The sequence below is a fragment of the Thiopseudomonas acetoxidans genome (genome assembly GCF_030362935.1).
Classification (GTDB): domain Bacteria; phylum Pseudomonadota; class Gammaproteobacteria; order Pseudomonadales; family Pseudomonadaceae; genus Thiopseudomonas; species Thiopseudomonas acetoxidans.
In genome coordinates this window covers 115,102-171,696 of sequence record NZ_JAUCDY010000002.1, presented here as the reverse complement: position 1 = coordinate 171,696, position 56,595 = coordinate 115,102, and the positions used below count along the sequence as shown (strand labels likewise).

Annotated in this window: 54 protein-coding genes and 1 pseudogene (2 of these 55 cut by a window edge); 30 read left to right on the top strand and 25 right to left on the bottom strand. The window is 48.6% G+C overall.

Going from position 1 to position 56,595, the window contains the following annotated elements; genetic code table 11:
• From QEZ41_RS02845 to QEZ41_RS02825, 5 genes are all read left to right on the top strand, one after another.
• On the top strand, positions 1-3,399 hold the 3' portion of the coding sequence (locus tag QEZ41_RS02845) for a YhdP family protein (protein WP_289409872.1). It extends 417 nt beyond the left edge of the window; only the last 3,399 of its 3,816 coding nucleotides appear in the window; its start codon lies beyond the left edge, outside the window; the stop codon is at positions 3,397-3,399.
• On the top strand, positions 3,399-3,914 hold the full coding sequence (gene tadA, locus QEZ41_RS02840; protein ID WP_289409871.1) for a tRNA adenosine(34) deaminase TadA: 516 nt from the start codon (positions 3,399-3,401) through the stop codon (positions 3,912-3,914). Before QEZ41_RS02845 ends, tadA begins: the two co-directional genes overlap by 1 nt.
• Positions 3,915-4,007: 93 nt before the next feature.
• Positions 4,008-5,702, top strand: coding sequence for a type IV-A pilus assembly ATPase PilB (pilB, locus tag QEZ41_RS02835; RefSeq protein ID WP_289409870.1), 1,695 nt, complete (start codon positions 4,008-4,010; stop codon positions 5,700-5,702).
• Positions 5,703-6,920: a type II secretion system F family protein gene (locus QEZ41_RS02830; protein ID WP_289409946.1), complete on the top strand. Its 1,218-nt coding sequence runs from the start codon at positions 5,703-5,705 to the stop codon at positions 6,918-6,920.
• Positions 6,920-7,792, top strand: coding sequence for a prepilin peptidase (locus QEZ41_RS02825; protein WP_289409869.1), 873 nt, complete (start codon positions 6,920-6,922; stop codon positions 7,790-7,792). The genes QEZ41_RS02830 and QEZ41_RS02825 overlap by 1 nt, the downstream gene beginning before the upstream one ends.
• Before the next feature lie 26 nt (positions 7,793-7,818).
• Here the strand turns inward: QEZ41_RS02825 and mnmC are convergent, their stop codons facing one another.
• From mnmC to smpB, 5 genes are all read right to left on the bottom strand, one after another.
• A complete protein-coding gene (gene mnmC, locus QEZ41_RS02820) occupies positions 7,819-9,822 on the bottom strand; it encodes a bifunctional tRNA (5-methylaminomethyl-2-thiouridine)(34)-methyltransferase MnmC2/FAD-dependent 5-carboxymethylaminomethyl-2-thiouridine(34) oxidoreductase MnmC1 (protein ID WP_289409868.1) in 2,004 nt (667 codons plus the stop codon).
• Between the two features lie 28 nt (positions 9,823-9,850).
• A complete protein-coding gene (locus tag QEZ41_RS02815) occupies positions 9,851-10,456 on the bottom strand; it encodes a class I SAM-dependent methyltransferase (protein ID WP_289409867.1) in 606 nt (201 codons plus the stop codon).
• Positions 10,457-10,468: 12 nt separating this feature from the next.
• Positions 10,469-13,027 (bottom strand): DNA mismatch repair protein MutS, encoded by a 2,559-nt coding sequence (mutS, locus tag QEZ41_RS02810; RefSeq protein WP_289409866.1) that lies wholly within the window; start codon positions 13,025-13,027, stop codon positions 10,469-10,471.
• Positions 13,028-13,145: 118 nt separating this feature from the next.
• Positions 13,146-13,361, bottom strand: a complete 216-nt coding sequence (locus QEZ41_RS02805; RefSeq protein WP_289409865.1) for a hypothetical protein — start codon at positions 13,359-13,361, stop codon at positions 13,146-13,148.
• A gap of 23 nt (positions 13,362-13,384) precedes the next feature.
• Positions 13,385-13,864 carry an SsrA-binding protein SmpB gene (smpB, locus tag QEZ41_RS02800; RefSeq protein WP_289409864.1) on the bottom strand — a complete coding sequence of 160 codons (480 nt, stop codon included), beginning with the start codon at positions 13,862-13,864 and terminating at the stop codon, positions 13,385-13,387.
• 138 nt (positions 13,865-14,002) lie between these two features.
• Here smpB and QEZ41_RS02795 point away from each other — a divergent pair, with 138 nt between their 5' ends.
• On the top strand, positions 14,003-14,437 hold the full coding sequence (locus tag QEZ41_RS02795; RefSeq protein ID WP_289409863.1) for a type II toxin-antitoxin system RatA family toxin: 435 nt from the start codon (positions 14,003-14,005) through the stop codon (positions 14,435-14,437).
• Complete coding sequence (locus tag QEZ41_RS02790) at positions 14,430-14,738, top strand: RnfH family protein (protein ID WP_289409862.1); 309 nt, start codon at positions 14,430-14,432, stop codon at positions 14,736-14,738. Before QEZ41_RS02795 ends, QEZ41_RS02790 begins: the two co-directional genes overlap by 8 nt.
• Before the next feature lie 20 nt (positions 14,739-14,758).
• On the opposite strand, the pseudogene QEZ41_RS02785 reads toward QEZ41_RS02790, so the two are convergent.
• Positions 14,759-15,109 (bottom strand): annotated as a pseudogene (locus QEZ41_RS02785) (outer membrane protein assembly factor BamE); the annotation flags it as partial.
• 188 nt (positions 15,110-15,297) lie between these two features.
• Between QEZ41_RS02785 and fur the strand changes: the two are divergent.
• Complete coding sequence (gene fur, locus QEZ41_RS02780) at positions 15,298-15,699, top strand: ferric iron uptake transcriptional regulator (protein WP_289409861.1); 402 nt, start codon at positions 15,298-15,300, stop codon at positions 15,697-15,699.
• Between the two features lie 238 nt (positions 15,700-15,937).
• Here fur and aceK read toward each other — a convergent pair whose 3' ends face one another.
• Positions 15,938-17,677, bottom strand: a complete 1,740-nt coding sequence (aceK, locus tag QEZ41_RS02775; protein WP_289409860.1) for a bifunctional isocitrate dehydrogenase kinase/phosphatase — start codon at positions 17,675-17,677, stop codon at positions 15,938-15,940.
• Positions 17,678-17,802: 125 nt separating this feature from the next.
• Positions 17,803-18,777, bottom strand: a complete 975-nt coding sequence (cysK, locus tag QEZ41_RS02770; protein WP_289409859.1) for a cysteine synthase A — start codon at positions 18,775-18,777, stop codon at positions 17,803-17,805.
• 197 nt (positions 18,778-18,974) lie between these two features.
• Here cysK and QEZ41_RS02765 point away from each other — a divergent pair, with 197 nt between their 5' ends.
• From QEZ41_RS02765 to QEZ41_RS02735, 7 genes are all read left to right on the top strand, one after another.
• Complete coding sequence (locus tag QEZ41_RS02765) at positions 18,975-19,820, top strand: AAA family ATPase (RefSeq protein ID WP_289409858.1); 846 nt, start codon at positions 18,975-18,977, stop codon at positions 19,818-19,820.
• Positions 19,821-19,830: 10 nt separating this feature from the next.
• The gene (locus QEZ41_RS02760; protein WP_289409857.1) at positions 19,831-21,009 is read left to right on the top strand and encodes a vWA domain-containing protein; all 1,179 of its coding nucleotides are present in this window, start codon (positions 19,831-19,833) and stop codon (positions 21,007-21,009) included.
• Positions 21,010-21,198: 189 nt separating this feature from the next.
• Positions 21,199-22,191 carry a sulfate ABC transporter substrate-binding protein gene (locus QEZ41_RS02755; RefSeq protein ID WP_289409856.1) on the top strand — a complete coding sequence of 331 codons (993 nt, stop codon included), beginning with the start codon at positions 21,199-21,201 and terminating at the stop codon, positions 22,189-22,191.
• Positions 22,192-22,507: 316 nt separating this feature from the next.
• Entirely contained in the window at positions 22,508-23,662 is a 1,155-nt protein-coding gene (locus tag QEZ41_RS02750) for a GGDEF domain-containing protein (RefSeq protein ID WP_289409855.1), read from the top strand.
• Between the two features lie 4 nt (positions 23,663-23,666).
• Entirely contained in the window at positions 23,667-24,005 is a 339-nt protein-coding gene (locus QEZ41_RS02745) for a 3-phosphoglycerate kinase (RefSeq protein ID WP_289409854.1), read from the top strand.
• Complete coding sequence (locus QEZ41_RS02740; RefSeq protein ID WP_289409853.1) at positions 24,006-24,452, top strand: YcgN family cysteine cluster protein; 447 nt, start codon at positions 24,006-24,008, stop codon at positions 24,450-24,452.
• A 169-nt stretch (positions 24,453-24,621) separates the two neighbouring features.
• Positions 24,622-26,244, top strand: coding sequence for a response regulator (locus QEZ41_RS02735; RefSeq protein WP_289409852.1), 1,623 nt, complete (start codon positions 24,622-24,624; stop codon positions 26,242-26,244).
• Positions 26,245-26,273: 29 nt separating this feature from the next.
• Here the strand turns inward: QEZ41_RS02735 and QEZ41_RS02730 are convergent, their stop codons facing one another.
• Genes QEZ41_RS02730 through QEZ41_RS02715 form a run of 4 tightly spaced genes read right to left on the bottom strand, consistent with a single transcriptional unit; the run spans position 26,274 to position 29,953 of the window.
• Positions 26,274-26,993 carry an ABC transporter ATP-binding protein gene (locus QEZ41_RS02730; RefSeq protein ID WP_289409851.1) on the bottom strand — a complete coding sequence of 240 codons (720 nt, stop codon included), beginning with the start codon at positions 26,991-26,993 and terminating at the stop codon, positions 26,274-26,276.
• 4 nt (positions 26,994-26,997) lie between these two features.
• Entirely contained in the window at positions 26,998-28,200 is a 1,203-nt protein-coding gene (locus QEZ41_RS02725) for an ABC transporter permease (protein WP_289409850.1), read from the bottom strand.
• Positions 28,197-29,345 carry an efflux RND transporter periplasmic adaptor subunit gene (locus QEZ41_RS02720; protein ID WP_289409849.1) on the bottom strand — a complete coding sequence of 383 codons (1,149 nt, stop codon included), beginning with the start codon at positions 29,343-29,345 and terminating at the stop codon, positions 28,197-28,199. Before QEZ41_RS02720 ends, QEZ41_RS02725 begins: the two co-directional genes overlap by 4 nt.
• A 2-nt stretch (positions 29,346-29,347) precedes the next feature.
• Positions 29,348-29,953, bottom strand: coding sequence for a TetR/AcrR family transcriptional regulator (locus QEZ41_RS02715; RefSeq protein ID WP_289409848.1), 606 nt, complete (start codon positions 29,951-29,953; stop codon positions 29,348-29,350).
• A gap of 165 nt (positions 29,954-30,118) precedes the next feature.
• Between QEZ41_RS02715 and QEZ41_RS02710 the strand changes: the two genes are divergently transcribed.
• On the top strand, positions 30,119-30,382 hold the full coding sequence (locus tag QEZ41_RS02710; RefSeq protein WP_289409847.1) for a hypothetical protein: 264 nt from the start codon (positions 30,119-30,121) through the stop codon (positions 30,380-30,382).
• Positions 30,354-30,974: a conjugal transfer protein TraG N-terminal domain-containing protein gene (locus QEZ41_RS02705; protein ID WP_289409846.1), complete on the top strand. Its 621-nt coding sequence runs from the start codon at positions 30,354-30,356 to the stop codon at positions 30,972-30,974. Before QEZ41_RS02710 ends, QEZ41_RS02705 begins: the two co-directional genes overlap by 29 nt.
• 53 nt (positions 30,975-31,027) lie before the next feature.
• On the opposite strand, the gene QEZ41_RS02700 is transcribed toward QEZ41_RS02705, so the two are convergent.
• From QEZ41_RS02700 to QEZ41_RS02670, 7 genes are all read right to left on the bottom strand, one after another.
• Positions 31,028-31,429: a hypothetical protein gene (locus tag QEZ41_RS02700; RefSeq protein WP_289409845.1), complete on the bottom strand. Its 402-nt coding sequence runs from the start codon at positions 31,427-31,429 to the stop codon at positions 31,028-31,030.
• 156 nt (positions 31,430-31,585) lie between these two features.
• Positions 31,586-31,894 (bottom strand): type II toxin-antitoxin system RelE/ParE family toxin, encoded by a 309-nt coding sequence (locus QEZ41_RS02695; protein WP_289409844.1) that lies wholly within the window; start codon positions 31,892-31,894, stop codon positions 31,586-31,588.
• 3 nt (positions 31,895-31,897) lie between these two features.
• Entirely contained in the window at positions 31,898-32,341 is a 444-nt protein-coding gene (relB, locus tag QEZ41_RS02690) for a type II toxin-antitoxin system RelB family antitoxin (RefSeq protein ID WP_289409843.1), read from the bottom strand.
• Between the two features lie 325 nt (positions 32,342-32,666).
• Positions 32,667-33,917, bottom strand: a complete 1,251-nt coding sequence (locus QEZ41_RS02685) for a lytic murein transglycosylase (protein WP_289409842.1) — start codon at positions 33,915-33,917, stop codon at positions 32,667-32,669.
• Between the two features lie 169 nt (positions 33,918-34,086).
• A complete protein-coding gene (gene ettA, locus QEZ41_RS02680; RefSeq protein ID WP_289409841.1) occupies positions 34,087-35,751 on the bottom strand; it encodes an energy-dependent translational throttle protein EttA in 1,665 nt (554 codons plus the stop codon).
• 137 nt (positions 35,752-35,888) lie between these two features.
• Complete coding sequence (locus QEZ41_RS02675; protein ID WP_289409840.1) at positions 35,889-38,024, bottom strand: putative bifunctional diguanylate cyclase/phosphodiesterase; 2,136 nt, start codon at positions 38,022-38,024, stop codon at positions 35,889-35,891.
• Positions 38,021-38,698 carry a histidine phosphatase family protein gene (locus tag QEZ41_RS02670; protein ID WP_289409839.1) on the bottom strand — a complete coding sequence of 226 codons (678 nt, stop codon included), beginning with the start codon at positions 38,696-38,698 and terminating at the stop codon, positions 38,021-38,023. Before QEZ41_RS02670 ends, QEZ41_RS02675 begins: the two co-directional genes overlap by 4 nt.
• 222 nt (positions 38,699-38,920) lie before the next feature.
• Here QEZ41_RS02670 and QEZ41_RS02665 point away from each other — a divergent pair, with 222 nt between their 5' ends.
• The 5 genes from QEZ41_RS02665 to QEZ41_RS02645 all read left to right on the top strand — a co-directional run bounded on the left by QEZ41_RS02665 (position 38,921) and on the right by QEZ41_RS02645 (position 43,865).
• Positions 38,921-41,044 (top strand): TonB-dependent receptor plug domain-containing protein, encoded by a 2,124-nt coding sequence (locus tag QEZ41_RS02665; RefSeq protein ID WP_289409838.1) that lies wholly within the window; start codon positions 38,921-38,923, stop codon positions 41,042-41,044.
• 84 nt (positions 41,045-41,128) lie between these two features.
• Positions 41,129-42,691 (top strand): DNA recombination protein RmuC, encoded by a 1,563-nt coding sequence (locus QEZ41_RS02660; protein ID WP_289409837.1) that lies wholly within the window; start codon positions 41,129-41,131, stop codon positions 42,689-42,691.
• 154 nt (positions 42,692-42,845) lie between these two features.
• Positions 42,846-43,097, top strand: a complete 252-nt coding sequence (locus tag QEZ41_RS02655; protein ID WP_289409836.1) for a DUF2789 domain-containing protein — start codon at positions 42,846-42,848, stop codon at positions 43,095-43,097.
• A 124-nt stretch (positions 43,098-43,221) separates the two neighbouring features.
• The gene (locus QEZ41_RS02650; protein ID WP_289409835.1) at positions 43,222-43,527 is read left to right on the top strand and encodes a monooxygenase; all 306 of its coding nucleotides are present in this window, start codon (positions 43,222-43,224) and stop codon (positions 43,525-43,527) included.
• Positions 43,524-43,865: a YajD family HNH nuclease gene (locus tag QEZ41_RS02645; protein WP_289409834.1), complete on the top strand. Its 342-nt coding sequence runs from the start codon at positions 43,524-43,526 to the stop codon at positions 43,863-43,865. The genes QEZ41_RS02650 and QEZ41_RS02645 overlap by 4 nt, the downstream gene beginning before the upstream one ends.
• Before the next feature lie 222 nt (positions 43,866-44,087).
• On the opposite strand, the gene ubiT is transcribed toward QEZ41_RS02645, so the two are convergent.
• The 5 genes from ubiT to ygfZ form a co-directional block, all read right to left on the bottom strand.
• The gene (gene ubiT / locus QEZ41_RS02640; protein WP_289409833.1) at positions 44,088-44,615 is read right to left on the bottom strand and encodes a ubiquinone anaerobic biosynthesis accessory factor UbiT; all 528 of its coding nucleotides are present in this window, start codon (positions 44,613-44,615) and stop codon (positions 44,088-44,090) included.
• Complete coding sequence (locus QEZ41_RS02635; RefSeq protein WP_289409832.1) at positions 44,609-45,499, bottom strand: U32 family peptidase; 891 nt, start codon at positions 45,497-45,499, stop codon at positions 44,609-44,611. Before QEZ41_RS02635 ends, ubiT begins: the two co-directional genes overlap by 7 nt.
• A gap of 8 nt (positions 45,500-45,507) precedes the next feature.
• On the bottom strand, positions 45,508-46,503 hold the full coding sequence (ubiU, locus tag QEZ41_RS02630; RefSeq protein WP_289409831.1) for a ubiquinone anaerobic biosynthesis protein UbiU: 996 nt from the start codon (positions 46,501-46,503) through the stop codon (positions 45,508-45,510).
• A 120-nt stretch (positions 46,504-46,623) separates the two neighbouring features.
• Positions 46,624-47,469, bottom strand: a complete 846-nt coding sequence (locus tag QEZ41_RS02625; RefSeq protein WP_289409830.1) for an HDOD domain-containing protein — start codon at positions 47,467-47,469, stop codon at positions 46,624-46,626.
• A 62-nt stretch (positions 47,470-47,531) separates the two neighbouring features.
• Positions 47,532-48,473, bottom strand: a complete 942-nt coding sequence (ygfZ, locus tag QEZ41_RS02620) for a CAF17-like 4Fe-4S cluster assembly/insertion protein YgfZ (protein WP_289409829.1) — start codon at positions 48,471-48,473, stop codon at positions 47,532-47,534.
• Positions 48,474-48,604: 131 nt separating this feature from the next.
• Here ygfZ and QEZ41_RS02615 point away from each other — a divergent pair, with 131 nt between their 5' ends.
• Positions 48,605-48,871, top strand: coding sequence for an FAD assembly factor SdhE (locus QEZ41_RS02615; RefSeq protein WP_289409945.1), 267 nt, complete (start codon positions 48,605-48,607; stop codon positions 48,869-48,871).
• 89 nt (positions 48,872-48,960) lie between these two features.
• Positions 48,961-49,374 carry a hypothetical protein gene (locus QEZ41_RS02610; RefSeq protein WP_289409828.1) on the top strand — a complete coding sequence of 138 codons (414 nt, stop codon included), beginning with the start codon at positions 48,961-48,963 and terminating at the stop codon, positions 49,372-49,374.
• Positions 49,375-49,378: 4 nt separating this feature from the next.
• On the opposite strand, the gene nadB is transcribed toward QEZ41_RS02610, so the two are convergent.
• The gene (nadB, locus tag QEZ41_RS02605) at positions 49,379-50,986 is read right to left on the bottom strand and encodes an L-aspartate oxidase (protein WP_289409827.1); all 1,608 of its coding nucleotides are present in this window, start codon (positions 50,984-50,986) and stop codon (positions 49,379-49,381) included.
• Positions 50,987-51,446: 460 nt separating this feature from the next.
• Between nadB and rpoE the strand changes: the two genes are divergently transcribed.
• From rpoE to lepA, 6 genes are all read left to right on the top strand, one after another.
• Positions 51,447-52,025, top strand: coding sequence for an RNA polymerase sigma factor RpoE (gene rpoE, locus QEZ41_RS02600; RefSeq protein ID WP_289409826.1), 579 nt, complete (start codon positions 51,447-51,449; stop codon positions 52,023-52,025).
• A 28-nt stretch (positions 52,026-52,053) separates the two neighbouring features.
• Complete coding sequence (locus tag QEZ41_RS02595; RefSeq protein ID WP_289409825.1) at positions 52,054-52,650, top strand: sigma-E factor negative regulatory protein; 597 nt, start codon at positions 52,054-52,056, stop codon at positions 52,648-52,650.
• A 4-nt stretch (positions 52,651-52,654) separates the two neighbouring features.
• Positions 52,655-53,599 (top strand): MucB/RseB C-terminal domain-containing protein, encoded by a 945-nt coding sequence (locus QEZ41_RS02590; RefSeq protein ID WP_289409824.1) that lies wholly within the window; start codon positions 52,655-52,657, stop codon positions 53,597-53,599.
• 5 nt (positions 53,600-53,604) lie between these two features.
• A complete protein-coding gene (locus QEZ41_RS02585; protein WP_289409823.1) occupies positions 53,605-54,051 on the top strand; it encodes a SoxR reducing system RseC family protein in 447 nt (148 codons plus the stop codon).
• A 68-nt stretch (positions 54,052-54,119) separates the two neighbouring features.
• Complete coding sequence (locus tag QEZ41_RS02580; protein ID WP_289409822.1) at positions 54,120-55,556, top strand: DegQ family serine endoprotease; 1,437 nt, start codon at positions 54,120-54,122, stop codon at positions 55,554-55,556.
• Between the two features lie 251 nt (positions 55,557-55,807).
• On the top strand, positions 55,808-56,595 hold the start of the coding sequence (gene lepA, locus QEZ41_RS02575; protein WP_289409821.1) for a translation elongation factor 4. The gene runs 1,012 nt beyond the window's last position; 788 of the gene's 1,800 nt are visible here — the first part of the coding sequence; its start codon is at positions 55,808-55,810; its stop codon lies beyond the right edge, outside the window.

Genomic DNA, 56,595 nt, shown 5'->3' with positions numbered 1-56,595 from the left:
CAACAGGAGCAAGCTGAGTCAGATATAAATTTTGATAAGGTTTTTCAACAGTTTCAAAGAATCAATAGATTAAACATCAGTGATGCTCAACTGCAGGTGCAGCCGTACGAGGCCGATGTTTTTTTTCTTGCCAACGCCCATATTAGCTTACAAAGCCAAGCCGGTCGGCAGCGTTTGCAAGCGCGCTTAATCCTGCCCGATGAGCAAGCCCTTGAGCTGAGTGTGCAAAGCACAGGACTGGTTTCTGATTGGCGTGTAGCCAATGCAGATGTCTATCTAAGCATGCCTGATAGTGACTGGCTGGAATGGGTACCCAGCAGCTGGTTGCCCGTTGCGGTTTCAAGTTTTAAGTTGGCTGGGCAGTTTTGGCTGCAAATCGAACAGGGTGTATTAACGCAAGCCAATATTGAAGTACAGCAGGCGCAGTTGGCAGCCCACTATCAGGAACAGGATGTTTTTCTACAGCTAGGAGCGGTGGTTGGGTATTTGTTAGGTGATACACAACAGCGCACGCTTTGGTTTGAACAGCTACCCGTTGGTTTGAGTCAAGAAGGACCGTTATTTGATTGGCCGTTACAGATTAACCAACAGCTGGTGCCAGAAAGCCCTTGGGGCATTATTGAGTTGCGAGCGCAGCAATTGGATGTGCAACCAATAGTGGACTTTGTACTGACGCAGCTTGATTCTCCAGTGGCGCATGATGTGCTGAGTACTTTGGCAATCCAGGGTCAATTGCAGAACACCTATGTACGCTGGCAGGCAGATGCCGCTTGGGCACAACGCCTGAAATTCGATACCAATCTGGCGCAAATTGAGTTTTCCCCTTGGCAGAGTGTGCCCGGAGCGACTGGAGTATCGGGGCGACTCTTCGGTGACTTGCAGCAAGGCGAATTGCATCTGGATAGTGATGGGTTTAGCCTTAATTTAGCCGAGTTTTTCGCTCAACCTTGGCCGTATCATGCGGCTAATGCTCGACTTACCTGGGCTTTTGATGAAGATGGGTTCTGGTTGACCAGTCCTTATTTGCGGGTGCGCGGTGATGAAGGCGATATTGCAGGTGATTTTGTTATACGTTTGTTAAACGACCCAAATGCAGAGGATTACATGGATTTGCGCGTGGGTATGCGTGACGGAGATGCACGCTATACCGAGCGTTACTTGCCTAGAATACTGCAGCAGCAACAGCCTGAATTACAGCAATGGCTAGTACAGGCGATACGGCAAGGAAAAGTTAACCAAGGTTATTTTCAGTATCAAGGCTCTATCAGTCGTGGTGCACCTAAGCATGCGCGTTCCATCACTTTGTTTTTTGATGTGCAAGAGGCTGAGCTGGATTATCAAAGCAACTGGCCGGAGCTTACCGAGGGTCGTGCGCAGGTGTTTATCCATGATTGGGGTGTACAGGTCGAGTTAGATAAAGGCAAGGTGCTAAACAGCGCTATTAGCCAAGCTCATGCTGAGGTTGTGTATGCGTCGACAGGCGAGGTTACAGTGCTTGAGCTTGAGGCTGAGTTGACGAGCAGCGTGGCCGACGGGCTGTATTTGGTTCAGCGCACACCCATCGCTGAACAAGCCGAGGCGTTAAAGGATTGGCGAGGCAACGGAACAGTGCCGGCGCGTTTTAAATTAAAACTACCCTTTGCTAAGCAAAGTGCTCAAGCGCAGGTCAGTTTGCAGTTGCAAAATGCCAGTTTACATATGCCTAGTTTGGATGTGCAGTTAGAACAGCTGAATGGCGAAGTCCAGTTCGATACCGAACAAGGCGTGACGGCTAAACAGCTGAATGGGCTTTTTTTGCAGCAACCGTTTAGTGCCAGTATTGCTGCTAAACAACTGGGTTCAAGTCGAATAACTCAGGTGCAAGCGCGGGGGAATATGCCAGTACAGCCGTTACAAAAATGGCTTGGACAACAACAAGAATTGCCGTGGCAGGGCTCTTTTGATTACCAGGTTTTTATCACATTGGATGAACAAGACAGTCAGCTGGTGGTTGAAAGCGACTTACAGGGTTTAAGCCTGACATTGCCACAACCACTAACAAAAAGAGCCGAACAAAAAATCCCTACAACTTGGCATATGACGTTAGTGGGTCGTGAGCGCCATTATTGGTTACGCCACGGACAGCGTTTTAACTTTTTTGCCGCACAGAACTCTGAATCCAAACAACTACGTGCTGAGCTGAGTTTGGGTGATCAGGCAGCACGCTTACCCGTAGAGTCAGGGCTGGTGGTGCGAGGTCGCTTGCAAGAGCTTGCGATTATGCAATGGCTGGCATTAGCCGAGCGCTATGCAGGTAAAAAAACTAGCATGCAGCAAGGTTTGGGCGGGCTGAGAGAAATTCAGCTTGATGCTCAGGTTGTTACGGGCTTAGTTATTCCTATTGAGCGTGCAAAAATAAAGTATAGTGCTGGGAAAACGGATCAAGCTTGGCAGGCAGAAATAACCAGTCAACAGGTTACGGGAAAATTGCAACAGAGTTCGCCGCAACAGCCTTTGCAAGTTAATATCGACACTCTACACTTGCCCGCTTTTGCTGAGCAAACGCTGGACTCCTTTGGGCAACAAATAGAGCGCGCGCCGACTGCGATACCAGCCATGCAAATTAAAATTGCCAACCTCTACATGGATGGGCAACGGTTGGGACGCTGGGAACTCAGTACAATGCCAAGAGAGCATGGCGTTGTCTTTAAAGATCTTAATCTCGAACTTAAAGGTCTGAATATTGCGGGAGAGCTAAGCTGGCAACAGGCGAGTAAGCAAAATAATACAGATTTTACTGGGCAGCTAACAGGTGGAAACATTGCGCACGTGATGCAAGCTTGGGACTTTTCACCCTCAATGACCAGCGAGAGCTTTAAGGTTGATCTGGATGTTCAATGGCCAGCCAGTCCGCTAGAAGCCACATTCACCAGTATGGTGGGGAATTCACGCTTGAGCTTTCGTAAGGGGCAACTCAACACTCAGGATACCGGTAGTAAAGCGTTGCGTGTATTTGGTTTGTTGAATTTTGACACAGTGGGACGCCGGCTTAAGTTGGATTTTTCTGACTTGCTGGGTAAAGGTCTAGCCTATGATAGTTTTAAAGGTAATCTGGCTATTCAACAGGGCATCTATAAAACAACAGAGCCTTTTGTATTGAAGGGAGTGTCCAGCGAAATTGATTTTGAAGGTCAGCTCGATATGAATGCAGGACTGGTGGATGCGAACTTACTGGTGGCGATGCCGATTACCAGCAACCTGCCTTTGGCGGCTGTATTAGTGGGAGCGCCGGCGGTAGGTGGGGCTTTGTTTATTATGGAACGCTTGGTGGGCGATCGTCTTGATCGCATGGCGGCGGTACGTTATCAAGTTAAAGGGGACTGGTTAAACCCCGATGTCTCATTGATGGATAAAAAATAATGGAACTCCCCGATCGTATTGACCAGCGTAGTCAGGATGAGTTTTTTATGCGCCAAGCACTGCTGCTTGCCGAACAGGGAGCAGCTATGGGAGAGGTGCCAGTAGGTGCGGTGTTGGTGTATCAGGGTGAGATAGTGGGACGGGGCTTTAATCAGCCAATTATGACGCATGATCCTAGTGCACATGCGGAAATGCAGGCGATTCGACAAGCTGCGGTTAATATAAATAACTATCGCCTACCTAACACAACACTTTATGTTACTTTGGAACCTTGCAGTATGTGTGCGGGTTTGCTGGTGCACGCGCGCATAGCACGCTTGGTTTACGCTACAACTGAGCCACGTGCTGGGGCAATTGAAAGTCGCACGCAATTTTTAGAAAACCGTTATTTAAATCACCATGTTCAGGTGGAGGGTGGGCTGATGGCAGAAGAGTCGGCGCGCCTGCTTAGAGATTTTTTTAGAGCGCGACGTAAACATAACGTCAGCAGAGATTTAATTGATTCGCGGCAATGATTTCGCTAGAACTGTGCGCAAAGTTTGGCAGCTAGTGAGGTTGTGGGCTATAACTACGCGAATACTAGCCTATAGGATTTTGAGTGCAATTGCATGAGTACAACAGTTAATTTAGTCGGCTTGGCACGCTCGATTGTGCAAGCCGAAATACTGGACGAGAAAAAGGTACAAGAAGCCGTAATACAAGCGCGGCAAAATAAAATACCCTTGGTAACTTGGCTGGTACAGAACAAGCTCGCACAAGCACGCGTGTTGATGGAATTGGCTGCCGAGCAGTTTGGTGTCGCTTATTTAGATTTAAATGCAATTAATCCAGAAGTTTTTCCTAAGGAATTAGTTGCAGAACGCTTGGTGCGCCAACATCGAGTGTTACCTTTGTTTAAGCGAGGCAATAAACTCTATGTGGCTGTTTCTGATCCGGGCAACCAGCAACCCATAACGGATGTGCAGTTCAGTACTGGCATGACCGTTGAGGCTTTGCTGGTAGAGGATGACAAGTTAGGTCAGATGATCGACCGCGTCTATGATTCACCCAGCTCAAGTTTAGAGGGCTTGGATGATGTGGAGCTGGATGGGCTGGAAGTTGCTTCTGGCGATGAAGAAACGGCCCACGTTGCCGATGCGGCTGATGAAGCGCCTGTCGTAAGGTTTGTGAATAAAATGCTGCTTGATGCGATTAAAGGCGGGTCGTCAGACTTACACTTTGAACCTTATGAGAAATCTTACCGTGTTCGCTTTCGTACCGATGGGGTACTGCACGAGATAACACGTCCACCCATTCAGTTGCGCGATCGAATTTCAGCACGTTTAAAAGTGATGGCGGGGTTGGATATTTCTGAGCGTCGCAGGCCGCAAGATGGTCGCATAAAGCTTAAAGTATCTGCCAATAAATCCATTGATTTCCGTGTTAATACCCTGCCTACCCTGTGGGGCGAGAAAATAGTTATGCGGATTTTGGATGCCAGCAGTGCGCAAATGGGTATTGATGCTTTAGGTTACGATGATGACCAGAAACAGCTGTATCTTGAGGCGCTATCGCAGCCCCAGGGTATGATTTTGGTCACCGGCCCAACGGGGTCAGGTAAAACCGTTTCGCTGTATACCGGTTTGAACATTCTTAATACCGACACAGTTAATATTTCAACAGCCGAAGATCCCGTTGAGATTAACCTTGAAGGCATTAACCAAGTTAACGTGAACCCTAAGCAGGGTATGGACTTTGCTCAGGCGCTGCGTGCTTTTCTGCGTCAGGATCCGGATATCATCATGGTGGGTGAGATTCGAGACTTGGAAACAGCAGAAATTGCAATCAAGGCTGCCCAAACCGGTCACATGGTGATGTCAACACTGCACACCAACAGTGCCGCAGAAACCTTAACACGCATGCGTAATATGGGGGTTGCAGCCTTTAACCTAGCCACCTCAGTCAACCTGATTATCGCTCAGCGCTTAGCACGTCGCTTGTGCAAATGTAAAAAAGAGATTGCCGTACCCAATGATGTGCTGCTCAAAGAAGGTTTTACCCCAGAGCAAGTGGGTACATTCAAAGTGTATGGACCTGCAGGTTGTGAAAATTGCAACAAAGGTTATAAGGGCAGAGTTGGAATCTATGAAGTAGTTAAAGTCACGCCAAAGCTACAAAGCATTATCATGGATGAAGGCAACGCCATCGAAATTGACGAGCAAATGCGTAAAGATGGTTTTAATGATTTGCGGACTTCCGGACTAAGCAAAGTAATGCAAGGTGTAACCAGCTTAGAAGAAGTAAACCGTGTGACTAAGGACTAAATCATGGCAAAAGCACCCAAGACAACTATTTTTGTGTGGGAAGGTACCACGCGTCAGGGAACTAAAATATCGGGACAGATGGCTGAGCAAGATGCTTCGTTGGTAAAAGCGCAGTTACGCAAACAAGGCATCAACCCGCTCAAAGTGCGTAAACAAGGTATCCAGCTTTTTAGCAGCGGTAAACGCATTAAACCTATGGATATAGCTATCTTCACTCGACAGTTAGCAACAATGATGAAGTCTGGTGTGCCGTTATTACAGTCTTTCGATATTATTATTGATGGCTTGGACAGCGCCAATATGACGAAGCTGGTGCAGTCTATTAAAGCGGATGTAGGCTCAGGTAATAGTTTGGCTTCTGCGCTACGCAAACACCCGCAGTATTTTGATGATCTGTACTGCAACTTAGTGGACTCCGGTGAGCAATCAGGTGCGCTAGAAACGCTGCTGGATCGCGTTGCTACCTATAAAGAAAAAACTGAAGCTCTGAAAGCTAAGATCAAAAAAGCGATGAACTATCCGATTGCGGTGGTTTTAGTGGCAGTGATAGTTTCGGCCATTTTGTTGATAAAGGTAGTACCTCAATTCCAGGAGGTGTTCGCTAACTTTGGTGCTGAATTACCTGCTTTTACGCTGTTTGTAATTGGTATTTCTGAGGCGTTACAGGAGCACGGGCTTATTGTGCTGGCGGCTATCGTTGGTGCGGCTCTCCTGTTCCGGCACGCCTTGGTGAAATCAGAAAAACTACGTAACTCCGTGGATCGCGCTTTGCTTAAGACGCCGGTTGTGGGCGATATAATTTATAAGGCTGCAGTAGCGCGTTTTGGTCGTACCTTAGCCACCACGTTCTCAGCGGGTGTGCCCTTGGTTGATGCGCTGGACTCAGTGGCTGGAGCTACAGGCAACGTGGTCTTTAAAAACGCTGTAGGGAAAATTAAGACAGAGGTAACCAGCGGTACTCAGCTCAATATTGCCATGCGCTCTACTGAGGTTTTCCCGTCAATGGCGCTGCAAATGACTGCAATTGGTGAGGAGTCTGGTGCCTTGGATGAAATGCTAGACAAAGTGGCTACTCACTATGAGGCTGAGGTGGATAACGCTGTTGATGGTCTGACGGCTCTGATGGAGCCGATGATTATGGCTGTGTTGGGTGTTTTGGTGGGTGGTTTGATTATTGCCATGTACCTGCCAATCTTCCAGTTGGGTGCAGTTGTTTAATGGAATTAATTGAGTTCTTTCAGGTTAGCCCATTGGCATGGATGGCAGTTTGTTTGGTGCTCGGCCTGCTGGTAGGTAGTTTTCTTAATGTGCTGGTGTATCGATTGCCGATTATGCTGGAGCGTAGTTGGCAGGCACAGGCGCGCGAGGTATTAGAGTTGCCAGAACAAAAGGCAGCTGATGTCTTCAATCTTATACAGCCCAACTCATGCTGCCCGAAGTGCTCAAGCCCTATCAGGGCGTGGCAAAATGTGCCGCTGCTGAGTTGGTTAGCCTTGGGTGGACGTTGCCACAGCTGCAAACAACCTATTAGCAAGCGCTATCCGTTAGTGGAATTGGCCAGCGGCTTGTTGGCTATGGTTATTGCTTGGCAGTTTGGTTTTAGCTGGCTGGCTGCGGCTATGCTTCTACTGACCTGGGGATTGCTAGCGCTAAGCTTAATTGATGCAGACCACCAGCTTTTACCTGACATTCTAGTGTTGCCATTGTTGTGGATGGGTTTGCTACTTAATAGTTCTGATTCAGGGTTGGTATCTTTAACAGATGCGCTCTATGGAGCAGTATTTGGTTACTTGAGTCTATGGGCGGTGTTTTGGTTGTTTAAGCTGGTTACTGGCAAGGAAGGCATGGGCTATGGTGACTTTAAGTTGCTGGCTATGCTGGGTGCTTGGGCTGGCTGGCAAATTTTGCCTTTAACTATTTTGCTGTCGTCTTTGGTTGGGGCGGTTTTGGGCATTATTATTTTGCGTCTACAACGCCAAGGCATGGCGCAACCATTACCCTTTGGACCTTATCTTGCTATTGCCGGCTGGATAGCCATTATCTGGGGTGAACAAATCACTCAAGCCTATCTGCAGTTTGCTGGATTTTAGAGAGTTCGTTAGCGGGTTTTCTTTGCTTATGGAGCCTCGTTCGTGTGCTGAACAAGAGGCTTGTTGCGCATCAGGTTTCTAATCGCGAAACGGTTTGGGTGGCAAGCCTCAGCCAAGTGCAAGGGAACTATCTGTGCGTCATTATTAATCCAAGCAGCCAACATTTCTCCCGCTAATGGCGCAGTAACCATACCACGTGAGCCGTGGGCAGTATTCACATACAAACCGGGATAGTATGGGCAGCTCGCGCTTGGCGTAGCACGTGCGTTTTTGCGTAGTTTGTTGTAACGCAGCTCTAACTGCTGCATATCAGCTACAGGGCCTATGATAGGCATGTAGTCAGGGCTGGTGCAGCGTAGTGCGGCATGACCACTCAGGTGCTCGGGGTTAAGCTGTGCAGCGTTAAGTTGGTGATACAGCTGCGGGCTAAGATCTTTTAGTCTGTGTAAATTGCGCTGCTGGTCTCGGCTGTTGAGTCGAGTATCCGTGCGCTGAAAATCAAAACTTGCACCTAGGCAATGTTGGTTTTCGTGTTGTGGGGCGATATAGCCCTCGGCACTAAGAACTGTCTTCAGCGCACGACTCGCTTGAGTTGCCGGTACAGAGGTGACTTGGCCGTGAATAGGCTTTATTGACAGTGACGCTGTTTGGCTAAAGTCTTTAGCCGCATTGGCATTGGCGATAATCACCACTGGCGCTTGTGTAATGCAGCCGTTCTCACTTTGTATGTGCCATTGCTGGTGCTGATAGTTGAGGCACGTAACCTGTTTCTCGGTCAGCAGTTTAATATTTTCATGCTTGATTAATAACCGACATAACTCAGCCGGCTGTAACCAGCCTGATTCAGGGTAAAACAAGCCACCCATGGTCAGCGTTACCCCCGCCAGTTCGCTGGCCTGTTGCGCGGTGAGAGGTTGCAGAAGCTCAGGATTAAAGGCTGCTGACAACTGCTGCTGGCGCTGCAGTTCTTTGACGTTATAGGCTAGTTGCAGCACCCCGCAGCCAGCAAAGTAAGGGTTGTCTGGCCATTGGCTTAACAGCCGTCTGCTGTAACCAAAACCGGCCAAGATAAGTTGTGATAAATTTGTATGGTGTGCAGACAGCTTTAAATACAGTACGCCCTGTGGATTGCCAGAGGCTTCTAGGGCAATATGTGGATTGCGTTCAATTAGTGTTACACGCCAGCCGCGGATGGCAAGGCTGTAGGCGCTAGCGCAACCGCTGATGCCGGCGCCAATAATCACGGCATGTTTTTCCGCGTTGCTGGGTTGCGTGGGGCGGGCAAACCATGGGGCTGCCCAACTGGCTGTGTGTGAACCGCTAAATACTCCGCTGAGCATTTCTCTTTTATGACCAAAGCCAGGATGACGCTGCATGTTAAAGCCTGCAGCCTGTAAGCCGCGACGTACAAACCCGGCACTGGTAAAGGTAGCCAGCGTGGTTTGCGGTTTCGCCAGTCGAGCAAGTTGGCTAAATAACGCATCGCTCCACATGTCAGGGTTTTTACTCGGCGCGAAGCCATCTAAAAACCAAGCGTCAACCTTAGCATCCAGCTGACTTAGTTGTTCGCTGGCTTCGCCTATGAGCAGCGTTAAGCAAACACGGCCTTGTTGGAAAATAAAATGCTGGTAACCGGGCTGGATAACTAAGTATTGTTGTAACAGCTGTGCGCTGAGCGGTTCAAGCTCAGGCCAGAGCGCTAGTGCGAGTTGTAAGTCGGCGGCGTGTAACGGGTATTTTTCAACACTAATAAAATGCAGTCGTGCCTGTTCTGGTGCTTGTTGTAAAAAAAGTTGCCAGCAGGTGAGAAAGTTTAGCCCCGTACCAAAACCGGTTTCGGCCACGACAAAGGGCGTGCTGTTGTCTAGCTGCTGAAAACGTTCGGTGAGCTGGTTGTGTTGGATAAATACATAACGGCTTTCATCTAAACCCGACTGCTTGGAAAAATAAACGTCAGCAAACTCAGCCGATAAAGGTTGACCCTGCTCGTTCCAATCAATGTGTGCGTGTTGTAGCTGCGTGGTTGTCATATGAAATTGCCGAGTGGTAGTCCGTCCGTTAGCGCGCTGTGCCCAGCAATAAAAATAACGGATAGCTTTGCCCCGTTCTTTTTTCAATAGAGAAAATATGTTGCAGTTTGAGCTGGTGAAATCCTACTTGTTCAGCTTGTTGCATGAGTACATCTGGCTCAAAACCCAAATGTTTCACGCCCTTGGCGTCATTGTCGCCGTGAAAGCTGCCATCTTCAGCATAGAGATCAATGAGCGCCAGTTGACCGCCCGAGACGAGCGCTTGCCGCATGCAGTGTAATAAACGCTGGGTTTCTGCGACGTGATGTAGCGCCATGCTGCTGATAATGCCGTCATAGTGTTGGTCTAACCCGCTAAAAATATCCTGATTTAAGATGGTGATATTGGCAACCTGTTTTGCGGCTAAGCGTTCGAGCATTGCCGCAGAGGTGTCCAGCGCGGTGACTTGGGCTACGTGCTGGGCTAAAGGTACGCTGAGCACTCCAGTGCCAGCACCAAAATCGAGCCAGTGTTGTTTAGGGTCGAGAGCGAGCAGCGGCCAGATTTTTTCTGCCATTGCGCTCAGCTGCTGTGAAGTGGGTGAGCGATCAAAACGCTCTGCAGCTTGGGTAAAGTGCTCTGAAGTAGTGCTCATAAATTTTGCCTATTATACTTTTTCTTTCCACTGATAAAGCAGGTCAAGTGCCTGCTTGGCGGTTAGCTCATCGGGCTTAAGTTCTCGTAGTGCATCAAGCAAAGGATGCGCCGCACTAGCAAAAAGATCGCTTTGCAGGGGGATGCTAGGTTGCGGTTGCTGCGCTTGGTTTTGCCAGCTTTGTTGTTCCAACTGAGCTAGGAGTTCGCGTGCGCGCACAATAACAGTATCGGGAACGCCAGCTAACTGTGCGACTGCTAAGCCATAGCTTTGGTTAGCCGGCCCCGGCTGCACCTGATGTAAAAATACAATGCGCTCCCTGTGCTCAGTGGCGCTAAGGTGCACGTTAGCAACAGTGTGCAGTTGCTCGGGCAAGCTGGTTAATTCAAAGTAGTGGGTGGCAAAAAGTGTCCAAGCGCGCAGTTGCGCCAGTTGCTCAGCGGCTGCCCACGCCAGTGATAGACCATCAAAGGTGCTGGTGCCGCGACCTACCTCATCCATCAAGACTAAGCTGTGCTGGCTAGCATTATGCAAAATATTAGCGGTTTCGCTCATTTCCACCATAAAGGTGGATCGTCCACCGGCGAGATCATCGCTGGAGCCAATACGCGTAAAGATGCGATCCACTAATGACAACTGGCACTGGCCGGCGGGAACAAAGCTGCCGACATGAGCCAGCAGTACAATCAGCGCGGTTTGACGCATATAGGTCGATTTACCGCCCATATTCGGACCGGTAATGATCAGCATGCGCGTGTCGTTGTCTAGTGCTACATCGTTGGCCACAAAAGGCGTAGTTAAGACGTGTTCAACTACCAGGTGGCGGCCTTGTTGGATGTTTAGTTGCGCCTGCGCGCTAAACTGTGGGCGCTGCAGATCCAGACTGAGAGCGCGTTCGGCCAGATTACATAGCACATCTAACTCTGCCAGAGCGCTGGCGCTGAGTTGTAGTGGACCTAACTGAGTAATTAATACTTCGATAAGCTCATCATAGAGCTGTTTTTCCAGCGTTAAGGCACGGCTTTTAGCGGACAAGGCTTTGTCTTCAAATTCTTTTAATTCGGCGGTAATAAAACGCTCAGCCCCTTTTAGGGTTTGTCGACGGATATAGTCTATCGGCGCTTGCTCAGCTTGCCTGCTTGGTAATTCAATGTAATAGCCATGCACACGGTTATAGCCCACTTTGAGATTGGCTAGTCCAGTGCGCTCTTTTTCGCGAATTTCCATATCGAGTAAAAACTGCGCGGCATTCTCATTCAGTGACAACAGCTCGTCTAGTTCAGCATGGTAACCGCGCTTGAGTACGCCACCGTCACGAATTACCACCGGTGGATTATCGACTATGGCGCTTTGTAGTGTGGCGGATAGCTCAGGATACTGACTGATGTCATCAGCCAGCACGGCTAAGCGGCCCTCGGTAAACTCGCTGAGAGAATCCTGTAAGGCGGGTAGGGCATTGAGTGCATCGCGTAAGCGTGCTAAGTCTCTGGGGCGCGCACTACGTAGGGCAACACGCGCCAAAATACGCTCAATATCGCCAATGTGTTTGAGCTGTGGTTGGATTTTCTCGAACTGGTAATTCGTTAACAGATGCGCAATAGCATCATGGCGTTGCTCAATGGTGGCTTGGCGACGTAACGGGCGGTGCAGCCAGCGGGTTAATAGGCGAGTACCCATAGTGGTTTGGCAGTGATCCAGCACAGACAGTAGGGTGTTGTCGCGCCCACCTGTGAGGTTCTTGTCCAGCTCAAGGTTGCGACGCGTGGCGGCATCTAAAATAACCGTATCGCTGAGTTGTTCGTGTTCCAGCGTGCGAATATGTGGCAATGCAGTGCGCTGTGTATCTTTAGCGTAATTGAGTAAACAGCCGGCAGCGCCAATCGCGAGCGTCAGATTTTCACAGCCAAAACCGCGCAAATCTTGGGTGGAAAACTGCTGGCACAGACTTTTATGGCCGCTGTCTTGGGCAAACTCCCAAATGGGGCGCTGTTGGGTGGTACGTTGTTTGCCGAGCAGGGTTTGATGCGGCCAATCTTCTGGGATTAATAACTCAGCTGGATTAAAGCGCTCCAGTTCAGCAAGTAAGCTTTGTAAATCGTGAAGCTCTTGCACTTGAAAGCGGCCACTGCTGATATCCAAAATAGCCAAGCCAAACAACTCTTCTTCGCCAACCAGAGCAGCAATCAAACTGTCTTGGTGCTCATCCAGTAGTGCTTCATCGCTAATGGTGCCGGGTGTAAGAATACGCACTACTTGACGCTCTACAGGACCTTTGCTGGTGGCAGGGTCGCCCACTTGCTCGCAAATCACTACAGATTCACCCAGTTTGACCAGTTTAGCCAGATAGCCCTCAACCGCATGGTAAGGAATGCCCGCCATGGGTACGGCTTGCCCTGCTGATTGACCGCGACTGGTTAGGGTAATGTCGAGCAGGCGTGCAGCTTTTTTGGCGTCATCGTAGAAAAGCTCGTAGAAATCGCCCATGCGGTAAAACATAATTTGTTCGGGATGCTGGTTTTTCAGCGCCCAGTATTGCTTCATCATGGGGGTGTGTTCTGCGGCTTTACTCATTGAGTTGATGACTCCTAAGAAATGGGGCAGTGGTATGTTTGGACTAGTTAGGCGAGAGATGCTTGGCGATGCAAAAGTAGTACTTTACAGCAAAATAACCGAGCAAGTATGCGGGTGGTTACGTTTCCGTTGCGTTAGAGTTGCACGTTTGATTCGGTGGTGTTGCTTTGGTTGTTTTGGTTGTTTGGCGTAACTTGGCTAGCTCAGCATGCTTGCGTAAATCACAAGCCGCCAGCTGCTCACTGCGTAGCTGACGAACTGTTTCTAGGGGATTGGTATTGTGGTCTTCTGCTTGCATAAAATAAGCAGCATAGCGCTCTTCATCGTTAGGCATGCTGTAGGCCTCTTGGTTTAAGGCTATTTATTTTTGCTGCGTAGGGCGCGTTGCATTTCGCGGTCTGAGTCACGCTCTTTAAGTACGTGGCGTTTGTCGAAGTCTTTTTTACCTTTAGCTAAAGCGATTTCGCATTTAACCAGGTGCTTTTTCCAGTACAAAGCAAGTGCCACACAGGTATAGCCCTGACGCTGTACGCCAGCAAAGAGCTTTTCCAGTTCGCGGCGGTGCAGCAGCAGTTTGCGCGTACGGGTGGGATCAGCGACTACGTGTGTGCTGACGCTCTGCAGTGGGCTGACATGACAACCCATCAACCAAGCTTCGCCATCTTTTAACAGTACGTAGCTGTCCACCAGTTGAGCTTTGCCTTCGCGCAGGCTTTTAACTTCCCAACCGGTTAATGCAACGCCGGCTTCGAAGCGTTGTTCGATAAAATAATCGTGCAGCGCCTTTTTATTCAGCGCAATCGTGCCTTTGGTGTTTTGTTTTTTCTGTTTAGCCATAGTGGTCGCATTATAGAGAGAAGTTTGGCTTTAGGCGAGAGGCAAGTCGTTCAGTGGGACATAATTGCATCTGCCGGGTTAATGGCGGTCTGTGTATAATAGCCGGCACATTCACTGATATATTCTCTAAGAGTTGCTATGAGTATCAAAATTCAACGCTCAGCTATTTTGCCTTATTCTGCCGAGGCGCTGTATCGGATGGTTAATGATGTAGAGCGTTATCCAGAGTTTTTGCCTTGGTGCAGCAAAACACAGCTCATCTCTGCTGATGAATATTCCATGCGAGCAGCGCTAACGGCATCAAAGCTAGGCATCTCGCATACCTTCATCACCCAGAATGTATTAGCGCCCAATGAAAAAATAGAAATTAATCTGGTTGAAGGGCCGTTTAAACATTTGCATGGTGTGTGGCAGTTTAAGCAGCTGGCGGAAAATGCCTGTAAAATGAATTTGGATTTAGAGTTTGATTATTCAGGTGCTTTGGTAAAAGCCACGTTGGGCCCGTTATTTACCCAAGCTGCTAATACGATGGTTGGTGCGTTTTGTGATAGAGCGAAACAACTTTATGGATAAAACGATGATTAATATTGAAGTGGCTTACGCACTAGCTGGCAAGCAAAAAATCAACAGCCTGCGTGTGCCTCAGGGCACTACAGTACGACAGGCAGCATTGCAGTCTGGTTTAGACAGGATTTTTCCGGACTTGGATTTAGCCAATAGCCCCTTGGGTATTTTTTCCAAAGGCATAGCTAAGCCAGATGAGTATGAGCTAAAAAACGGCGATAGGGTTGAAATCTATCGCCCGCTGTTGGCTGATCCTAAAGAGGCGCGTAAAAAACGCGCCGAGAAGGCTGCACAAGCAAAAGAGAGTTAATCTTCTTCTGGGTGTTCTTGTCCAAGAATTTCTTGGTCTTTACTGATGCCAGGTTGGAAGTCACCTGTTAACCCAGTGAGCTGATCCTGTTCGTCAAAAAACAAACTAATACGCTCTTGGTGGCGATTCTCCCCGCCGGGCTGGATGCTGTATAAGTAATCCCAACGCTGTGGTGAAAAAGTATCTGTTATCAAAGGGGTACCCATGATGAAGCGCACTTGGCGGGTTGTCATGCCGGGCCGCAGCTGGTCAACCATGTCTTGGGTAATGATATTGCCCTGCTGAATATCCAGTTTGTATACTCCGGGAACTGAACAACCGACAGTTAGCACGCTGCTAAGGCATAAACTTAATAAGACTTTCTTGTGCATTGGCAAATGACTTCCACTTGTTGGTTAAGGCAATGTATGTTTGAGCTCTCAAGCCTGATGCGTGTTGCTGACAAAACGATTAAAAACTCATCTTAATTGTTTGTTTGCGTAACTTGCGTGCCAGAGGTTTCTTAAATCATACCTGTATTATAGACTGATGAGAAACAGCATGAGTGAGAATTCGAATTATGTCTGAAAATGTTGAACTACGTAAGGCTGGATTAAAAGTAACCTTGCCCCGTGTAAAAATTATGCAGATTTTAGAGGCTGCAGACCCCCGTCATATGAGTGCAGAGGATGTGTATAAAACCCTAATGGACGCTGGTGAGGATGTGGGTTTGGCGACGGTTTATCGTGTGCTAACGCAATTTGAAAGCGCTGGATTAGTGATACGGCATAATTTTGATGGTGGTCACGCGGTGTTTGAGCTTGATGATGGTGAGCACCATGATCATATTGTTTGTCTTGACTCCGGCGAAGTGTTTGAGTTTTTTGATCAAAAAATAGAAAAGCGCCAAAAAGAAATTGTTGCTGAAATGGGCTATGAGTTAGTTGACCATAGCTTAGTGCTGTACGTGCGCAAAAAATAACGCACTCTTGCTGGAGCGCAACTTTTCGCGATTGGATTTGTAGCCTTTGTGGGAGCGCAACTTTTGCGCGAATGTTACTAGCCGGCGGCGCTTGAGTTGGGTTTATAACTCGTATCGCGCATAAGATGCGCTCCCACAGTAAAACGGTCTGAAGCACCGCCGTTCTTGCGCAGTGGCGCAGCTCTTGTTAGAGCGCAACTTTTCGCGATTTTTAGTAAACTTTATGCTACATAACTCTTTAGGTTGTGTAGGTGTATGACGGTGTTTTTTTGCGTTTATAGGGAAACACGTCTATGACCTTACCTTCAAGAATAGCGTCTTGCAGGCTTTGCCAGTAGCTGGCTTTAAATAGATCGCCGTGGATTGCGGTAAAAATCTTGCGGTGTTCGCGGTCGGTGAACAAGAAGGTCGGGAATTCTTCCGGAAATACATCATTGGGTGCGACTGAATACCAAGGCTCCGCTGACATCTCATCTTCTGGATAGCGCGGTTCTGGAATGGTGCGGAAATTCACTTCGGTTAGATAGCTGATTTCATCATAATCATAAAATACCACTCGCCCATGACGGGTCACGCCAAAGTTTTTCAGCAGCATATCGCCGGGGAAAATATTGGCCGCAGCGAGTTGTTTTATCGCCCAGCCATAATCCTCTAGCGCATCATGAATTTGCTGCTCGCTTGTAGCGTTATCTAAATAAATATTAAGCGGCGTCATGCGTCGCTCGGTCCAACAGTGTCGCACTAGAACCTCGTCACCCTGCACTTCGATGGTGGCGGGAGCAACCTCTAGTAACTCTTGCAAGCACTCAGGCTCGAATTTACTCACTGGAAAGCGTAAGTCAGAAAATTCCTGCGTATCCGCCATGCGTCCGACGCGGTCTGCGTATTTAACCAAGCGATAGCGGTCAATGACTGTAGCGCGGTCAACAGTTTTTGAAGGTGAAAAGCGATCCTTAATAGCTTTAAATACAATATTAAAACCGGGTAGCGTAAACACCGTCATAACCATGCCACGAATGCCGGGAGCCATCATAAAGCGATCTTCAGTGGTTTCTAGATGTTCCATTAGTGAGCGGTAAAACTCGGTTTTGCCTTGTTTGTAAAAACCGATTGAGGTGTACAGTTCCCACAGTTGTTTGCGCGGCAGTATTTTCTGTAAAAAGCTAATAAATTCAGCAGGATAAGCCACGCGTACCATAAAGTAAGAGCGCGTAAAAGAGAAGATAATCGACACTTCGGCTTCATCGGTGATTGCGGCATCAAAGCGCACGCCTTCGCCTTCGATGTTGAGCAAGGGAAATACCAGCGGCCATTGTTCATCTTGAGTGAAAATACGTCCGAGGATATAGGCACCTTTGTTGCGATACAGGCGCGAGCTGTAGAGCTCAAAAGTAAGATCTGGATCTTTGCACACCCAGTCGGGTAGTGATTGCCTTAGTTGATATTCCAAGCGCTCTAGATCAGCCTGGGTATCGGCATAGGGGATGTCAAACGCGTAGTCTTCGATGAGCTGTTTGAGCATGGCGCGCAGGTCACCATTGGGGCGGTATTGGCGAATTTGCATAGGGGTTTCGCTGCTGACGCGTTCTTTGCGCGTTGTTTGCACAAACATACAGGCATTGCAGATTTTGTCGTGACTAAACAAACTGTTGAAAATCGAGTTAAACCAGGTTTCTGATAGCTCGTCATCAAGGCGCAGATCAATCTGGCCCATGTAAGATTTTTTAATTTCTGGCCAGCAGTCAATATCCAGTAATGTCTGCTCACCATAAATGTTAACTAAGTCTTTACGGGTGTCGAGAATGTGTTCTTTATAGATTTGGATGCGGCGCGCTGAGGCGTGCTGGATTTCCTGCCACATGGCCTGCTCAAAGTGATAGCGCCCCATGTTGGTAATCTTGCGAAATTCATCACGGTAGGTATCAAAGCCATTCAAGATATGGCGTGCGATGGCTACTGCAGAACACTTGACCGTCATACATTCAATCCTCAGTCGTTAGCATAAATGAGTACAACATTACATCTTTTGCACAACTAAGGAAACAGAGTAGCAATCTAGGGGTAAGCCAGAGTCTCACCCTTAGATTACTTATATCTGCAGGTTTACTGGGTGAGCTCTTGCTCGGTAAACAAACCATCAAACAGCATGCTGGATAAGTAACGCTCGCCTGAGTCGGGAATGATGACGACAATGGTTTTACCCTGCATTTGTGGTTTTTCGGCAAGGCGTAGGGCGGCTGCCATAGCTGCACCGCTGGAAATGCCGCACAGGATACCTTCTTCGCGCATCAGCCGTAGTGCAACCTGTTTGGCTTCTTCATCATCGATTTTTTCAACCTGATCCACCAAGCTTAAATCTAGGTTGCCCGGAATAAAGCCTGCGCCTAAGCCCTGAATTTTATGCGGTGCCGGTGTTAATGCTTCGCCTGCTTTGGCCTGACTGATGACGGGTGAGCCAGTAGGTTCTACCGCAACGGAGATAATGGGTTTGCCGCATTGGTTTTTGATATAACGCGATACCCCAGTAATGGTGCCGCCCGTACCCACACCGCTGACCAGCACATCAATACGACCATTGGTATCGCGCCAAATTTCAGGGCCGGTGGTTTTTTCGTGGATATCAGGGTTGGCTGGGTTTTCAAACTGTTGCAGTAAAATATGGGTTTGCGGGTTTTGGTCGACAATTTCCTGTGCTTTCTCGATCGCGCCTTTCATGCCCTTGGCGGGTTCTGTCAGAACAATTTCTGCGCCTAAGGCTTTAAGTATTTTACGGCGCTCAAGGCTCATCGATGAGGGCATAGTTAAAATCAAGCGGTAGCCTTTGGCCGCCGCAACAAAGGCTAAACCTATACCCGTATTGCCGGAAGTAGGTTCGACCATGGTGGTGCCGGATTTAAGCGCACCGCTTTCTTCGGCTGCCTGCACCATCGCAGCGCCAATGCGGCATTTTACTGAGCCGGCAGGGTTGCGTGATTCTATTTTTGCCAAAATGGTGACGCCCTTGGGTCCCATACGATTAATGCGTACCAGCGGTGTGTTGCCGATGCTTTGTGCGTTATCCAAATAAATATTACCCATGGTGTAAGCCTCTTTAAAATGTGTCGACTGTCTAGCCGCTTGCTTCCTTGAGCCGGTGCTTGTTTGTAATAAGACAGGTGATTATCGGTTTTTGCTATTCGCATAGTTCTCTATAAACTACTGTTTTCTGCAGAGTATAGCTATAAGCACTATGGTCCTGCAGCGACTAAAAAAGCATAACCATATAAGGTGTTTTTATGAAGTTTGCTGGTACAGATTCTTACGTTGCTACTGAAGATTTAAAAATAGCCGTCAATGCGGCCGTGACTTTGCAGCGCCCGCTGCTGGTAAAAGGGGAACCGGGCACGGGCAAGACTTTGCTTGCCGAAGAGGTCGCCCACGCCTTTAACGCCAAACTGATTACCTGGCACATTAAATCCACCACCAAAGCCCAGCAAGGCCTGTACGAGTACGATGCGGTCAGCCGTTTGCGCGACTCGCAACTTAATTCTGAGCGGGTGCATGATGTGCGTAACTACATTAATAAGGGCAAGCTCTGGGAGGCTTTTGAAGCCGAGGAGCGGGTGATTCTACTGATTGATGAAATCGACAAGGCTGATATCGAGTTCCCTAACGACCTGCTGCAAGAGCTGGATAAGATGGAGTTTTACGTCTACGAGACGGACGAAACCATCAAGGCGAAGCACCGCCCGATTATTATCATTACCTCTAACAACGAAAAAGAATTACCGGATGCTTTTTTGCGCCGTTGTTTCTTTCACTATATCGCCTTCCCTGAGCGTGAAACCCTGCAGCAAATCGTAGATGTGCACTACCCGGGGATTTGTCAGGCGTTGGTGAGTCAAGCCTTAGAAGTGTTCTTTGGCATTCGCCAAGCGCCCGGTTTAAAGAAAAAGCCCTCGACTAGCGAGCTGGTGGACTGGTTAAAGTTGTTAATGGCTGATGGTATCAGCGCCGAAACACTGCGTGAGCGTGATGCTAATAAAGCCATTGCGCCGTTGCTGGGCGCGCTGGTGAAAAACGAGCAGGATGTGATGCTGCTTGAGCGCTTGGCCTTTATGGGTCGGCAGGGTCACCGCTAAGGGCATCGCTATGCTGTTGAATTTGTTTAGTGAATTACGCGCGGCGCGTGTACCGGTCTCGCTGCGTGAGTTGTTGGATTTGATTGCTGCGCTGGAAAAAAATATCGTCTTTGCCGATATGGATGAGTTTTATTACTTGGCGCGCGCTATTTTGGTCAAGGATGAACGCCACTTCGATAAATTCGACCGCGCGTTTGCTGCGTATTTTGAGGGGCTGGAAAACCTCAATGAACATATTGAAGCGCTGATTCCCGAAGAGTGGTTACGTCAAGAGTTCCTACGCTCGTTAAGTGCCGAGGAGCGTGAGCAAATCAAATCCTTAGGTGGGCTGGATAAGCTCATCGAGACCTTTAAGCAGCGTTTAGAAGAACAGCAAAAGCGTCATAGCGGCGGCAGTAAATGGATTGGCACGGGCGGGACCAGTCCGTTTGGCTCAGGGGGTTATAATCCGGAAGGTATTCGCGTGGGCGATGCCGGCGAGCGCCAAGGCCGTGCGGTTAAAGTATGGGATAAACGCGAGTTTAAAGATCTGGATGATCAGGTGGAGCTGGGCACGCGTAACATTAAAATGGCGCTGCGCCGTTTACGCCAGTTTGCTCGCACAGGTGCCGCCGATGAGTTGGATTTGCCCAGCACCATCAAACAAACCGCGCGCGATGGCGGCCTGCTGAATATTCAAATGCGCCCTGAGCGGCGTAACACCGTTAAGTTGCTGGTGCTCTTTGATATCGGCGGTTCCATGGATGCCCATATTCAAGTCTGTGAAGAGTTGTTTTCCGCCTGTAAGGCCGAATTTAAGCATCTGGAATACTACTATTTTCATAATTATGTGTATGAATCGTTATGGAAAAACAATGCACGTCGCTATCAAGAAAGCACGCCCACCCATGAGGTGCTCAATACCTACGGGCAAGATTACAAGGTGATTTTTGTCGGTGATGCAGCCATGGCGCCTTATGAGGTAACCCATATCGGCGGCAGTGTTGAGCATTGGAATAAAGAAGCCGGCTATGTCTGGATGCAGCGGTTTTTGGAGAAATTCGACAAGCTGGTCTGGCTTAACCCCTATCCCAAACAGCACTGGCAGTACACTCAGTCCACCCAGATTATCCGCCAGCAACTGGAAAATCAGATGTATCCCATGACGCTCGAAGGGATTGAGCAGGCGATGCGTTATTTGGCGACATAACAAAGCGCTGAATAATTACCTGCGTTGTCAGTACCTCCATAGATGTGTGGGTGGGTTGGTTATATCAAAATCACTTTTTATTCTTTTACAGTCTATCTCGGAGCGCCTAGACTTTAACGCAATCAGCTTAAGCTCGATTGCCACTCAGCTTGGCTATGTTGTTTTCACTTACTATCTGGAGTTCAAGTCATGAAACGTATTTCACTGGCTATTTTTATGCTTGCTATTAGCCTGAGCACTGCGCTCAGTGCTGCCCCGTTGTTGAACGTTTCTTATGATGTAATGCGTGATTTTTATAAGGAGTTTAACCCAGCGTTCCAAAAACATTGGCAGGCGCAGGGCAATAAGCCTGTGCAAATTCAAATGTCCCACGGAGCGTCCAGCAAACAGGCGCGTTCCGTGATTGACGGTTTGTTGGCCGATGTGATTACCATGAATATGGCCACTGACATCAGCGCGCTCTACCAGCACGGCAAACTAATTCCCGAAGACTGGGCGCAGCGCTTGCCCAACAATAGCGCGCCTTTTACTTCAGCCACGGTATTGATTGTGCGCGCAGGCAACCCGAAGAATATCCATGACTGGTCGGATTTGGTTAAAGAAGGTGTTGAGGTGATTGTGCCCAACCCTAAAACCTCGGGTAATGGCCGCTATACCTACTTGTCCGCTTGGGCCTACGTGTTGCAGCAGGGCGGTAGCGAGCAGGACGCCAAAGACTTTGTAGCCAAGCTGTTTAAGCAAGTCCCTATTATGAATACCGGCGGGCGCGCAGCGACCAGTACCTTTATACAAAACCAAATCGGTGATGTGTTGATTACCTTTGAAAACGAAGCCGAGATGATTGCGCGTGAATTCGGTCGCGGTGGTTTCGAGGTGATTTACCCCAGTGTAAGCGCCGAAGCTGAGCCGCCGGTTACTGTGGTGGATAAAGTGGTTGATCGCAAAGGCACACGTGAGTTGGCGCAGGCGTATCTTGAGTACCTTTGGTCCGATGAAGCGCAGCGCATCGCCGCGAAAAACTTTCTCAGACCACGTAACCAAGAAATCTTAGCTGAGTATGCCGATCGTTTTCCGCCAGTAGATTTTATTAACGTAGAGGATACGTTTGGTAATTGGGCAGACATTCAAAGCACGCATTTTAATGATGGCGGTGTGTTCGACCAGATTTATACCGTGCAATAGAGTAGAACTTTAGTCGCCAAGGACGGCTAGTGACTGCGAGTTAATTGATCTAAATAAAGAATTCAACAGTGGGTTAAGCGCAGACTGCAAACCCAATGACATGATGTGCAACTGTATCTATGCAGGGTATATTATTTTTTTTGCATTTAAGGAAGCGCTGAACAGCGCGCTGACAACACAGGTAACTATTTAGTGTTTCCTTAATATTCCTGCAGGCGGTTACAGTTAAGGAAGTTCTCAACAAATCTCAATGCTGAGTGCTTCTTTTGTTCACTCTTGTGTTCTGAATACGATTTAAATTAAAAGTAGTCATACAATGCCAAGATTTTTAGCTAAGCTTTCTAAAAGGTTAACCTCGTTGCTGCCGCCTGAGCTGGAATTGCGAGAGCTGTGGTACCTATTAAGCTCGCGTAACCACTCTCTGTTGTTAAACCGCCGTCGCGCGACAATGATCGTTAATCGTGTGCGTCTATTTGCGTTCTTATTTGCAGTGCTTACGCCGCTGTGGAGCGTGATCGATTTTATCGTTTTTGATTCACCGCTCTGGATTTATCTAGCCATCATTCGTGTGTTAGCCAGCGTGGCTTTTTTTGGTTTGTTTTTTGCGTATCAAGCGCCGGGGCGGCTGTTAGATGCCTACCGCTCTATGGCGCTCTTGTTTACGGTGCCCACCGTGTTTTACATCGCCTCGCACCTGCTCATCTCTGATCAATCGCTAGATAATATTTCCGCCTCACTGGCAACCGGCTATGCATTTTTACCTTTCGTGTTGATGGCAGGCCTAGCTTTATTCCCCTTAACACTTAAAGAAAATGCCTTGGTGTCTGCGGTTATTATTTTTGCGCAAGGCTTGGTGGGTGTGATGAATTGGAGCACGCTCAATTGGCCATCTTTTATGGGTGGTTTTTGGTTGTTGATTTTAATTTCTGCCGTGGTAGCGTTAGCCAGTCTTAGTCAGTTAGCCTTTATGATCGCTTTGGTTCGTCAGGTTATGCGTGATCCCTTAACGGGCGCCATTACCCGTGGCAGTGGTGAAGAACTGTTAGGCTTCTTTTGGAGTCGCTCCAGTAGACGTGGTTGCTCGTTGTCGATGGCGTTTTTTGATTTGGACCACTTTAAGCAGATCAACGACAACTATGGGCATGAGGCGGGCGATCAGGTGTTGCGTAACTTTGCGAAATTTATTGCAGACAGTAAACGCGCTACAGATGTGTTATTGCGTTGGGGTGGAGAAGAGTTTTTATTATTGATGCCCGATACCAGCTTGGCTGATGCCAAAGTTATGCTCAAACGCCTGCAAGAAAAAGGCTTTGGTGTGCGACCGGACGGTAATCCACTTACCGCCAGCATTGGCCTTGCTGAGCGTCAACACGATAACCTGTTTTCCGTGCAGGATCTGCTAGAACTGGCTGATCAGCGCATGTATGAAGCGAAAGAGCAGGGCCGTAATCGTATTATTACAGTGAGTTAAGTGCGTGCATTATTTAAGTAAAATAACATTATTTTTGGTTGCTGCTTTACTGTCATCAGTGGTGATGGCTTTTCCTTTTGAAGTGAAAGAACAGCTTAACGGCCTGCATATATCCATAGAAACCATGGATTTGGGTGATAACTTAGCAGCCGTGAGCCTGTATAATTATGGTGAACAAGAGGCGCAATGCAGCGTACGCTTTAAGGGTGGCCCACAAGCGCCACGTCTGCGTAAAGCGCGCGTGGCTGTTCAAGAAAGAGTCAATCTGACAGCCAGCTTCAGTAATCAAATTATTCGTATGCGTGTGCAAGTTACTTGCCGCGCTGTTAAGCAAGGAAACTAGATGGCTGCCATAGTAAAACCCTTCTGGCAATATAAAACACTGGCGCAAATGACGTCCGAAGAATGGGATTCCCTCTGCGATGGGTGTGGGCTGTGCTGCTTGCAAAAGCTAGAAGATCAGGATGATGGTAGTCTTTACTACACCCGAATTGCATGCAAATTATTAGACTTAGGCACAGCGCGCTGTAGCGACTACAGTAATCGTCAGAACATTGTTCCTGAGTGTATTGCTTTAACACCTGACAATCTTGCCGCGCTGACATGGCTACCCAAAACCTGCGCTTACCGCTTATTACACGAAAAAAAGCCTTTGCCTGCTTGGCATCATTTAGTATGTGGTGATGTGAATGCCGTGCATGCGGCTGGAATTTCACAGCTTGATAATATGCTCAGCGAGCTGGATGTGGCTGAAGAAGACTGGGAGAAAAACCTCATTTTTCGTGCTTGATAACACAACACCCTCATGTGTTAAGTGAGGGTGAAATGAGATTGTTTGAGCAGAATACAGCGTTAATACGTGCTAGCATTCCTGCCAAGATAAATTAAGCACAATCAAGCCAAGGGCGTCAGTGAGACGAGCCCAGTGAGCAAGGAGTGTGCAGGAGCAGGACACTATAATGACTGAAGTGCAAACCGATAACGCTGAGCGTATTAAGCAGCATTTTGCTGTTCGGGTTATTAATGAAGCACGTATCATTTTGGAAGTGTGGCAAAAAGCACAAACCCAGGAATGGACCAAGCAAGAGGCTGAAACCATGTTGGCAGCAGCTGAGCGTTTGCAAAAATACGCAGAACGCTTTGAACAGCAAGCCCACGCCAATATTGCCGCTGATCTGCTTAGCTGTTTAGGCAAAATTAACGAACAACGTGGCCGCCTGACGACTGAGCGTATTGAGGAAATGACAGCCTTGATGCAAGCGCTCACGCAAACTGGGCTGCGTCAGGACGATCAAAACGCTGCAGGGTTTGTGGTGCCAATTTTGCGTCGGCCCTTGTACATAGCCTTATCTAGCCTCACTCAGGCGCAGCACTTATCGACACAGTTAAATTTTTTTGGTGTACAGTCTGAAACTTTCTCTGACGCGCAGGCGTTTAAGCAAGCAGTTAACGAGCGCCGTCCCCCGGTTATAATTTTGGACGTTGATTTTTTCGGACCTGAGCAGGGGTTAACACTCGCGCAAAGCATTCAGAACGATCCCGAAGTAGCGATTCCAATTTTATTCTACAGCCAGCATGATGCCGATGCCTTGGTGCGTTTGGCGGCTGTGCGTGCCGGTGGCGAAGGATTCATTGTCGGCGAGCTGGAAATTTCTGAACTTTTGGAATTGGTGGAAAGTTTTTCTCGCACCAGCCATTTTGATCCGTATCGCGTGCTAGTTGTCGATGACTCGAAAGCGCAGTCTACCTTTACCGAACGCACCCTAAATGGTGCAGCGATTATTACCCGTTCTGTGAATGACCCTACGTTGGCGTTAGCGCAAATGATGGAGTTTGCTCCCGACCTGATCATTCTAGACATGTATATGCCGCAATGCTCTGGCCCTGAGCTGGCTAAGGTTATTCGTCAGAGTGAGCGTTTTGTGGGTATGCCCATCATTTATTTGTCGGGTGAAGAAGACTTAGGCAAACAGCTTAATGCCATGAGTCAGGGTGCTGACGATTTTTTAACCAAGCCCGTTATGCCGCATCATTTGATCGCCACCGTAAGAAACAGAGCCATACGCGCGCGCAATCTTAAAGCCAGAATGGTGCGTGACAGTCTAACTGGGCTCTACAGCCATACACATATTTTGCAATTGCTGGATGATGCCTGCGCTCGCGCGCTAAAAAATGGACAACCGTTAAGTTTTGTCATGCTGGATATTGACCACTTTAAAAAGGTTAACGACACCTACGGCCACCCAATGGGTGATAAGGTGATTAAAAGTTTGGCGCTTTATCTGAAGCAACGCCTACGTAAAACCGATCATATTGGACGTTATGGCGGCGAAGAGTTTGCGCTGGTGCTGCCCAACACCAATGCAGAAAATGCGGCGAAAGTGGTGGATGAAATCAGGCAAAGGTTTTCTGAAATTAGCTACCCAGCGCAGCCGCAGGATCTAAGCTGTGCGTTTAGTGCGGGGGTCGCACAATTTGCTGAAGGCTTAGATGCAATGAAGTTAGCCAACTTGGCTGATCAAGCTTTGTATGTGGCCAAACACAAGGGTCGTAATCAGGTTGCTATAGCCGAACAGCCCTAAGCGTACCTTTTCTATCCTTAAGTGTGCGCTCAGGTTTTTTCTAAAAAAGACCTTCCTTCACCTTGCTCCTCATAAGTCACACCGTCGCGTATATGGTACAAACGCTTAAAGGTGGGAATGATCTTGTCATCGTGCGTCACCACAATCACCGCGGTTTTATAGTCACGCGCTATCTCGTTAAGCGTCTTAATAACGGTTAGGGCGCGCACGCTATCCAGCGCCGCGGTAGGCTCGTCAGCTAAGATTACCGGCGGGCGGTTGATGAGGCCGCGGGCAATCGCAATACGTTGCTGCTCGCCCCCAGATAGGCGTGATGGCAGCGCATGAGCGCGATGCTCTACTTGCAATACAGTCAATAAATCTAATGCTAACTGGCGCGCTTCCTTGTTGTTTTTTCCGGCCAACATGGGCAGTAGCGCCACGTTATCCAGCGTGGTTAAAAAAGGAATTAAGTAGGGTGATTGGAAGACAAAACCAATCTTATCGCGGCGTAATGCGCGCAAATCAGAGATTTTCCACGCATTGTCATAAATCAGTTGATCGCCAATATGCATTTGCCCAGCACTGGGTTCGATGATTGCACCAAGGCACTTGAGTAGCGTGCTTTTGCCTGAGCCGGACGGGCCGATCAGACCGACCACTTCACCTGGCGCTATTTGCATATTGATCTGCTTCAGAGCATGAACAGCGGTGTCGCCGCGGCCAAAGGTCTTGCTCAACCCTGAAATTTGAATGCCATACTGCTGCATAGTGTTAGCCTCCCACCGCATCGGCTGGATCGACACGCAGTGCTGCATAAATCGCGACAAAACTCGCCAATACACACATACACAGCACCGCGATTAATCCCGTCACTGTATCTTGAGTGATTAACAGCACGTATTTAGGAAAGAAAGGTGCCCATACGGTGGCAGAGATTTTGCCGACTACAAAACCGATCACGCCTAAGGCCAAAGCTTGTTGGATAATCATTGATACGATGGTGATGTTTTGTGTGCCAATCAGCTTTAGTACGGCAATTTCACGAATTTTACCCATGGTCAGGGTGTAAATGATAAAGGCAACAATGGCCGCGCTGACCAGCGCCAAGATCACTAAAAACATCAGGATTTGTCGTGCTGAAGTCGCGATCAGCTTGCCGACTAAAATGTCTTCCATTTGTTCGCGGTCGTAGACTTGCAAGCGTAACCAGCGGCGTATGTCTTGCACGACCTGCTTAGGTTCAGCCTGCGCGTTGAGCTGTACCAGCACGGCGTTGACTTGGGTGTTGCTTTCCTGCAGTTCCAGCACAGCATCCAGCACCTCAGGGTTGCGCGGGTTATTAAGCACTGGATTTTGTTTGATGCGGCGGCGATTTTGCACGATGGCATCATTGCTTTTCAGGAACTGCGCTTGTTGCGCATCCTGCAAGGGAATAAAGATCATGGGATCGCCGCTGGATGACACCATGCGTCGGGTTAAACCAACGATAAGATAGGTGTTACGGCGGATTTGAATGTGCTCACCCAGTTTAAAACCACTGGCAATATCAGCCACGGCCTCATAATGGTTTTTGCTAACTTGTCGTCCGGCTAATAACGTCAGTGGCCAGCCTGCCGAGCCAGGACCAGTGTTGGCAATACCTGTAACCAAGGCGCGGGTGTCACTGCCAGCATGGGCAACCTGCATGGTTAAGTAGGTGACATTGGTGGCGCTGGCGACACCGGGAATATTGACTACTGCGCGCCACGTATCGTCAGGCAAGCTAGAGGGCTCTGCGTAGGGGCCAAGGGTGTCTTTTTGTACGACCCATAAATCAGCGGAGCTGTTATCCAGCAGCACTTGTGCGTCATCGACCATGCCGCGATAGACACCAGCCATGGTCAGAGTGACACCAATCAACAAGCCTAAACCCACGCCGGTGAACACAAACTTGCCCCAAGCATGCAGAATGTCGCGTCCGGCAAGGCTAATCATGGTGTTTCGGTCAGTTGCTGAACGGGCTTGATACGACTGTTTGCGCGCAAAGGTTTGCTGCTATAGAGCACAACCTGCTGACCGGCGCTGAGCCCAGAGAGAATCTGCACATTGCCAGCTAAGTCGCTACGACCCAAGGTGACGGGCTGAAATACAAGCTGCTGATTTTCAATGCGCCACACGCCCAGTTGCCCATCCTGGCGAATAATAGCAGCGTTAATAACCACTGGAGTTTTGGCGAGCTGGGGTAGTTGCACCGTTACTTCCGCAAGCTCGCCAATACTCGGAGAAGGATCGGGTTGTTGCTGAAACATCACCTTAGCGCGCCGCTCTTCAGTGACCGTATCGGCCAGCCACTCTAAGCGTGCGACATAGCCTGAGTGAGGATGTAACTCTTGCGAGCGTAAAATAATCTGTGCAAACTGCTGCTCTGCCAAACCCATGGAGCCGGCTTGATCAAAGCGCACATCAATCCAAAGCTGCTGGGGGTCGATTAGCTCAAAGACGGTTTGCCCTGCCAGCACAGTGTCGCCCGGGTCAACATGACGAGCGATAATCAAACCTGAGACAGGTGCGCGCAGTAAGCGATCTTCGCGTACTGCTTCTAGGGCTAATAATTCAGCCTGTGCGCGCGCTAAGTCGCTGGCAGCGCTGTGTGCTTGGCTGCGTGCACGCGTCCATTCATGCTGTTTGGCAGCCGCTATTTCCTCGCTGATAGAGCGCGAAGGCAGCAATTTGTTATAGCGTTGCGCCTGTTTTTGAGTGTAATCCAGATGGGCTTGCGCTTCAGTCAGCTGTGCTTGACTTCGCTGTAGCAGAGCCGCTTGCGCATTGATTTTCTCATCAAGATCAACCACATCGATAACACCTAAAATATCTCCTGCGGCCACACGATCACCAACATCAGCATTAAGCGTAGTAGCGCGGCCTAGGGTGTTACTGGCGACACGGTAAGTGTGGCGTGCAGCGACAGTACCTATACCGAACAAAGCGGGTTGCAGATTTTGCTCCTGTACCTCAGTAACGACGATTTTCACTTTCGCCAGAGGGCCAGAACTGAGCAATACCCAGATAAAAGCAGCGGTAAGCACAATGACGGTGACGAATACCGCGAGCAGTTTTTTTTGTTTAAAAAAAGCGGGCATGATTAACGAGCCTCAATGGCGCGCTGATACAGCACAAAGCTGTCTGCAGCAGCCTGTTTAATAGTGCGGTTGCTACCCAGCAAAATGCTTTGCACAACCAGGCCCTGAATATTGCCAATAAATAATAATGCCGCCGCCTCAACATCAAGCTGCGCATAAAATTCACGCTCTTGTTTGCCAAGCTCTAGCGTCTGCTCTAGGCGCTGTTGGTATTGGCTGAGCAAGGTGGTGACGAGTTTTTTGGCTGCCGTATTTTCCTTGCGTTGTAACTCGCTAAACAGCAAACGCGGCACGCCGGGATGCTCACTAATAAACTGAATGTGCGTCATAAATGTCGCTTGTAATGCGGCTAATGCTGTTGTTTGACCTTGCATGGCTTTATCAACACGCGCCATTAAGCGCTTGGCAACCCAACTCATGACCGACTCTAAAATGGCATCTTTGTTAGCAAAGTGCCGAAACAATGAGCCTTGGGTGACGCTCATGTGCTTAGCAATGGCGGCTGTGGTGATCTCGCTTGGGTTTTGTTGCGCGGCCAGCTCGATAACCGCCTCGACAGTAACGGCACGGCGCTCATCGGCGGGCAGGTATTTGCTTGCTGGTTGCATAACTAAGCCTAAAAAGAAAGTAATTTATTACTATCTTTGCAAGTGATGACGATGCTTTGCAATACAAAAAACAGTGATTTTGTTAGAAATTGATTAAAAACAATTTCAGTTTTATCAGTTGATTCATGCTTCGCGTAGCAAAGCAGTTTACACGCAGCCGTTCGCTTGGCACAGCTCCTGTGGGAGCTTACATTTTCCAAGTTCCCCGACATTTTTTACAGCCGGTCAGATTTTTTCTACACCCTTAAATGCGAAGAGCCGGTTTTCTCTGCGCAGCAGGTCTTGCAATGGCGCCTAGCCGAACAAGGATTTTTTCTGCAGCTGGAGCGTAATGAGGCCAGTATTCAACAGCAGCACAATGTTTCGATTGAAGCAGTGTTTGCTGATGAGTTGATGTTGGGTGAGGCGGAGCCGCGCGCTTGGCAATGAACGAGATAAGGCTGAAGCACAAGTGCAGGCCATGCGATCAGCATTACCGATGTTTCAGGCAATAGCCTACATGGTGCTGGTGATTTCTATACCTATTGTCCTAGTGCTGAGTGGGTATTCGTTTGGAGCATTGTTTCAGCTGTCATTCGGGATGTTCACCATTCACTTCCTGACGTTTTTCTGGGAACTGTCGCGCTGGTTGGATTCTAAACTGCTGGCAGGGCTGTACATGAACCAAGGCGTGGGTGCTGTTGCAACACGGATGATGCCTTGGACAGATCATGGCGCGGCATACTGGATGTCGGACTTTGTACTGTGGGGAACGTTGATTGCGATGCCAATGCTTTTTCTAGCATTTATGGCCTGGGCTGGTATGCAGATAAACAGCGCGTTAACTTTGGGTACCGCTGCTGGGATGATGGGCGGTATAGGTGCAGCATCTGGTATAGGCTTCGGCAAGGAGGTTGGCGGTGCTGCTGATGCTGCCAACAGAGCTGGGGGCGCAGCGGTGCGAGCCGGTGCTCGCGCTGCCAGCAGACATCCGAAAGTACGAGCAGCTAGAGCAGCAGCTCAGGCTATCAAAAACAGGTAGGCATAGAAGAATCTAACTATCCCAAAAAAGCCTGCTTTTTAGCAGGCTTTTTATTAATTTCTACGTCCGTGTAGTTCTTCCCAGGTTTTACTTACGTGCCAACCAGGCCCATTTGCTAGAAATGGGTCTTGTGTAGGATCGTAATGAACACTGGACGGATCTTCGTGAGCATATAAATCTCCGACCCAATTTCCGAGCCCATCTTCATGCAGCTCACCGTCCTTGCTTTTTTGACCTGAACTCGTAAGCATAAAATAAATAAATGCAGCAAAAGCTATCAGGCCAGCCAGCATCAAGCCAATGCTAAGCAGCAGTGCCCAGGTCAGGATGCTGACGACAATCTTTGGCAGTCTAAGGGCGGTGAACAATCCACTCACCTTCGCCTTGGTGGTTCGAGCGACACCAAGCACCATCTGCCCGTACCCCGCATTTTGAGCTTCAAATATACGTTCCATTGTAGTGTCTCCAACCTTCAAAAAATATGCATAAAAAACCTTATATGCCACAAACTTAATGTACACCCTCGCTAGGGTCAACCGCTTTCATCTCAATTTTGCAAACCGTCTTGCTGGGTCGTACAGAGGCCTGAGTCCTTAGCTATCTAATGGCAATCACGGCATCTGTTGCGCGGCGTGTTTCACTCGCAAAACTTCAACGGTACGGGATTCATCGAGCACCCGGTAAAAAATGATGTAGTTCTTGTGTGCCACCAATTCCCGCAACCAGCTGGGTAAGCCGGGGCGGCCCGAGCGGCCCGTGCCGGGGAACTCTGCAAGCTGCCTTGTCTTATCGCGCAGCTCCTTACCAAACTTCTTGGCATTGGCTGGACTGTCCTGGGCGATATAGTCAATGATGTTGTCTAAATCGGCTTCAGCAATGGGTCGCCAGATAACGCTGTAAGGTTTTTCTGATTTCGCCATAAGTTACTCGTCTGCCGCCATGTGGCGGGCAATACGGGCATCCATCCGGGCCATGACCTCGTCATGCGGGATGCTTGGCCGAGAATCATCAATAGCTTCCTGGATCTCGACTGCCAACCACTGATTATAAGCTGCGGCTTCGTGCGCTTCGCGCATGGCGTCCGCACGGTTCTGCCTACTTCGGCTCATGTCCTTCTGATCGGGGTTCCAGTCGGTGGCGTCAATCTGGATAACGTCAATACCGACGCCGCGCAACACAATCAGTGCCGAAGTGGGATTGCCAAAGCGACGCGGTTCGGTAGTCCGCGCTTTCACTAGCATGGCGTCTTGACCGCTGCGCGTAGCGATTTCAACAAAGAAGCCTCCACCCTGTCCTTTCAGAGTTACACCTGTCACGCCTCCGGCTCCGACCGTGGCACGTAGTTGCTCTACTGTCATGCTTTGCATGATGCACCTCTTTTATCAAAAAACGTGAACACTGGTCATCAGTATGCATAACTGATAGAACACGTGCAATGTTTTTAGTATCCCAATACGGCCGTTTTATAATTTTTCAGGATAGCTAAAGAGTTGCCAAGAGGTGGGGAAAGGCAGGCCATGCGATCAGCACTGCCGTTGTTTAAGAAGCTGGGATAAAAAGCCTGTACAGTTTGAACGGCTGAAGCCCTGTATCTGATTGGAATTGGAGTTTTTGTCAGCTGGCATGGCTTCATGCTCGATACCCACCTAAGTAAAAGACAGGATAAGCCCAAACAGCTAGGTAGCATGAAACCTATTGTGCGTTACTTACTTCCCGCACTTTTTCTAATAAGCGCGTAGAGGGGTAGCCATCAGCGGGCAGGTCGTGATTGAGTTGAAACTCACGAATGGCCTTTCTGGAGTTAGCACCTATGATTCCGTCGGCTTTGCCTAGCTCTAAGCCCAACTGGTTAAGCAGGTTTTGTAATTCAATCCGCTCAGTACGCGTCAAAGGCACTTCATCCTGTGGCCAGCGGTGCAGTGAAAAAAGCTCGCCTTGCAAACTATTGGCTAACAAGCCAACTGCCAACGCATAGGAGGTAGCGTGGTTGTATTTAAGGATGCTGCGAAAGTTATCCAGTTGAATAAAGGCGGGACCGCGGTAGCCGGCGGGCAGGAAAATACTGGCACGCATGGTGAGTTCTTCCTGAGAAAGCACCTTTTCCTTACGCAGACTCACACCAAGATTAAGCCAGTCTTGTACGGTTTTTTGTTGGTAGCCGTCGGCGCTGTCATATTCAAACAGTGTGGGCAGCTTAACTTCATACCCCCACGTTTGCTCTGTTTGCCAGCCGGAGCGTTTCAGGTAATTAGCCGCTGAAGCCAAAGCATCTGCGGGGGACTGCCAAATATCGCGGCGGCCGTCGCCATCAAAATCAACTGCATACTCTAAGAAGGTGGTGGGCATAAACTGCGTTTGCCCCATCGCGCCCGCCCATGAGCCACGCATGTTTTCCGGTGCTATATCGCCACTTTGGATAATCCGCAGGGCAGCAATGAGTTGCTGCTCCCAAAACTCGGCGCGTCGACCTTGAAAGGCTAAAGTAGCCAGAGAGCGAACAATGTTTTTATCACCCATTTGTTGACCGAAGTTACTTTCCAAACCCCAGATAGCCACTAAAACATGACGATCAACTGAATATTCTTTTTCAATAGCATCTAAAGTGCGTCTGTGTTCGGCCAGCAGCGCTTTACCGCGAGCAACGCGCCAAGAAGAAATAGCAGACTCTAAGTATTGCCAAACAGGGCGTACATGCTCAGGTTGGTTTTCATCTGATTTTATAATGGGCAGATCGGGCGTCATCTGGCTGAAAGCACGCTCAAGGACAGGTAACGAGATGCCTTGTTTGAGGGCTTTTTTCTTAAAGTATAGCTGCCAGTCACTAAAACTGGTTTTTGCAGCACGTGTGTTTGTTTCAGCAGGAGTCGTCGCACCGGCATAGCTGGGTAACAGCTGGACGCATACACCGAGAAACAGGGATAATAAAAAACGATGGGTCAGCATGACAGTACTCGAAAAAGAAGTCATTAAAAGTCTAGCATGTTTAAACAATGGCATGCACTTTGTGCGTAAAGCAGCTAGGTATAACGGCTAAAGGGTTTTGCTCCGTGCTAATAAAAAAAGACTCGACATAGGTGTCGAGTCTTTTGCGGGTTAGTTTGCAGTTTAGGCGTTAAGCTAGACGCTTATAGCGAACACGCTTAGGTTGCGCTGCTGCCTCGCCTAAACGCTGCTTACGATCCTCTTCAAACTCAGTGTAGTTACCGGTGAAAAATTGTACCGCGCCATCGTCCTCATAGGACAGAATATGCGTAGCAATACGGTCAAGGAACCAGCGATCATGGGAAATAACCATGGCTGAGCCGGGGAAATCGAGCAAGGCTTCTTCCAAAGCACGTAGGGTTTCTACGTCTAGGTCGTTCGATGGCTCATCGAGCAGTAAAAAGTTGCCGCCCTGTTTGAGGGTTAGCGCTAAGTGCAAACGACCCCGCTCACCACCGGACAGATCTTTGACGAACTTTTGTTGGTCCGCGCCTTTAAAGTTAAAGCGTCCAACATAACCACGCGATGAGAACTCATGGGTGCCAACACGAATCACGTCCGAACCGTCAGAGACCTGCTCCCACACCGTTTTATTGCCATCTAAGTTATCGCGGTGTTGATCAACGCTGGCAACCTGAACTGTGTCGCCGAGAACAATTTCTCCAGAGTCTGGCTGCTCTTGGCCGGTAATCATACGGAAGAGGGTGGACTTACCCGCTCCGTTACCACCGATCACGCCAACAATAGCGCCTTTAGGCACACTGAAGGTAAGGTCGTCGATAAGAATGCGGTCGCCATAGCTTTTGCGAACGCCATTCACCTCCAGCACCTTGTCGCCTAAGCGTGGGCCTGCTGGGATATAGATCTCGTTTGTTTCACTGCGCTTTTGGAATTCTTGCGATTGCAGCTCTTCAAAACGCGCCATACGGGCTTTGGATTTGGTCTGCCGACCTTTAGCTCCTTGGCGTACCCACTCAAGTTCTGCTTTCATTGCTTTGTTGTGTGAAGCCTCGTGCTTAGACTCTTGTGCTAAACGTGCTGCTTTTGCTTCAAGCCACTGCGAGTAGTTGCCCTCAAACGGAATACCTTGGCCACGGTCGAGCTCTAAAATCCAGCCCGCCACGTTATCAAGGAAGTAACGGTCGTGCGTAATAGCTACGACAGTGCCGGGGAAATCATGCAGAAAACGCTCAAGCCAAGCCACCGAGTCCGCATCCAAGTGGTTGGTCGGCTCATCCAATAACAGCATATCTGGCGCTGATAACAAGAGACGGCACAGGGCAACACGGCGCTTCTCACCACCGGAAAGATGCTCGATTTTGGCATCCCAGGCGGGCAGGCGTAGCGCATCGGCGGCGACTTCCAGCTGGCGCTCAAGGTTGTGACCGTCAGCGGATTGCAAAATAGCTTCTAGTTTGGCTTGTTCGGTCGCCAGCGCATCAAAGTCAGCGTCAGGCTCAGCGTAGGAGGCATAGACTTCATCAAGACGTTGCTGCGCATCGGTGATTTCTTGCACAGCTTCTTCAACGATATCGCGGACTGTTTTTTGTGGATCGAGCTGTGGCTCTTGCGGCAAATAACCGATTTTAATCCCCGGCATGGGGCGGGCTTCACCGTTAAACTCTGTATCCACACCGGCCATAATACGCAACAAGGTGGATTTCCCCGCGCCATTAAGACCCAGTACGCCAATCTTTGCGCCCGGAAAAAACGACAGGGAAATATCTTTTAAAATTTCACGCTTTGGTGGAACTACTTTGCCAAGGCGATGCATGGTAAACACGTACTGGGACATAAATAACCTGACAGTTAAGAAGAGAACAGCGGGAAAGCTTCCCGCCAGCATGTTGCGCTGTATTGTAATCAAAAAAAGGGGGAAGTGCAGTGGCGCTTGATTGAATGTTAATGTGTGGAGCGGCTGTTTGCGCTGGATTAGCCAAGTAACGCTTCTAAGTCATCGATTGGAATAGGGCGGCTATACAGATAACCCTGATAAAAATAGCAGCCGTGTTTGAGTAAAAATTCTTGTTGCTCTTGGGTTTCAACACCTTCGGCAATGACTTCTAATTCCAGCGCCTGACCCATGGCGATAATGGTTTGTACTATGGCGGCATCGTTTTTATCGGTGGTGATATCCCGCGCAAAGGATTGTTCGATTTTTAGCTGGTCTAATGGCAGGCGTTTAAGGTATTTCAGCGATGAATAACCCGTGCCGAAATCATCAATCGAGAAGCGTATACCAAGCTTACGCAGGTCTTCCATTTTTAAAATGGTGCTTTCCACATCCTCTAGTACCATGCTTTCTGTTAACTCAAGCTTAAGCCGTTTGGGATTGGCACTAGTGGTGGTCAAAGCTCTGCGTACCTGTTCGACAAAGTTAGTTTGGCGAAACTGTTTGGCACTGACGTTCACCGCAACACTCAGCAGCGCACGTGCTGGATTTTGTTCCCACGAATGTAGTTGATGGCAGGCGGTTTCCAGCACCCATTGTCCTATAGGTAAAATTAAGTCGGAGGCTTCGGCTAACGGAATAAACTCCGCTGGAGAAACCATGCCGCGAGCGGGATGATGCCAGCGTAACAAGGCTTCTACACCCACAGGTTGCGCTTGTGCATCAACTTGCAGCTGGTAATACAGTTGCAATTGTTGATTGGCTAGCGCTTGGCGTAAATCAGTTTCCAGCTGGAGGCGTTCCTGTTGCTGTGCCTGTACTTGCGCATTGTAATAGCGCAGCTGGCCACGCCCTGATGCTTTAGCGCGATACATTGCCGCTTCGGCTTCTTGTAGTGGGGCGGCTAAGTCTTGCAAGCTTTTGTCAAAAAACGTTACACCCACACTAGCAGTTAGAAAATAGACTTGCTCATTAATAAGTAGCAACTTGGCCAGATTGTCTTTAATTATTTCATATAGCAGGGTGATTTTTCTGGCAGCTTGATCGGGGTTGCTACTGATACCCGGCAATAAAATAGCAAACGCATTGCTGCCAATACGCGCCACAGTATCTGCATCTGTAATCAGCTCACTTAAACGCTCGCCGGCCGTTAGCAGTACTTGGTCGCCCACGTCATAACCTTGGATTTCGTTGATGTTTTTAAAGTCATCAATATCTAAAACCAATAACGCGGCGTTTTGTTGATAGCGTTTACAGCTATTTAGGGCTTGTTGCAGGCGCTCATTGAGTAATCGGCGATTGGGTAGATTGGTTAGCGGGTCATAAAAAGCTAACTGAAAAGCTTGCTCTTCAGCGGCGTGCTGACGCTCCAGTGCATGACGAAAGTCCAGTAATTTGGCGGCAATTTGCTGGATATCTCCGCGTGCGGTGCGTTGCAAAGCTTCAATACGGGGCAGCGGGATGTTGCTTTCTTTACTGCGTGCTAGGGTAGTTAAACCTTTAGCAATATCCAATAAATCACGGCTAGCACGGCGTGATAAATACTGAGTAAAGCCAAACAATAAGAGCAGTGCACCCAGGCTTAAAATGAACAAGCGTGTAGCGAGTAGGCTAAAGGTTTCTGCTTGTTCTTTGTTACGTAGCTGCGCACGTTCGGCCAGTAAGAACTCAATGCGGCTGGTGAAAATTGAAAAATCCAAGTAATGACGCTGTGCTTGTTGCAAGAAGCTGTTGGCGATTTGTGGGTCAACGGCCAAAACGTCAGTGGACATAATGACAAAGCGTTGATATTCGGCAAATGCATTTTGCAAACCTTGGGCGCTGCCATGATTGGCATCTAAAACCAACTCAGAGGTTGAGAGCTGTTTGACCACATGGGACAGGCTATCGAGTTCGTTGACGATGGTGCTGTGAATGCGATAGAGCTGCAGCTCGTTAAGCTCTGCGCTAATCGCGCCGTCCATCGCTACGTTCATGCGTTTTTGTATGATGCCAAGACGACGGGAAAACTCAGCCGCATCAGCAATCACGCCTAAATCATGGTGCTGTTCTAAATCAGCTCGGTCATGCTGGCGTTCAAGTCTAGAAAGACTGGTATAGAGCACTGCTACCGCGACTATCAGTATGAGAGTTAGCGGCAGTAAAAGTAATAGTTTAAGACTACTAATGGCTTTCATTCGAGCTCGAGTTCTTGTAGTAGCGCGGGCCAATGGTTGGGTTCAATGCTGGCGATGTAGGCAAAGCCTTGTGCGCCTAAGGGACGGAAAATAATCATAGTACTCTCTGGGGGCAGGTAGTCCATGATTTCCGCAATATTAGGACCATGGGCAACCACGATACGATTATAACCCTGCTCCTCTACGGGCTTGGATATCCATTCGCGCGTGCGCTTTACGGCGGGTTGCTTTTCCGCATCTGGCATGGCGGCGGTATAGCGCAAAGCTATATCTACCTTAATGTGCTCGCCAAACACACGTTTGGCACTTTCTTTTGCGCGACAGAAGGGACTACTGATTACGGTACGGTAAGGAATCTGTAATTTGGCAAAGCTTATTCCTATCTGATCCAATAACTGGCGACCTGCATCCGATAGGGGACGCTGGCTGTCACAGTCATCTAGGTTAACCGGAATCATGTCAGGAAAACGCGGGTCGGTGCGTCCATGGCGCATATAAATTACCAGTCCGCCTTGTTTCAGTAGTTGTATGTGTGCGGCTGTGGCTGCTACCGCATGAAAGCTCGATGGCGCGGGAACATCGGTTTCTGCTGCGGCTAAGCTAGAGGCAATGATGCAGCTAACAAAGAAAGTTTTAATTCGAAAGACAGCGCATTGGTTGAATATGAGTTTCATTTTTATTCCGCGAGCAAGTAAGGAGATAGTTATAGGTGTCAGTATAATATGATGTAAAAATAATGGCATGCCATAAGCGGGCTTTTTTCCTGCTTAACATAAGGCCTCGCCTAGGCCAGTTAATCCAGTATAGGACGGTCAGTCGGCGCAATACATAACTGCAAGCCCTGTGACCTTAATGTATGCTATTGCATTGTTTTTTATTGTGCTTTGGAGTGGTGAATGTTGATTTCAAAAACACCTCTAGCAGTGGCTGCCACGCTATTTGCTGTCGGTGGCTTAGGCGTGACATCTGCAGCATGGGCGGCATCCGACAGTTTCCAATTACCCGTAATGGTGGTTTCAGCCACCGGCTACCAGCAAGAAGTCTTGCGTGCACCGGCTTCTATTACTGTAGTGGAGCATGACCAGATTCAGCGTAAACCAGTGGCTGATCTGGCAGAGGTTTTGCGTGACATTCCCGGCGTGGATATTGTTGATTCCGGTGTGGCCGGGATGAAGCGTATTTCCTTGCGTGGCGAAAGCTCGCGCCGTGTGCTGATTAAGGTTAACGGCCAGCCGATTCCCGATCACTCCAGTTATGGCTCGCCATTGTTGTTGGATGCCAACATTATTGAACGTATAGAGGTGGTGCGCGGCTCCGCTTCAGTCGTACACGGCAGTAATGCTATTGGTGGCGTGGTTAATATCACCACGCGTCAGGCCGCACCGGGTGAGCAGGAGGCCTTTGTCGGTGCTGGCTATTATTCCGCTACGCGCGGGCAGCGTCTAAATGGTGGTGTTCTAGGCGCAACGGATCGATTCGATTGGCGCTTGCAGTTAAGCAAAGCTGATTTCGGCGATCGCCGCATTCCACGCGGGCAGGTGAAAGGCTCGACTGATCAGACAAAATACAGTCGGTTAAAACCCAGTGATTCCGAGCAGAAGTCTGTTTCTGCTGAGCTGGGGTGGCGTCTGGATGAGCGTCAGCGTATTGCTTGGCAGGGTGATTATTTTCGGCAAGAAGCAGCGGCTTGGTTGCCACAACAACCTAATATGATTATGGGGTTGGAGTTTCCCAAGCGTGACTCTTTGCGCAACGCATTAAGTTATAGCTTTGCAGATGAGGATGTCTTGTTTCATAGTGTTGAGGGGCGGGTTTACCATCAAAAGGGTAAGCGAGTGATGGATAACACCATCAATATTCTTGACATGCCTGTGCCGAAAACTCCCTTTGTGGTGAGCAGTGACTCTTTTAATCGTTCTCACGACAAGCTAACGACACAAGGATTACAGCTAACTGCAAGTAGCCGCTTGCTAGGTGATAACAACACGGTTTTTGGTTTTGAGCACCAAAAAGATAAGTTGGATACGGAAAAGAAAGGGGTGAAGAACTTAATTAAAGGGCCGCCAGGAACGCAGTTAGGTAAAACTTATCCGTCTTCGAGTCAGTACTCAGAACAAACGCTTTGGTCGGCGTTTGTTCAGCAGCAGTTCTATTTAAATGACAGCCTAGAGGCCAACCTGGGTGCGCGCTATTACAGTATTGACTCCAAACTGAAAAAAAGCACTGAGCGCAGTACCACCAGCAAAACTGATGAACAGCTGGTGGGCTCAGCTGCTTTGGTGTGGCAGTACGATGAGCGTTCATCCGTGCGCAGTAGCATCGCACAAGGCTATACCTACCCCAGCCTAACGCAGCAGTTTTCTGCTACGCCGGGTAACGGAGCGATGAATTACGGCAATCCGAATCTGAAAGCAGAAAAAGCGACCACCTATGAGCTGGGCTGGCGGTTTGAGGATAGACAGTGGGCGGCGGATGTTACGCTGTATCACAGCCAGGCCAGAAACTTTATTGACAAAGCTAGGATTGCGGGCGTCGCGCAAGGCTATACAACTGCCTGTAAAGACGTTTGTTTTCAGTGGCTAAATACCAATAGAGCACAAACCACAGGTGCCGAACTGATGCTAGCCTATCAACTGGAAAACTGGCGTCCTTACCTGAATATGGGCATACAAAAGCGTCGTCTTGAGTATGGTACAGGATTAAAAACTTGGGACAGCGGTTTGCCTAAATTTCAGGGTCGTGCCGGAGTTGAGTGGTATGCAACCGAACAGCTTGAGCTGGATTTTTATGTTCGTGGTGGCGGCAAATCACGCCGTGATGATTACGACTCCAAAGGTGAGCCGCAAAGGCAGCGCACCAGCTCCTACGCTGAGTTGAATGTGGGCGCTTACTACAAGCCCGTACCCAACCTCAGCTTAGCGGTGCTGGCGCAGAACTTGGCCGATCGCAGATACCGTAACCCAGACGAGCTGCAAGCTGCAGGTCGAGCGTTGGACATGGAGGTGCGCTGGAGTTTCTAAAAACTTTAGGCTGTATCAGCAGGCAGTGCGCCGTTGCATGGCTGTATTGCCTGTGTGATAAAAAATCGCTACAGAGGTAAATAGATGCTAGAAATGCACTGGGCTATGGGAAGTTGGGCGCTGCTGGTGGCGGGGATTTTAGCTGCCGTGGTGCTGGGTTATTTGCTAGCCGTAGTAGTACAGGGGCGCAAGCGGGCGCAGTTGCTTGCCCAGCTACAAAATTACCAATTGGAAGAAAACACGCTCACGCAGCAACTGGACTTTGCGCAAGCGACACAGCAGCGCTTAGAGCATGAGCTGCTTAACAACAAGCAGAGCAGTGCAGAGTTGCAAAGCCGTTTAGAGCTTGCCCAGCGACAACAGCATAGTGTTGAAAAACAACTTGAAGTAGCATTGGCGCACAGCAGTTCCCTTAAAGAACAGCTCAATGAGCTTAAGCAGCAGCTGCAAACAGCCAAGGACGAGTACACCCAGCTGCAAGCGCGCAATCAAAGCCTGAGTAACGAGCACACGGAACTTAAAACCAACTTGGCGCGCAAGGAAGAACACTTTCAAGAGCAGATGCAACAGCTCAACGACAGCAAGCTGCTTTTGAGTAAAGAGTTTGAAAATCTAGCTAATAAAATCTTTGAAGAAAAAGGCAAAGCCTTTACCCATAGCAACCAAACCAGCATTGATGCTTTGCTTAAGCCGTTTCGTGAACAGATTGAAGGCTTCCAGAAGCGTGTCAATGATGTGCACGATGCATCTTTGCAGGGTAATGCTCAGCTCAATGCCGAAATCAGAAAAGTGCTTGATATTGGTTTAAAGATGAGCCAAGAAGCCAGTGATTTATCTAAAGCGCTGAAAGGAGACTCCCAGCAGCGTGGCGCTTGGGGTGAGGCGCAATTAAAACGTACTCTGGAAATGAGTGGCCTGATAGAAGATGCACATTATGAAGTTCAGAGCGCTTTTAAAGATGCTGACGGCAAACATAAGCAAACAGACTACTTAGTTAAGCTGCCTGACGATAAACACATCATCATTGACAGCAAAGTAACGCTCAATGCCTACGAGCGCGTGGTGACAGCTCAGACGCCTGAAGAGTTACTGCTGGCAATGAACGAGCACGTTAAGGCAGTGCGTAAGCACATAGATGATTTGGCAGCTAAGGATTACACCAATTTAATCGGTATGCATAGCCCGGGTTTTGTGCTGATGTTTATGCCCATTGAGCCGGCCTATATTGAAGCGCTCAAGCACAGCAAGGATTTGTTTGAGTATGGCTATAAAAAAGGCATTGTCTTGGTCTCGCACACGACCTTAATTCCCATACTGCGCACGGTATCCAATCTATGGATGATTGAGCGCAGCAATGCTGAGGCGCGTGAAATTAGCGAGCGTGCTGGTGATATTTACAATCAGGTCTGCACTGTGGCAGAGCGTTTAGCCAAGCTGGGGCACACGCTGGGTACGGTCAGTAAACACTACAACAGCACGGTTACTGCATTGGCAGGGCAGCAGGGCTTGTACGGCAAGGTAGAGCGTTTTAACCAGCTTTCTGTCAAAGTCAGTAAAACGTTGCCGCAACTTGAACCAGCGCACATGGACTTTGAAACCGAGCGCCTTGGTATGATTGTTGAGCCTATTCATGAGGTGGACACTTAATTGGCTGAACCAGATACGTCCCCGCAGCCGTAATAACCACAAAAGAGCCCAGGATTGGGCTTGATCCGCAGGAAAGTGTCTGACTTTTTGCTAGTAGACGTTCTAGTCCTAGAGTGGAGTATGATGAGGCTCAAACCACACGGAGGGATTTAGTATGAATACCGTAACTCCACGTATGACAAACTTGTTTTTACAGTTAGGTTTGGACTCAAGCCCTGAAGCCATTGAGCGCTTTATGTTTGATAATGAGCTGCCGGAAGATGTGCATATTTTAGATGCAAAGTTTTGGACAGAGTCGCAAGCGCAAATGCTTCGGGAAATGCTCTGCTCCGATGCTGAATGGGCATTGGTTGTGGATCAGCTGAGTCAAGCCTTGCGCGACTGTGCTTGCCGCAAGGAAAAGTAGCGCAGTCAAACTAGATAAATGAGCGTACTTGTAGCGAAAGGCTGCAATGATACGCTCGCTTTAGCTCGTGTTATAAAAAACGGTGGCGTTAGCCAGCAGGTTAAATTTTATTTTGGATAGAGTCATGCAGTGCATTTTACAGATTGATTTCCCTTTTGCCGGCCCTTTTGGTGAAGAAATGTTCCAAGCTATGCAGCCCTTAGCAGAAGATATAGCCAACGAGGCTGATTTGCTGTGGAAAATTTGGACTGAAAACCCAGACAACCAAGAGGCTGGAGGTATTTACCTGTTTGCCAATCAGGCGGCAGCCGAGCGTTATTTGGTCAAGCACAGTGAACGGCTCACCATGGCGGGTGTTAAGCATATTCGCAGCAAGTTTTTTGCCGTTAACGTGCCTTTAAGTCAAATCGATCGAGCGCCTTTGGCATGAGCAAAGTAGACGCCCTGTTAGCTAAAGCGCAACAAGAGCGTGAGAGTGGCTATCGCGCAAAAGCGTTGCGTATGTACGAGCATATTTGCGGACGTTGCGCGCGTGAGTTTAGCGGTAAGCGTTTAAGTGAGTTGACGGTGCACCATCGGGATCATAATCACGATAATAATCCGGCTGATGGCTCAAACTGGGAGCTGTTGTGTTTGTACTGCCATGACAATGAGCATCAACGCCAGGTGGATTTGCACTATCAAAAAGAAGAAGCTGCAGGGCAAAAAAGCCCGCAACAAACCTTTAAAGGTTTAGCTGGGCTAGCGGAGTTGTTGGCTAAGAAATAAGTAGCCATCAAGTCTGGAGCGCAACTTTTGCGCGAAGCGGTCTATAAGGTCAGCTCAAGCGTTGCTGGAAAATTCCAATCGCGCAAAAGTTGCGCTCCCACAAGAGTCCGTTGCGCCTGTAGGGGGAAGCCATGCACCCGACCGCGGATTACACCTGCAAACGCAACGCCGCTTGGTGTACCGCTGTCGCAGGTATGGTCTGTTCTTACCGATAAGAGTGTATTAACTAACGGTTTGGCCTAGGTTGTGGGGCAGATTTTGGTTTTGCAAATGTTGCTCAGCGGCAGATTGACCGAAGGTGTCAATGGTGCGCCAAAGCCATTTAGGCAGCATGTCAGGGTCTAGGCTATCAATCAGGTTTTTTACAGCTAAGCCCAGCTCCGTATCGCCATCAATCTGTAAGCGACGACGGAAAAAAAGGGTGTCTGGGTCTTCTTGGCGACTTGCGAGCAACAGGAATTCACGCCAGTTACCGCTGATCGTCACCTCAACTGGCGCATGACGTGCGACTACCAGCTGGTTGTTGTGCGGGTTTTTACTGATACACCAGCTCAGATTCAGGTTGTTTACCCGAATGCGCATCCAGCGGTCATCCAGCACATCAAACAAGCCATCGACCAGTGGCTCAGAAAATACTTTATTGAGGCTGCGCTGCAGTGTTGCGCGTTGCATGATAAAAGGCACGCGACTGGTCAGCGGCAAAAGCTTGTCGCCAAGATTTAATAAGAGTGGGACGGGTTTTTTTAGCATAATCCAGCCTCCTCGGCAGTAACCATTCCGGGGCGTCCGTGCCAATAGCCATTACAGCCCTGCACGGCTAAAGGGGGTTGTTGCCCGTTACGCACTCGATCCCATGCTTGTACAACTTCCAGCATACCCTCTGCGCGAGGGCTAAGGCGAGCCACGTCGGCGCCTACTTCAGCCAGTGAGGGGAAGTCAGCCAGCAGATTGCTCACCTCAGCGGACATGGTTTGAATACCGTTTATGGTAAAAACCTCTTGACCTTCTTGGCTGAGCAAGGGAATACCTTCACTGTAGTTAATGCAGCACAGTTGGCAGTCGTCTTTAGGGCGGTTTTCTGCACGCGCTGTGAAGCAGCGGGCTGAATAAGCGAGGGGCAGATGACCGTAGGCGAAAACTTCGACTCCAGGGCGCGCCACGCCTAGCTCGTCGAGTTGCTTTAAAGCAGCCTTAATCATCGCGCCGGATACCTCAACCGGAGGAGACCAGCGTTGCATGCCGCTGTCAATAAACTCTGCCAGAGTGTTACCGCTGTAGATATTAAGTGCCGGTCCGCCAACAAATGGCAGTTTGCGCTCAGCTAAAAACTGCACAGCGGCCATATCATTGGCTTCTACAGTAAATTCACCGTTTTCACACAGGCGTTTAAGCGCGCCGATTTCTGAGTTGGCTTCAATCAGGGTTAAGCCAGACAAAAGAATTTGTGCCTTGCTTTGCTGTTGTGTTTCTTTGGCTAAACCAATCCAAGCATCTAGGTTGAGTTCACGGCGTTTAGCGCATACCGTTTCACCCATATAAATATAATCTAAGGGCTGTTCGGCCATTTCTTGATAAAAAGTTTCAACCTTGGCGCGTGGCCAAAAGAATAAAATTGGACCCAATGAGAGTTTCATGCTTCTACCTACTGCCAAGCACGGTGATAAGCACCCAAAGTGGTTTGGCTGCCCTCGGACAGGCCCGCCAACGTCTGGCGCCACTGGGGATCTACGCTGAATTTTTCCGGGTTGCGGCGGTAGCTGTCTAGGGCTGCACGCCAAACACGAGTGACTTGTTCGGTATAGGCTGGGCTACGTTGACGACCCTCAATTTTTACCGCACTGACGCCAATTTTGGCTAGTTCAGGGATAAGGTCCATGGTGTCTAAACTGGTGGGCTCTTCCAATGCGTGAAAGCGCTTGCCGTTGACGATAAAGCGGCCTTTGCACAGCGTTGGATAGCCGGCGGATTCGTCTTCTTCGTAGCGGTCAATTAAAACTTCATTCAGTCGAGAAGTCAGCTTGCCTTCGTCGTTGCTCCAGCGTACAGCTTTGGCAGGTGAGCAAACACCGCACAGGTTGGGCGACTCACCGGTTAAATAAGAAGACAGGTGGCAACGGCCTTCAGCCATGATGCACAGGCTGCCAAAAGCGAACACTTCAATCGGTACATCGGTGCTTTCTGCAACCTGTTTCACCTGAGTAAGTGACAGTACGCGCGGTAATACAGCACGCTTGATATTGTAGCGCTCTTTGTAAAAAGCTAAAGCTGGTGCGTTGGTGGCCGAACCCTGCACAGACAAGTGCAGGTTAAGCTGTGGGTGTTTTTTGCTGGCATAAGCGAGCACGCCCGGGTCTGCTGCAATTAACGCGTCCACACCTAAGGCGGCGGCATGATCGACAGCACGCTGCCAACGCTCCCAGCCTTCGGGCTGTGCGTAGGTGTTAACTGCAATATAGAGTTTTTTTTGATTTTGACGAATAAAATCCAAGCCGCCTTCCAGCTGCTTGTCGGTGAGGTTGAGACCAGCGAAGTGACGCGCATTAGTATCGTCTTTGAAACCCACATAAATAGCGTCTGCGCCTTGGCGAACAGCGGCTTTAAGTGCCGGTAAACTGCCAGCAGGGCATACCAGTTGCATGCGAACTCCTTAAAGCTACAGGTATTTTAAAAAATGAGCAGCTAGTCTAAGCAGTTTGTCTTTTATTCGTCTTGATAGAAGTCAATTTGCATGGATAGCTGCCGTGTAAAGAGAACGGAATTAACTTTGCAGCATTTGCATAGCAGCTTCCATGGCTTCGTTTAAATCTTCATCATCATCTTCAAGTTTTTGGCGCACATCTAAACCCAGCTTGTTAAAAGCATCTACCGTTGTCCAGTCCACTTCAGCCAGTGGATGATTGGTATTGGCATGGATTTGTAAGGTGGCTACTTGAACAATATCAACGTAATCAGGCTGCTCTGAAACCCGCTCGAAATTTAAATATTCGTTCGGAACTTCAACGATGGCTGCTGGAAAATCCCAAGCTTCAAGAATACGTCGGCCTATGAGCGGATGCAGGCGGTCGATAATTTTTTGTAAGGTGCTGGCGTCTTGCAAAAGTCTAGAGTCACGCTCTTCGGCATAGGTTAATACAGGTAAAATTCCAATTTGATGTACTAAGCCAGCCAGCGTTGCTTGGTCAGGCTTTAAGCGCGTAAAGTGACGGCACAGAGCATGGCTGATACCAGCGACTTCAGTGCTGCGCGCCCAAACCTCGCGCAGTTTATTGTCTACCAGCTCATTGGTGGCTTGAAACATTTGCTCCATAGCTAATCCCAAGGCCAGATTGGAGGTGTAGCTGAGACCTAGGCGGCTGATGGCCATGTTTAAGTCGGTGATTTCCTTGCTTGAACGCAAAAGCGGGCTGTTGACGACTTTAATAACGCGCGCTGATAACCCTGCATCGGTGGCAATAATTTTTCCAAGACAGTTAATTTCTATATCCGGATCTTGAGCGGCTTCTCTAACGCGTAAAGCGACCTCTGGCAGGGTAGGCAAAACCAGTTCATCACTGTTAATCGCTTGTATAATATCGCTATAAACTTGTTCAATTAAAAAGGCCATTCAGACGTCACCTGTTCCAATTTTAAAATATAACTTTTGATACTATCAAAAGTTGTTAATAGTTAGCGAGTAATCTCCCTTTCGCTATCTAGGCTGTATGGCAGTGTAAGCCTCGTGAGTAAAGCACCGTCTTCTTTGGCTAAACGAATTTCAGATTCGTACACAGCTTCATCCAGTGCGACAGCCAGTAATTCCACTCCGGTTTCTGCATAAGCGGCGCTAATCACTTGACCTAAAGCTTTGCTACGTAGTGGGGAGAATAGTAACGTGCCTATCTCCGGTAGTTGTTTATCGTCAACTGAAAAGTGATACATGTGGCGCTTAAGCTTACCCAGATACTGCATGCGAGCAACGATTTCTTGGCCGGTATAGCAGCCTTTTTTAAAGCTGACTGCATCCAGCGCCGGTAAGTTTAACATCTGCGGAATAAATTCTTCGAAGTTACTTTCAGTAACATGACCTATTCCACAGCGTATCAATTCAAGCTGCCACGCATTGGGGTTAAGCTCTTCAAGCAAACCGCTTAAACGTTTTAGATAACAGGCAGCGTCTTGGTTTTTTAGCCACAGCTCACAAAGGTTTTCGCTAACCCGTACTGCAATGAGTTCATTGTGTCGCGCGACCGAATTGGTCTCTTTGGCCAAGCTAACGCCAAGCTCAATCAGTGCTGCCTCAGCGTTAATCAAGCCAAAGCGAGTCCAGAGTCCAGATTCGTCGATTAATGTGGACTTAGAAAATATTGCGAATTTTTTTAAGTCGTTTAGCTGGCGCTCGACTAATGAGTGGTGCATGGCTAGCAGATAGCCGTCTGACTCTGGCAGAATACGAAACGTGGATTGCATGCGACCCTTGGGTGTGCAACGCGCGCCAAGGCTGCTACGGTCGTTGCTGACGTAATTTAAGTTGCAGGTAATTTGGCCTTGCAGGAAGGTTTTTGCATCCTTACCTCGTACAGCTAAGAGTCCTTCCTGGGTTATCTGGGTAAAGCCTGTAGTTTGACTCATGGGTGCCTCGGTTATCTGACTGAGCAATAGGTATATCATAGTATTTTACTGGGCAATTGTCAGTGAGTGCGTTACTGATTTGTCTGGCTTATACTTAGCGAATATTTTTTGGGAGTTGTGTTATGACTGTAATGACGTCAGAAGCTGAGTTAAATCGTTTGTTTTGGCATAGCCGCCGCGGCATGTTGGAGTTGGATAGACTGCTTGTGCCTTTTTTAAAAGAAGCATTTCCTTCCTTGCAGGATGCGGATAAGGAGCGTTACGTAAAGTTACTGGCCTGTGAGGATCAAGATATATTTGGCTGGTTTATGAATCGTAATCAGCCCGACGATGAAGATTTGCAGCGCATTGTAGGCTTGGTTTTAAAGCACAATGACGAGCGACCCATCGAGCTATAACAGTCTCTAGAGGCGATCTGCTGGCGGTACTCTGTGCAAGCAGTTCGCGTTTCATCAGCCTCTGCAGCCTTAAAAAGGATTTTTAAGCAATGAGCGCTTATTTTTGGCAACCCAGTCCGTGGTTGCATCTGTGTGTGTTTTTGCTAGTGCTGCTAGCGGTTGTCGCACTGTTAGGCAGCACAGTGTCACACCTCTATAAAGCTATTTTGCTGGTTATTTACGCGCTCTATGCTGCGCTTGTGTGGTGGCGTTTGTTGTGTGTCAAACAGGCGCGTTACGGATATGGCTTGCGTTATACAGCTAAAACTTGGCAGCTATGGACCAGCAAAACCGGCTGGCAAAGTATTCACCTATCGGCACAAACAATGGTGTTGCCTTGGCTATTGGTTATTTATTATCGCAAGCCTGAGCAACGCTTTTCCCGTGCTTTGGTTGTGCCTTGGCATGTGCTGGATGCAGAAAGCCACCGCAAACTGCGGGTGCAGCTGCGGTTTTTAGCGTGAGTGTTTAATAGTCAGGTTGCAGGATGGTTTCTTTAGCAACGGCAGAACAGTTTGGGTAGTCTAGATTATAATGTAAGCCGCGGCTTTCTTTACGCTGCATGGCCGACTGAATAATCAGATCAGCAACCAGCACCAGATTTCTAAGTTCGAGCAAGTCACGGCTGACGCGATAGTTGCTATAAAACTCATCAATCTCACTTAACAATAGTTTGACTCTGTGTTGCGCGCGGATAAGTCTTTTATTAGTGCGCACGATACCAACGTAATCCCACATAAAGTGGCGCAGCTCATTCCAGTTATGCGAAATCACAATATCTTCATCGGAGTCGGTGACTAAGCTGGCATCCCAGTTAGGTAGAAAGTTGGGTTGTTTGATTTTGTCTAGTTGTTGGCTGATATGTTCAGCGGCAGAGCGGGCATAAACAAAGCACTCCAATAATGAGTTGCTGGCCATGCGGTTGGCGCCATGTAAGCCGGTAAAGCTGGTTTCGCCAATAGCATAGAGGCCTTCCACATCGGTACAGCCATGCTGATTAATCACCACGCCGCCGCAGGTATAGTGCGCGGCAGGTACTACAGGAATAGGCTGGCTGGTGATGTCTATGCCAAAAAAAAGACAGCGCTCATAAACGGTAGGGAAGTGCTCTTTGATAAAATCAGCGGATTTATGGCTGATATCCAAATACACGTGATCAAGCCCTAAGCGCTTCATTTCATGGTCAATGGCGCGCGCTACGATATCTCGCGGCGCTAACTCTAAACGCTCGTCAAAGCGTTTCATAAAGCGCTCGCCATTAGGTAGCTTAAGAATAGCGCCTTCACCGCGTAACGCCTCAGTAATTAAGAAGTTTTTTGCTTTAGGGTGGTACAGGCAGGTTGGGTGGAATTGATTAAACTCCAAATTACCAACCCGGCAGCCCGCACGCCAGGCCATGGCAATCCCGTCACCGCTAGCTCCGTCAGGGTTGCTGGAATACAAGTAAACACGCGCAGCACCACCGGTAGCCAGAATCACAAAGCGTGCAGCATGGGTGTCTACTTGGTTGGTTTGTGCATTCAGGACGTAAGCGCCTAAGCAGCGATTGCCTTGGCGGTTCAGCTTTTTGTCAGTGATTAAGTCAACCGCGGTTTGGTGTTCTAACAGTTGAATATTCTCACGTTCTTTGGCTTTGCTGCTTAAAGCATTAAATACTGCCGCGCCCGTCGCATCAGCGACATGGATAATGCGACGATGGCTATGGCCACCTTCGCGCGTCAGGTGATAAGCAAATTGCTGCTGACCTGTTTCATCAGCGGGGTTGCGGGTAAAGGGCACGCCTTGCTCTATCAGCCAATTAATCGCGGCTTGGCTGTTTTCAACGGTAAAGCGTACGGCTTCTTCATGACACAGGCCCGCACCGGCAACGAGTGTATCTTGGACGTGTGATTCGATACTGTCGCTAATATCCAGCACTGCGGCAACACCCCCCTGTGCCCAAGGTGTGGAGCCATCAGCAAGTTTGCCTTTGCTGAGAACGGCAATTTTTAGGTGATGTGGCAATGTGAGTGCTGCAGTAAGTCCAGCAGCACCGCTGCCAATAATTAGCACATCGTGCTGGTATGTTTCGCTCATAAAATTAAGATGCCCATGCATTTTTTTAGCTACGCTAGTATAGCCCTGTAGACTGTAGGAAAAACTTGTTTTTAATTTTGAAAACTGAAAAATGCATTGAATTAGAAATAAAGCTTTGAACTTTTTTGGTAAAGCAGTGCTCAATAGACTAGGTTATTAAAATGCCATTAATAAAAATGCGGTTAAGGAACCTCTGAATAACGTTACCGAGGACGCTAACACAAGGCAAAAACGTGCGAAAAAGCGCAGTTTACACCGAGTAAATGAGCATTTTGAGTACGTTTTTAACGCAGTGGTAGCTACGCAGGTAGTTATTCAGAGGCTTCTTAATAAATGGAGAAATCTTGCAGCAAGCGCTTGCGCAAGATTTGATGGTAGTCAGTAGGCGTTTAATTGAGGGCAGTATGGCGCCATACAGAATGAAGAATATAAAAATAAATACCTACTCGGGGTCTAACTAATGACCGCTGATGATGATAGGCAGCTCGTAGCACGGGTGCAGAAAGGTGATAAACGTGCTTTTGATCTGTTGGTGTTGAAGTATCAAAGTCGAATTTTAGCCTTGGTTGTGCGCTTTGTGCAGGACAGCCACGAGGCACAAGATGTAACCCAAGAGGCCTTTGTTAAAGCCTATCGTGCGCTGGGTAATTTTCGTGGAGAGAGTGCGTTTTATACTTGGCTCTACCGAATTGCTATCAATACGGCGAAAAACTACTTAGTTTCTCGCAATCGCAGGCCACCTGCCAGCGGAGTTGATGCGCAAGATGCAGAGTTTTTTGAGGGTGAACATGCGCTTAAAAATATCGATTCTCCCGAGCGTTTGTTACTGCGTGATGAGATTGATAAAACCGTGCAAGATAGCATCGGCAAGTTACCAGAAGATTTGCGTGTAGCCCTTACGTTGCGTGAGTACGAAGGGTTAAGTTATGAGGATATAGCTGCCGTGATGCAGTGTCCGGTGGGAACAGTACGCTCACGTATTTTTCGCGCTCGTGAAGCAGTAGACAAAGCTTTGCAGCCGTTATTGGAAGAAGTTTAGCCAAACCGTTAGTTATGAGGAAAGCTACATGAGTAAAACTAGTTTAGAGCAATCACTTTCAGCGCTAATGGATGGCGAAGCCGATGATTTAGAGCTGCAGAGGATTTTACGCGAAACAAATAATCCAGAATTACGTACACAATGGCAACGCATGCAAGCGGCGCGTTGGAGTATGCGTCAGGATGCTGTGATTCCTCAGATTGATCTGTCGGATCGCATAAGCGAAGCTTTGCAAAGTGTGGAAATGACATCAAGGGAGAAACCGGCTCAGCCGAGCCTATGGTCTCGCGTTGGTAAGGTAGCAGTGGCCGCCAGTGTCACCTTTGCAGTCTTAGGTGGTGCGCGTTTTTACAACAACATGAATGTCACTGACGAACAAGCGGTAATGGCAGAGGCACAACAGACAGCTCCTGCAATGTCGCACTCTGCAATGAATCCGGTGGTGTTGGCAAGTTATGGTGGTTCCATCAAGGGTTCGCAAACCAAGCAAGCCAATGATGATAGCTCGTCGTGGTACAGAGAGCGTCTACCGGCTTATTTAAAACAGCACAATCAGCAAACCACGGTGTCTGGCATGGAAACGAACCTGCCTTATGCGCGAGCCGCCAGTATAGAAGGGCGTTAACTCTATGCGCTATAGTTTTGCCTGGTTGATGGTAGGCTGGTTGTTTTCAGCGAGCTCTGCCACAGCCCAAGATGCACAAGAAGTGCTTAAACAGTTGCGTGATGCACAACAGAGAAGCTATCAGGGCAGCTTTATCTATGAGCGCAAGGATGTTTTCTCAACCCACCGTATGTGGCGCTATGTTGATAAGGAAGGGCAACAACAAGAGCGGTTTTTGCAGCTCAATGGTCCGCGGCTTGAGATGTTAAAAGTCGATAGGCAGGTAAAGTGCGTTGTGCATCCAAACCTAGATGAGCCGTTCTTAACCCAAGACTGGCCCGGCCAAAATTTAAACTGGCAAGACTTATCCCGGTGGTATTCAATGCAGCTGCTAGGTCACACACGGGTTGCCGATCGCGCCACCTTGGCTGTTTTATTTGCACCACTTGATGCTCATAGGTATCCCTTGGAAGTGCATATGGATGCGCAGACAGGCGTGCCGTTAAAATCATTGCTTTTAAATGAGCATGGCCAATTGTTGGAGCGTTTTCAGTTTGTTGAATACTCAGTTGATGAGCCCGATGCGCAAGATTTGCTTATTGAGCAGCCTTGCTTAGAGCCTTTACCGTTGGATGCTGATGAGGCTGAGAAGTTAGCTTGGCACTGGCAGTTAGGTTGGCTACCTGAAGGCTATCAGGCGGTGCATCAGGCAAGTCAAAACTGGAAAATCAACCACAAACAAGTCAGCAACCAAAGCTACTCGGATGGTTTGGCGCAGTTCAGTGTGTTTGTAGAGCCTTTGTTGGAACAAGATGTGGCTGCAGCACGTTTACAGTTGGGTCCAACGGCGGTGGTAACACGACGCTTGGATACGGAGCGGGGGCCGTACATGATTACGGTTCTTGGTGAGGTGCCTGCCGGAACTGCTGAGCGACTGGCGTTGTCCGTCCGTATTCAACAGCAGGATTAGCGACGATGTTAGAAGAGCGTGGACAAGTAATCGCCGTAGAGCAAGGCGCGGTGCGCGTGCGCGTGAACCGGCAGTCGGCCTGCGGTAGCTGTCAGGCCAAAGTCGCTTGTGGGCAAGGATTAATGCAAGCAATGCAATCTGAATACTGTCATGAGGTTAGGGCTATAACCGATTTGCATTTGCAAGAAGGCGATTTTGTGGTGCTTGGTGTTAGCGAAGACTTATTGCTGCGTAGCGCTTTGATGGTGTATTTATTACCTTTGTTAGCCTTAATTGCTGGCGCTGTTCTGGGCCAACAAATAGGCTTAACCGAGGGCTGGAGTATTTTTCTGGCAGGCGTGACGTTTGCTGCAAGTGGTGTTTATTTGTATCGTTTTAATATGCGCAATACAAATAATACAGACCTGATGCCAGTAGTTTTGCGTGCAGAGTTTGCGGTGCAGCAAAATTAGGGTCTAGGTTAGAGTCGTTTATTTATCTGCTAAAACAGTTAATTAATAAGTAGTTGGAGAAAGAGATTATGCGCAAAGCAAAATCAGTATTAATCGGCCTCTGTGCAAGCATTGTTTTTCTATGCAGCTTCGCTGTGCATGCCCAGTTACCAGACTTTACTGAATTGGTTGAGCGGGCGTCACCGGCTGTGGTTAATATCAGTACAAGGAAAAAAATCGAGCAAGAGCGGGTCTATGGTGGTCGTGATACTTTTATGTTTCCCGAGTTAGAAGGTTTACCCCCCATTTTTCGTGATTTCTTCGAGCATTCGTTTCCTGCGCCACGCTCACCTGGAAAATCACCTAGAAGACAGCAGCAAGCGCAGTCTTTAGGTTCTGGTTTTATTATTTCTGCAGATGGTTATATTTTAACCAATAACCATGTGATTGAAGGCGCAGATGAAATTATCGTGCGCCTGTCGGACCGTAGTGAATTAGTAGCGAAACTGGTCGGTGCCGATCCGCGTACTGATGTAGCGTTACTGAAGGTTAAAGGCAAAGACCTGCCCACTTTGAAAATGGGGCAGTCCAAGCAGCTTAAAGTGGGTGAGTGGGTGTTGGCTATAGGCTCGCCCTTTGGTTTTGACCATTCGGTGACCGCCGGCATTGTTTCGGCCAAAGGGCGTAACTTGCCTAATGAAAACTATGTGCCTTTTATTCAGACCGATGTAGCGATTAATCCAGGTAACTCCGGTGGTCCGCTGTTTAATATGAAGGGTGAAGTGGTGGGGATTAACTCGCAAATCTTTACCCGTTCCGGTGGGTTTATGGGTTTGTCCTTTGCCATTCCTATGGAAGTGGCTATGGATGTGGCAGAGCAACTAAAGAAAAGCGGGCGTGTTGAGCGCGGTTGGTTAGGTGTCATTATTCAGGAAGTGAATAAAGATCTAGCAGAATCTTTTGGTTTGGAAAAACCTGCAGGAGCATTAGTAGCGCAGGTGTTAGATAATAGCCCAGCCGCCAAAGGAGGTCTGCAGGTAGGTGATGTAATTTTGTCGATGAATGGACAGCCTGTAGTGATGTCCGCTGATTTGCCGCATTTAATTGGTGCGTTAAAGCCTGGCGCCACAGCACGCTTGGAAGTGATGCGTGAAGGTGCAAGGAAAAACGTGCAGGTTAAAGTTGGGGCAGCGCCCGGTGAAGGAGACGAACAAACTGTTGTCGGACAGTCATCAAGTAAGGGTACTAGCAATAGATTAGGCATCACCGTGGCTGATTTAACCGATGAACAGAAAAAAGCCATTGATCTGCAAAGCGGTGTAGTGATTCAAGAAGTCAAAGAGGGGCCGGCAGCCATGATAGGTTTGCGCCCAGGAGATGTTATAACGCACTTAGATAATCAAGTAATTGATTCCGCGAAAACCTTTGTCAAGGTGATGGATAAATTACCCAAAGAACGCTCTTTATCGATGCGTGTCTTACGCCAAGGACGAGCAAGCTTCATTACCTTTAAGTTGAACCGCTAAAAGAGTTCATATGGCCTAACAATAGGTAGACAATAGGTAGTAAGCAGTGAGTGACGTATCTGCAACGCAATGAGCGACGGTGGCTCTGTGTTTGCAGATGCGTTACCCATCCATCAAAAATAACAGGTGTAATAGCTCAAACACAGCTGGCTTATTTTCTTTAAAGATGACGGGTAGGCACTAGATCAGGTAAACTCACGGGCTATTTTGCCGGCACTCAGTTGGCGAGTTCAATTTTAGAGTGAAGTTCTGTGAGCGACCTGAGTCATATTCGTAATTTTTCTATTATTGCCCATATCGACCATGGTAAATCTACCTTGGCGGATCGATTCATTCAGCTTTGCGGCGGCCTTGCTGAGCGCGAAATGGAGTCTCGTGTGTTGGACTCTATGGATTTAGAGCGCGAACGAGGAATCACCATTAAAGCCCATAGCGTGACGTTGAACTATACGGCGCGCGATGGAAAAACCTACCAGCTAAACTTTATCGACACCCCCGGTCATGTTGACTTTACCTATGAAGTCAGCCGTTCGTTAGCCGCTTGCGAAGGTGCTTTGTTAGTAGTGGATGCGGGGCAGGGTGTTGAAGCCCAATCGGTAGCTAACTGCTATACCGCCATCGAACAGGGGCTGGAAGTGATGCCCGTGCTCAATAAAATCGATTTGCCGCAGGCAGAGCCCGAGCGAGTACAGGAAGAAATTGAAAACGTCATTGGCATTGATGCTACGGATGCCGTGCAATGCAGCGCAAAAACAGGTTTGGGCGTTGAGGATGTGATTGAACGTCTAGTCGTTCAAATCCCGCCACCGGTGGGTGAGGTTGATGCACCACTGCAAGCACTTATTATTGACTCTTGGTTTGATAACTACCTTGGCGTAGTGTCCTTGGTGCGGGTTAAACACGGTGCGGTTAAAAAGGGCGATAAAATTCTGGTTAAATCCACCGGCAAAGTGCATCAGGTCGACAGCGTTGGCGTGTTTAACCCCAAACATACGCAAACGGCCGCTTTAAAAGCCGGAGAAGTAGGCTTTGTAATTGC

What these genes read in the sequence shown, in the direction of transcription:
- tadA (WP_289409871.1), top strand. Translation starts at nt 3,399, where the DNA reads ATGGAACTCCCCGATCGTATTGACCAGCGTAGTCAGGATGAGTTTTTT.
- pilB (WP_289409870.1), top strand. Translation starts at nt 4,008, where the DNA reads ATGAGTACAACAGTTAATTTAGTCGGCTTGGCACGCTCGATTGTGCAA.
- QEZ41_RS02825 (WP_289409869.1), top strand. Translation starts at nt 6,920, where the DNA reads ATGGAATTAATTGAGTTCTTTCAGGTTAGCCCATTGGCATGGATGGCA.
- mnmC (WP_289409868.1), bottom strand. Translation starts at nt 9,822, where the DNA reads ATGACAACCACGCAGCTACAACACGCACACATTGATTGGAACGAGCAG.
- QEZ41_RS02815 (WP_289409867.1), bottom strand. Translation starts at nt 10,456, where the DNA reads ATGAGCACTACTTCAGAGCACTTTACCCAAGCTGCAGAGCGTTTTGAT.
- mutS (WP_289409866.1), bottom strand. Translation starts at nt 13,027, where the DNA reads ATGAGTAAAGCCGCAGAACACACCCCCATGATGAAGCAATACTGGGCG.
- QEZ41_RS02805 (WP_289409865.1), bottom strand. Translation starts at nt 13,361, where the DNA reads ATGCCTAACGATGAAGAGCGCTATGCTGCTTATTTTATGCAAGCAGAA.
- smpB (WP_289409864.1), bottom strand. Translation starts at nt 13,864, where the DNA reads ATGGCTAAACAGAAAAAACAAAACACCAAAGGCACGATTGCGCTGAAT.
- QEZ41_RS02795 (WP_289409863.1), top strand. Translation starts at nt 14,003, where the DNA reads ATGAGTATCAAAATTCAACGCTCAGCTATTTTGCCTTATTCTGCCGAG.
- QEZ41_RS02790 (WP_289409862.1), top strand. Translation starts at nt 14,430, where the DNA reads ATGGATAAAACGATGATTAATATTGAAGTGGCTTACGCACTAGCTGGC.
- fur (WP_289409861.1), top strand. Translation starts at nt 15,298, where the DNA reads ATGTCTGAAAATGTTGAACTACGTAAGGCTGGATTAAAAGTAACCTTG.
- aceK (WP_289409860.1), bottom strand. Translation starts at nt 17,677, where the DNA reads ATGACGGTCAAGTGTTCTGCAGTAGCCATCGCACGCCATATCTTGAAT.
- cysK (WP_289409859.1), bottom strand. Translation starts at nt 18,777, where the DNA reads ATGGGTAATATTTATTTGGATAACGCACAAAGCATCGGCAACACACCG.
- QEZ41_RS02765 (WP_289409858.1), top strand. Translation starts at nt 18,975, where the DNA reads ATGAAGTTTGCTGGTACAGATTCTTACGTTGCTACTGAAGATTTAAAA.
- QEZ41_RS02760 (WP_289409857.1), top strand. Translation starts at nt 19,831, where the DNA reads ATGCTGTTGAATTTGTTTAGTGAATTACGCGCGGCGCGTGTACCGGTC.
- QEZ41_RS02755 (WP_289409856.1), top strand. Translation starts at nt 21,199, where the DNA reads ATGAAACGTATTTCACTGGCTATTTTTATGCTTGCTATTAGCCTGAGC.
- QEZ41_RS02750 (WP_289409855.1), top strand. Translation starts at nt 22,508, where the DNA reads ATGCCAAGATTTTTAGCTAAGCTTTCTAAAAGGTTAACCTCGTTGCTG.
- QEZ41_RS02740 (WP_289409853.1), top strand. Translation starts at nt 24,006, where the DNA reads ATGGCTGCCATAGTAAAACCCTTCTGGCAATATAAAACACTGGCGCAA.
- QEZ41_RS02735 (WP_289409852.1), top strand. Translation starts at nt 24,622, where the DNA reads ATGACTGAAGTGCAAACCGATAACGCTGAGCGTATTAAGCAGCATTTT.
- QEZ41_RS02730 (WP_289409851.1), bottom strand. Translation starts at nt 26,993, where the DNA reads ATGCAGCAGTATGGCATTCAAATTTCAGGGTTGAGCAAGACCTTTGGC.
- QEZ41_RS02725 (WP_289409850.1), bottom strand. Translation starts at nt 28,200, where the DNA reads ATGATTAGCCTTGCCGGACGCGACATTCTGCATGCTTGGGGCAAGTTT.
- QEZ41_RS02720 (WP_289409849.1), bottom strand. Translation starts at nt 29,345, where the DNA reads ATGCCCGCTTTTTTTAAACAAAAAAAACTGCTCGCGGTATTCGTCACC.
- QEZ41_RS02715 (WP_289409848.1), bottom strand. Translation starts at nt 29,953, where the DNA reads ATGCAACCAGCAAGCAAATACCTGCCCGCCGATGAGCGCCGTGCCGTT.
- QEZ41_RS02700 (WP_289409845.1), bottom strand. Translation starts at nt 31,429, where the DNA reads ATGGAACGTATATTTGAAGCTCAAAATGCGGGGTACGGGCAGATGGTG.
- QEZ41_RS02695 (WP_289409844.1), bottom strand. Translation starts at nt 31,894, where the DNA reads ATGGCGAAATCAGAAAAACCTTACAGCGTTATCTGGCGACCCATTGCT.
- relB (WP_289409843.1), bottom strand. Translation starts at nt 32,341, where the DNA reads ATGCAAAGCATGACAGTAGAGCAACTACGTGCCACGGTCGGAGCCGGA.
- QEZ41_RS02685 (WP_289409842.1), bottom strand. Translation starts at nt 33,917, where the DNA reads ATGCTGACCCATCGTTTTTTATTATCCCTGTTTCTCGGTGTATGCGTC.
- ettA (WP_289409841.1), bottom strand. Translation starts at nt 35,751, where the DNA reads ATGTCCCAGTACGTGTTTACCATGCATCGCCTTGGCAAAGTAGTTCCA.
- QEZ41_RS02675 (WP_289409840.1), bottom strand. Translation starts at nt 38,024, where the DNA reads ATGAAAGCCATTAGTAGTCTTAAACTATTACTTTTACTGCCGCTAACT.
- QEZ41_RS02670 (WP_289409839.1), bottom strand. Translation starts at nt 38,698, where the DNA reads ATGAAACTCATATTCAACCAATGCGCTGTCTTTCGAATTAAAACTTTC.
- QEZ41_RS02665 (WP_289409838.1), top strand. Translation starts at nt 38,921, where the DNA reads ATGTTGATTTCAAAAACACCTCTAGCAGTGGCTGCCACGCTATTTGCT.
- QEZ41_RS02660 (WP_289409837.1), top strand. Translation starts at nt 41,129, where the DNA reads ATGCTAGAAATGCACTGGGCTATGGGAAGTTGGGCGCTGCTGGTGGCG.
- QEZ41_RS02655 (WP_289409836.1), top strand. Translation starts at nt 42,846, where the DNA reads ATGAATACCGTAACTCCACGTATGACAAACTTGTTTTTACAGTTAGGT.
- QEZ41_RS02650 (WP_289409835.1), top strand. Translation starts at nt 43,222, where the DNA reads ATGCAGTGCATTTTACAGATTGATTTCCCTTTTGCCGGCCCTTTTGGT.
- QEZ41_RS02645 (WP_289409834.1), top strand. Translation starts at nt 43,524, where the DNA reads ATGAGCAAAGTAGACGCCCTGTTAGCTAAAGCGCAACAAGAGCGTGAG.
- ubiT (WP_289409833.1), bottom strand. Translation starts at nt 44,615, where the DNA reads ATGCTAAAAAAACCCGTCCCACTCTTATTAAATCTTGGCGACAAGCTT.
- QEZ41_RS02635 (WP_289409832.1), bottom strand. Translation starts at nt 45,499, where the DNA reads ATGAAACTCTCATTGGGTCCAATTTTATTCTTTTGGCCACGCGCCAAG.
- ubiU (WP_289409831.1), bottom strand. Translation starts at nt 46,503, where the DNA reads ATGCAACTGGTATGCCCTGCTGGCAGTTTACCGGCACTTAAAGCCGCT.
- QEZ41_RS02625 (WP_289409830.1), bottom strand. Translation starts at nt 47,469, where the DNA reads ATGGCCTTTTTAATTGAACAAGTTTATAGCGATATTATACAAGCGATT.
- ygfZ (WP_289409829.1), bottom strand. Translation starts at nt 48,473, where the DNA reads ATGAGTCAAACTACAGGCTTTACCCAGATAACCCAGGAAGGACTCTTA.
- QEZ41_RS02615 (WP_289409945.1), top strand. Translation starts at nt 48,605, where the DNA reads ATGACGTCAGAAGCTGAGTTAAATCGTTTGTTTTGGCATAGCCGCCGC.
- QEZ41_RS02610 (WP_289409828.1), top strand. Translation starts at nt 48,961, where the DNA reads ATGAGCGCTTATTTTTGGCAACCCAGTCCGTGGTTGCATCTGTGTGTG.
- nadB (WP_289409827.1), bottom strand. Translation starts at nt 50,986, where the DNA reads ATGAGCGAAACATACCAGCACGATGTGCTAATTATTGGCAGCGGTGCT.
- rpoE (WP_289409826.1), top strand. Translation starts at nt 51,447, where the DNA reads ATGACCGCTGATGATGATAGGCAGCTCGTAGCACGGGTGCAGAAAGGT.
- QEZ41_RS02595 (WP_289409825.1), top strand. Translation starts at nt 52,054, where the DNA reads ATGAGTAAAACTAGTTTAGAGCAATCACTTTCAGCGCTAATGGATGGC.
- QEZ41_RS02590 (WP_289409824.1), top strand. Translation starts at nt 52,655, where the DNA reads ATGCGCTATAGTTTTGCCTGGTTGATGGTAGGCTGGTTGTTTTCAGCG.
- QEZ41_RS02585 (WP_289409823.1), top strand. Translation starts at nt 53,605, where the DNA reads ATGTTAGAAGAGCGTGGACAAGTAATCGCCGTAGAGCAAGGCGCGGTG.
- QEZ41_RS02580 (WP_289409822.1), top strand. Translation starts at nt 54,120, where the DNA reads ATGCGCAAAGCAAAATCAGTATTAATCGGCCTCTGTGCAAGCATTGTT.